Genomic DNA, 57,671 nt, shown 5'->3' with positions numbered 1-57,671 from the left:
TGGCTCAACGAATGTGTGGACGCCATGGGGCTGGCCAACGTGAAGGTCGTGCGTGGCCGCGCCGAAGAGGCGATCGCCTCGCTGCGCGTGCACAACGGCCAGGGCCGTGGAAAAGTGGCGGTGACCGATGGCATGTACCAGTCGGTCACGCACCCGTTCGCCGTAGTGACATGCCGCGCAGTGGCGCCGATGACGAAGCTCGCCGGATGGGCGTTGCCGCTCGTGGAGCCGAAGGGTGCGCTTGTGGCGCTCAAAGGCCGTTCCGCGCAGGCCGAGATCGACAAGGCGAAGCCGATGATCAAGCGTTTCGGCGGCATCAAGCCGCGCGTGGTGACCGCGCCGGTTGCCGATGGCTTCGAATCGACGCAAGTGGTGATCGTCGATAAGCGCTGAGTGGAGCGCGAGTGGTGTGCATGGTGTGGATTCACATGAGTTATCCACAGGTTTTGTGTGGCTGAAAAAGTTATCCACAATCGGTGGAAGATGAAATCGAAATACCCGCAACCTATTGGAATCATTGCGGTTTCACTCACCGTGCAATATGCTGGCCACGCAGTATATCCACACATCATCCACAGTTATCCACATCCAATCCACAAGGGTGTGAAACCGTGAAACACCCCGTGAATCTGTCCATACGAGTGAAGAGACTGTAACGTATTGCGACTTAGAGGAGGTCCGTCTTCGTGACTCAGCAAGGGAACACCCCCGGCATGGAAAGCGCAACCGAAACCATCGCACGCATCTTCTCCGACGACCAGTCCGGCGTCGGCTCGGAGATCGCCGGGCTTTCGGCGCGCTACGAGCGCATCAACGAAGCCGTGTTCGACCCGCCGGCCCAGACGCGCCGCATCGCGGTGGCGAACCAGAAGGGCGGCGTGGGCAAGACGAGCACCGCGGTGAACGTGGCGGCGGCGCTGGCCCTCGCCGGCATGCGCGTACTCGTGGTGGACATGGATCCGCAAGGCAACGCCTCCACCGCGCTCGGCGCCAAGCACAACTCGGGCGACCCGTCCGTCTACGACGTGATCGAAGGTCGCGCCACGATCGCCGACGTGATGCAGACGTGCCCCGAATTCGAGACGTTGCAGGTGGTGCCGGCCTCGATCGACCTTTCCGGCGCCGACCTTGAGCTCGCCGACATGCCCGACCGCAACAACCTGATGCGCAACGCGCTCAACGCGTTCCTGGAGCAGACGCCCGTGCATTACGACTATGTGTTCGTCGACTGCCCGCCGAGCCTCGGCCTGCTCGTGATCAACGCGATGTGCGCGGTCAACGAGATGCTCATCCCTATCCAGGCGGAATACTACGCGCTCGAAGGCCTGGGCCAGCTCATCAACACGATCGGCCTCGTGCAGTCGAACTTCAACCCCGAACTGCTCGTCTCCACGATGCTCGTGACGATGTTCGACCGCCGTACGCTGCTCAGCCGCGAAGTGTACGAGGAAGTCAAAACGCACTACCCGAGCATCGTGCTCGACACGACGATCCCGCGCACGGTCAAGATCTCGGAGGCGCCGAGCTTCGGCCAGAGTGTGATCTCGTACGATCCGCGCGGCAAAGGCGCGGTCTCGTACCGCGAAGCCGCGTACGAACTCAACAGCCGGTCCACGGTGGTCCTGGAAACCCTTGCATCGAGGAGAAACGAGAACTGATTATGGCATCGAAATCACGTTTGGGCCGAGGGCTCGGTGCGCTGTTTCCGTCACTGCCGGGCGAAGAGCCGGCCAAGCCGGCCGCCGAAGCTGAGCCGGCGGTGCCCGCGCCACAGCCGGCGCGCAAGCGTGCGGCCGCCGCGCAGCCCACGCGCGCACGCAAGGCGCAGCCCGACGAAGCGGACAAGCCGGCAGGCCCGATCTCGCCCCTCGAATCGACGATTCCGTCGATGGGCGAGATGACGCGCCATGCGGAGACCGTCTCGAAGCTCGCGGCGCCGATGACGCTGCAGCCGGAAGCCGCCGAGCACAAGCCGGTGGCGCAGGCACCCGCCAAGCCGCAGGCCAAGGCACCGGCAGCCAAGTCCGCGAAGCGCGCCGCGATGCCGGCGATCGGCGACATGGCCCACCCAAGCGACATGTTCTTCGACGGCACGCCGATCGTGACGAAGGCCGACGCCAACGCGAAGCAGGCGGACGAGCCGCGGCTCAAGCCGGTCGAAGGCGGCTATCTTGTGGAACTCGAGACCGCGCAGATCGGGCCGAACCTGCACCAGCCGCGCACCGTGTTCAACGACGACGAGCTGCAGGAGCTCGCGGAGTCGATCAAGGAAGTCGGCGTGCTGCAGCCGATTGTGGTGCGCAAACGCCCGGTGGAGCAGATCCGCGCGGTGCACGCGCAGCCGCGGCAGGAGGGCGGCGACCGCTTCGCCGACCGCATGGACAGCGAATACGAGCTCATCATGGGCGAGCGCCGCTGGCGCGCATCGCAGCTCGCCGGCATGGAGACGATCCCAGCGATCGTCAAGACGACCGCGGACGATTACATGCTGCGCGACGCCCTGCTCGAGAACCTGCACCGCGTGGCGCTCAATCCGCTCGAAGAGGCGGCCGCATACCAGCAGATGATCGACGAGTTCGGCCTCACACAGATGCAGCTTGCGAAGTCGGTGTCGAAGTCACGCCCGCAGATCGCGAACACGCTGCGCCTGATGAACCTGCCGGCGAGCGTGCAGAAGCGCGTGGTGGCGGGGCAGATCTCCGCGGGTCATGCGCGCGCGCTGCTCGGCCTGCCCGATGACGCGGCCATGGAGAAGCTCGCCCAGCGCATTGTGGACGAGGGTCTCTCCGTGCGCAGCGTCGAGGAGATCGTCTCCATGCAGACGGCCGACCAGCCGAAGAAACCGAAGGCGAACAAGCACAATCCATGGGCGGGGTCGCCGATCCAGCTCAATCTGGAGAAGCGCTTCGACACCAAGGTCTCCATCAAGGGCTCCGAACAGCATGGGCGCATCGAGATCGTGTTCTCGTCGCCGGAGGAGATGGAACGCATCATCACACTCCTCGACCCGCAGTAAGCGGCGGCTGGAGGCATGCCTTGATGCATTCCGCGTGGTTGGCGCCGCCATACGTGTTCCTTTGGGCCCCACAGCTGTGCGCGCTTGCGTTCCTCGCGCTCATCGTGCGGTTCGACCGCCGCTCGCTGTGGTCAGGGTTCGCGCTGTTCGTGCTCATCATGACGGTCGGCGTGACCGCGGCGTGCCTCTTCGTCGACACGATGGACCTTGTGCCAAGCCAGTGGATCCGCACGGTGATGCTGTGGATTGGGCTGCTCGCGGCCGCCGTCATCGTCGCCTTCCCCGTGCTCTTGGGTGCGTTCCTGACCGCGGAGGGCTGCCGCCTGCTGCGCAGGGAGGGTGTGTCGCCCGCCAATTGCCTTTCGCTTGCGGCCGGCCTCTTTGTGCTGTTGGACCTGACGCTCATCCCGTATCTTGCGTCGCTCGTGCACAATGCGGCGGCCACGTGGCTGTTCGCGCTCGCGTCCGCGTGTGTGCTGTTCTTCTCCGCGCAGCTCGCGATTTATTGCCTGTCGGCGTTCGTCAATCTGGCGCATGTGGGCAAGCCGAGGGACTCAGACAGATCGTGGTGCTGGGCTCGGGCATCTTCGGGACGGCTGTGCCGCCGCTGCTGGGCAACCGCATCCGAAAAGGCATCCAGCTGCAGCATGACGCCCCGCACGCCGTGCTCATCCTTTCCGGCGGCCAAGGGCCCGGCGAAGACATCCCCGAAGGACGCGCGATGATGGCGTGGGCGCTGGAGCACGGGGCGGACCCGTCGCGGACGATCGCGGAAGAACGCTCGCGCAACACCGAGGAGAATCTCGCATACTCGGCACGGCTGTTCCCCGACCCCACCGGGAAGACGGCAATCGTCTCGACACGGTACCACGTGCTGCGCGCGCTGCTCATCTCCAAGCGGCTGCATATGGACGCCGTCGGCTACGGCTCGGCGGCCACATGGTATTTCTCACTCAACGCGATGCTGCGCGAGTTCATCGCGTTCGTCGTCATGACGCGCAAGCGGCAGGTGGTCGTGCTGTGTGTGCTGCTCACGCCGCTCTGGCTCACAGCGCTCGCCGGCATGGCCCAGTGGATCATGCCGGCGAGCTGAGCCACGGCGGTGGGTGTCCTACGCCTCCGCGGCCTCGACCACAAGCGACTCGAGGTACGCCTGCACGTCGAGCGCGGCTCGGCAGCCGGTGCCCGCGGCGCTGATCGCCTGCTGGTAGACCGGGTCGGCGCAGTCGCCGGCCGCGAACACGCCCGGTACATTGGTGTGCGTGGAGGCGCCTTCGACGACGACGTACCCGTGGTCGTCGAGTTCGACCGCGCCGCCAAGGAAGCCGGTCTGCGGCACCTGGCCGGCGGCGATGAACACGCCGTTCGCGGGCAGTTCGCCCGTCTCCCCGCTGACGACGTTGCGGATGCTCACCGAGGTGACGCCCTTGCCGTCGCCGTTGATGCGCTCCACCATGGTGTTCATCATCACGTCGATCGCCGGGTTCTCGAGCGTGCGGTCGACCATGATCCGCGAGGCGCGGAACTGGTCGCGCCGGTGCAGCAGCGTGACCGACGACCCGAAGCGGCTGAGGAATCCGGCCTCCTCCATCGCGGAGTCGCCGCCGCCGACCACGACGATCGGCTTGCCGCGGAAGAAGAAGCCGTCGCATGTGGCGCAGAACGAGACGCCCTTGCCGGAGTATTCCTCTTCGCCGGGCACATCGAGGTGCCGGTAGTACGAGCCGGTGGCGATGATCACGGCGCGCGCCTGGTAGACGTCGCCGCCCGAACAGGTGACCGTCTTGATCGTCTCGTCGAGCCGCGTGGATTCAACGTCGTCGAACACGATCTCGGCATTGAAGCGTTCGGCCTGGCGCTGCATGTTCTCCATGAGGTCGGGGCCCATGATGCCGTCGGGGAAGCCGGGGAAGTTCTCCACTTCGGTGGTGTTGACGAGCTGGCCGCCCGGGGTGAGCGCGCCCGCCACGACGAGCGGCTTGAGTCCTGCACGGCCCAGGTAGATGGCTGCGGTGTATCCGGCGGGGCCGGATCCGATGATGATGACGTCACGAATTTCACTCATGCTCCCAACAATAGGCCCGCCGGCCCGCTTGTTCCGCGGTTCCACTCACAGCTCATGCGCCGGGCCCCATGCCGCTCCCTATAATGTGGGTACGCCTGCACATACCGCGCGGCGGGAGGAGGAGCCATGGCGCATCGCACGACCCTGCGCGACATCGCGCACGAAGTGGGCGTTTCGGTCACCACCGTCTCGCTTGTGCTCAACAACCGGCTGGCGCGCGTCTCCGACGATACACGCGCGCAGATCATCGAAACCGCCAAACGGCTGCGGTATGTGCCCAACCAGAACGCGCGCAGCCTGCTCACCAAGCGCACGATGCTCATCGCGCTCATCGTGCCCGACATCGAGAACCTGTTCTTCGCCGCGCTCGCGCGCTGCCTCGAGGAATCGTGCCAGGCGGCCGGCTACGAGCTCGTCATCGCGAATTCGAACGACCGGCGCGCGGTGGAGCGCGACCTGCTGCAGCATGTGGTGGCGCGCGGCGTGGACGGCCTGTTCCTGATCCCCGCGCGCGAATCATACGCCGACGAGGTGGGCCTGCGCGAGGATGTGCGCCGTGTGCCGTGCCCGGTGACGCTGATTGACCGTCTGGTGTCCGCACAGTGGTGCGACGGCGCGGGGTTCGACAATGTGCTCGGCGGCGCCCTGGCCGCGCGCCGGCTGCTCGAGGCGGGGCATACGCGCATCGGGTGCATTTCGGGCGACGGGCGCGAAGGCAGCGCCAACCGCCGCCGGCGCGGGTTCGCCGACGTGCTCGAGCAGGCCGGCGTGCCGCTCGACCCCGAGCTCGACGTGGCCGGCGACTACCGTTTCGACGGCGGGTACGCCGCCACGGCCGCCATGGTGGGCAACGGCGCCACGGCGGTGTTCTGCTGCAACGACCTGATGGCGATGGGCCTGCTGCGCGGTCTGCGCGAACGCGGGCTCTCCGTGCCCGCGGACATGTCGGTGATTGGCTACGACAACATCATGGAACGCTTCGGCATGCAGATCGAGGTGACGACGGTCGAGCAGGATGTGGCGCAGCTTGCACGCGCCGCATGGGAGCTGCTCTCGGCGCGCATCGGGGCGCCCGGCGAAGGCCACCCGTGGCTCGGCGAGCCGCGCACGCGGGTGCTTGCGCCGCACCTTGTGGACAAAGGCAGCGTGCGCGACCTGCGCTGACCCTTGCAAGGCGTGTAGCGCATGGCTGTGCCGCCTGCGCGCGCAACACGCTGACAGCTGACGGATTTGACGGGCCCCGTGAAAGGGATATGATGAAGTTAATGCAGTGATAAAACGTTTTATCACTCCGACCGGCTCAGCCGGATCCACTTCAATGAGGAAGGGACGGACCCATGAAGAAGATGATTCTTGATCTGGACACTGGCGTCGATGATGCGCTTGCCATTTCGTACGCGCTTGGCAGTCCGGAAGTGGAACTCATTGGCATCACCGGCACCTACGGCAATGTGCTGATGGAGCAGGGCGTGCGCAACGCGCTCGCGATCACCGAACTGCTCGGCCACCCCGAAGTCAAGGTCTACCGCGGCCTTGACCACTCCAGCACCACGGATTCGTTCCAGGTGCTCGAGATCTCGAGCTTCATCCACGGCCAGAACGGCATCGGGGAGGCCATCATCGCCGACTCGACGCGCGAGGCGGAGAGCACCCCGGGCGTCGACTTCATCATCGACGCCGTGAAGACCTACGGCAAGGACCTCGTGTATGTGCCGACCGGCCCGCTGACGAACCTCGACGCTGCGATCGCCCGCGCCCCAGAAATCGTCGATGAGATCGGCCGCGTGGTACTGATGGGCGGCGCGCTCACCGTGCCCGGCAATGTGAACGCCTGGACCGAGGCGAACATCTCGCAGGACCCGGACGCCGCGAACCGCGTGTTCCGCTCGGGCATCCCGGCCACGATGGTCGGCCTCGACGTGACGCTGCAGACGCTGCTCACCTACAAGGAGACGCAGCGTTGGCGTGACCTGGGCACCCCGGCGGGCGCATTCCTGGCCGACATGACCGATTTCTACATCAAGGCCTACGAGACGACCGCCCCGCACTTGGGCGGCTGCGGCCTGCACGACCCGCTCGCCGTGGGCGTGGCCGTCGACCCGACGCTTGTGACCACGCTGCCGATCAACATGAAGGTGGACGTGGAAGGCCCCACCCGCGGCCGCACAATCGGTGACGAGACCCGCCTCAACGACCCCGTCAAGACGATGGACGCCGCCGTCGGCGTCGACGTGCCGCGCTTCCTCGACGAATTCATGACCCGCATCTCCACGTTGGCCGCCAACGCCGCCTGAAAGGACAGTACGATGACCACCGCAACCACCAAGGGTGCCATCGACCCGTATGCCGATCCGGGCACCGCGAGCCGCACCGCCGTCAAGGCGCTCATCATGCTGCTCATCACGTTCATCATGGGCACGTTGTGCCTGCAGGGGTTCAACCTCGTCTTCGTGCAGATCGGCGCCGACGTGGGCGCCGCCGACCAGGCGTCGTTGATCACCGCCATCCCGAGCATCGTGCTCGGCATCGTCTCGTTCATCTACGGGTCGCTCAGCGATTTCGTCTCACTGCGCCGCATGGTCGTGTTCGGGGTGCTCACGCTGTTCGTGGGTTCCGTCTTCGGCTTCGTGGCCTCGTACTTCATCGACGGCGGTCTGTGGGTCGTCATCATCGCCCGCATGCTGCAGACGATCGGCGGCCAGGTGGCCGGCTCGGTGTACCTCGTCATGGCCACCAAGTACCTCGCCACACACCTCAAGGTGATCTTCTTCGGCCTGTTCACCGCCGGATACCAGCTCTCCGCAGCCATCGGCGTGTTCGCCGCCGGCCTGCTCAGCTCGGTGGCGTGGCAGTACCTGTTCCTGATTCCCGCCGTATCGATCGTGTTCCTGCCGTTCCTGATGAAGTGGCTGCCCGGCCATGGCACGAGCGGCGACCGCATCGACTGGGTCGGTTTCACCGTCTTCGGCGTGGCCGTGGCGTTCCTGACGCTCTTCTTCTCGTACATGAGCTGGTGGATGCTCATCGTGGCCGCGGTGCTGTTCATCGCGTTCGGTGTCTACATCGCCAAGGCCCGCAACCCGTTCATCACCCCCGCGTTCTTCAAGAACGTGCGCTGGCTCCTCGCGATCAGCCTGATCCTGCTGTTCTACTTCACGAACTACTGCATCTCGCCGATCTTCAACGCGATCGGTGCTGACGTGTACGGCATGAGCACCGGCCAGGTCTCCGCGTACATCGTGTGGGCCTTCGTCGTGGCCACCGTCATGGGCACGAGCTCGGGCGCCATCGTCGGCCGCATCGGCCAGACCGCCTCGATCGTGGTCGCCGCGTGCCTCATGATCGCCGGGTTCGTCGGCTCCGCGTTCGCCGTCAACGCCGGATTCTGGGTGCTCACGCTGTGCGCATGCGTCTACTACGCCGGCTGCGGCCTCATGTATTCGCCGCTCGTGGCCACCGTGCTCGACACCCTGCCGGTCGACCAGTCCGGCCGTGGTGTGGGCATGAACGACCTCGTGATGAACGTGACCGCCTCGATCGGCATCGCCATCTTCGGTGGCCTCATGACCACGCAGGCGCTCGCCGGCTCGTCGTTCACCGGCGCCTCCGGCTCGTCCGCCGGCTACGCCAACCTGCTGCTCATCGGCGGCCTTGTGCTCGCCGCCGGCCTCGTGGTCTTCCTGCTGATCCGCCGCAAGGTCTACGCAGGCGAGACGAAGGCCGAAGAACACGAGCCAGGCCCGGTCGAAGCCTGACCCCATGGGCCCGCGCGGCACCCGTTGCCGGCGCGGGCCCACTCGTCTTCCGTACCATTGCACCTGTTCACCCGCCCACCGGAAAGGACGCGCACCACCATGGACACCACATCATTCCCCCTGCAACTACTGGAACACATGCACGGCACCGTTGCCGTGGTCGGCTCCATGAACGTGGATTACACGATCACCACCACGCGCCTGCCCGAACCCGGCGAGACGGTCGCCGGCGGCCCGCTCGAGCTGCTGCCCGGCGGCAAATCCGGCAACCAGGCCTCGGCCGCTGCGCTGCTCGGCGCCGACGTGCGCATGTTCGGCGCTGTCGGCTCGGACAGCAACGCCGACTTCCTGCTCGACCATCTGGCCGCAGCCGGCGTCGACACGTCGCATGTGCGGCACGTGGACGGCCCGAGCGGCCTGACCGTGATCACCGTCGACGCCTCCGCCGAAAACACAATCGTCTATTCCGCCGGCTCGAACGCGCAGGTGAGCGTGGACTACGTGGAATCGAAGATCGGCGAACTGACCGGCTCCGACGTGCTGGGCCTGTGCCTGGAAAGCCCGATCGAGACCGTGACGGCGTGCGCGCGCATGTGCCATGAGGCCGGCGTGCGCGTGCTGCTCAACGATTCGCCATTCACCGCCGACCTGCCCGCGGAGTTGATCGGGCACACCGATATTCTGCTCGTCAACGAGATCGAGATGGCGCAGCTGCTCGACCTGCAGGCGCCCGTGGACGACGACTGGTCCACGTTCGACTGGCCGCTCGCGCTCGAACGCCTTGAGGCGATCGGGATCCGGCAGGCCGTCGTGACGCTCGGCGCCGACGGTTCGGTCGTGCTCGACGCCACCGCCGACGAACATGTGACGCGTATCGCGCCGGTGCGCGTGGACGCCGTCGACACGACCGGCTGCGGCGACTCGTTCATGGGCACCGTGCTCGCCGGGCTCGCGTCCGGATGGTCGCTCGCGGCTTCGGCGCGCGCCGCCGCCTACGTCTCCGCCTATGCGGCCACCGGTCGCGGCGCGCAGGCCTCGTACGGCACGCCGGCGCAGATCCGTGCCAGGTTCGGGGCCTAGAAGGCCTGCACCGAATCGATGAACAGCTGGTTGCCGGGCAGGCTGTCCATCGGCACCCACATCACGATGTCCTGCGTGTCGACCGGCTTGGTGAACTTCACCTCGGTCGTGCCGCCGTCGGCGAACGTGAACTCGGCCACCTGTTCGCCGGCGGTCGGGTCGCCGGCCGTGTTGACACGCACATACCCCTTGCCCCCGGAGGAGCGGATCTTCACGACGATGCGCGAGACGTCCTCTTTCTTCTCGAGGTGCAGGTAGTAGCCGTAGCCCTGCTGGCCGTTGGGGCGGTCCAGGAAGGTCTGGCTCGCCACCGGGTAGGCCGTGGTGTTCTGCGGCTTTGGCGTCTGTGTCTTCGTCTCGGTGGGTTCGGGGGTCGTGTTGTTCTGCGGCGACTGGACGTCGTCGCCCTTGCGCTGGCCGAACGGCACGTCGTCGAGGTCCATGTTGGGCCAGTAGTTCTGTTGCTGGCGGTTGATGCCGAACAGCGAGCCGGTCGTGGCGATGCTGTGCACGGCGAAGCCGAGTGCCACGGCCACTGCCACAATGGCCACGATGATGGCCGCCTTCTTCGTCTTCGACGACTTGCGCTCCTCGAACGCCGCCTTGTCGGCGCTCGAAGGCTCATGGTTGTCCTGCGGGGCGAAGCTCGGCGGCAGCGCCGGCGCGCCCATCACATACGTGGCGTCGATGTCGGCGCGCTCCTGTTCGAGCGCGCGCTGCGAGGCCGACCCGTCGGGCACTTCGTTGCCCTGGTCGTCGATGATCGGGATGCGTCCGGTCGCGCCCACGCCGTCGGTCGGGTCCGCCGACCCGTCGCGCAGCTTCGACACATCGATCGGCACGGTCATGCGCTGCGGCTGCAGCGGCGGCTCCAGCGGGTTGTTCGGGTCGAACGCCGAGAACATCTCGGTGGCGTCTTCGGGCTGCAGTTCCGGGATCTGGCTCGAGGCGCCCGTGTAGTCCTCGCCTTCCATGAGCGCCTTGCTGTGGCTCCACAGCGCCTTGAGCGAGCCGGCGTTGAGCGCCTGCGTCTGCGCGCCGAGCTCCTCGTCCTCGATGTCCTCCTCGTCGTCCACATCCATATGCGCGAACGGGATCGTGGGCAGCGTCTGCGACGAAGCGAGCGATTCGGGGATCGGCAGGATGTCGGCGGGCAGCGCGGGGCTGATCATCGCGCGCACGATCGAGCACGCGCCCTCCACACCGGTCAGGCGCAGGTCGTGGCGCGTCAGCACCGGGAACTGCTTGACCGGCCCGAGCAGCATCTCGAGTTCGGCGAGTGTGACGAGCGGCACCGCGGGCGCGCCGTCTTCGGGCAGTTCGAGTCCGCGCTTGACGATGACGCGCAGTTCGGTCGGTGTGTCCGCAGGCAGCGCGTCGAGCGAGAACTGCGGGTTCATTGTGGACGGCGTGCGTGTGAGCATGCCGTACAGCACGCCCGCGAGCTGGCGGATCGCGCGGCGTGCGGGATTGTCGCCCGGCTGCGCGTTCGATGTGTCGGCGAGCGCCTCGCTCACCGGCGTATCGGCGAGCTGCACGCCGCTGCGCGTGAGGCGCACGGTGTCGGTCGACAGGGCGTGGTGCGTGAGGCTGTCCGCCTGCAGCGCCTTGATGGCGGCCGTGGCCTCGGCGATGATCGTGCGCATCGCCTCGTAGCTCAGCGGGCCGTGGCCGTGCATGTATTCGGTCAGGGAGACGCCAGCGTCGAGTTGCGTCAGCACCACGGCGATCTGGCCGTCGTGCTGCAGCTGGATGACGGGGGTGAACCGCGCGTCCTTCGACGAGGCGAGCGTGCCGGCGAGCGCGTTCGTGCTGTCGAGCACGGCCTTGTTGCTGACGATGAAGAGCTGGCAGTCGCGCGAGAGCACGCGGTCGTTGGCTTTCCATGCCTGCAGACCCGCCTCCTCACGCAACGGCGACACCAACGTGTACCTGTTGAGAACGGTATCTCCTAAGTGCGGCCTCATAGTTTCCCCTGATATGTATGGCATGGACGATGCTCCCGTCATTCTACCGGCCGCACTGGTCGTGCGCGGCGCTTCGCCGGCGCCGTTGCCGGTGAGCGCAATCGGTGCTTCGGCGAGTTCGCTCGGCACTGGCGGGTCGAGCTGTTCGAGTTCGTTGATCGGCTGGGGCAGCGGGATCACACGCGTCTCGTCGGGGTCGTCCACGCCGGCCGCGGCGGCGATCGGCGCGATGACGCGCGTGTCGTCCGGCTCCTCGGCCTGCGCGGGGCCGCCGGCAGGTGCGCGGTGCAGGCGGCGCCCCAGGGCGTCGACGATCTGCAGCAGTTCCTGCGAGCGCACGATCCACAGTGTGGCGATGTACGCGATGAGGATCAGCACGCCCAGCACCACGGCGGCGAGCACGTTGAACAGCCATGCGGCGATGCCCGATTGGCCGGGGTCGGTCACGTGCAGCCACGCGTAGATGGGGATGCGCGCGCCGAGGCCGACGACGACCGCCACCACGGTGGCGGCGATCGCCTTCACGTAGGTGGAGGCGATGCGTTTGCCGTCGAGCGATCCGCCGAAACGCCGGCGCAGCATGCGCACGAGCGGGATGAACGAGATCAGGTAGGCGGCGGACACGCACACGGCGATCATGCCGGCCCATTGCGTGGGCGGCAGCAGGCGTGTGCCGGTGAGGATCAGCCCGAGCTGCAGCATGTACATGATGAGCATGAACGTGAACGGCGAGCGGCCGTCTTCGAACGCGTAGAACGTGCGCTGGATGATCAGGTACGCGCTCGCGAGCGGCAGGCAGACGCTCAGGCCCATGAGCGGCCCGCACATGAGGATCGCTTGCGGCACGGCCACGGTCGGCAGCAGCGAGCGCGTGATCGCGAGCGGCATGACGATGAACGCGGCGGTGAAGAAGCACATGATTGTGCCCACGGTGCGCAGCGCGCGACTCAGGTCGTCGCGCGCGCCGGCCATGTCGCGGTTCGCGAGCGCCTGCGAGATCTGCGGGAAGATCGCCGTGGCCACCGAGACGGCGATCAGCGAATACGGCAGCATGTAGATCGTGTACGCGTTTTGGTAGGTGGCGTTGCCGGCCACGTCGAACTGGTTGAGGTGCATCGTGCGTTCGGCGAGCGAGGGCGCGCCCGTCAGCACGCGCGTCGTGATGATGTTGGCGATCTGGTCGATGACCACGATGCCGAGGCTCCATGCGGCGATCGGGCCCATCGTGCGCAGGCCGATGCCGCGCACGCCGAACTTCCAGTGGAAGCGGAACCCGAGTCTGAACAGCGGGATGAACAGGATGATCGCCTGGAACGCCACGCCAAGCGTCCATGCGCCCGCGGTCAGCGCGATCTTCGGCGTGGTCCACTGGCCCGCCGACGACTGCGCGTGGTTGCCGAAGATCACGATGAACGCGGTGAAGCCGATGCAGCTGATCACATTGGCGCCCACCGAGCTCCACGCGTAGGCGCCGAAGCGGTTCTTGACGGCCAGGATCTGCCCGAGCACGGTGTAGAGCCCGTAGAAGAAGATCTGCGGCGTGCACCACAGCGTGAACGCGCATGTGAGCGAGATCAGCTCGGGGCTGCCGTTCACGTACAGCCGTGTGATCCACGGGGTCAGCACGCCCATCAGCACGGTCACGGCGGCCAGCAGCGTCACGGCGAACGTGACGATCTTGTTGAGCTGCTCTTCGGCGTTGTCGGCCTTGAGCGTGCGCACGATGTGCGGCACGAGCACCGCGTTGAAGATGCCGCCCGACACAAGCGTGTAGATGACCTGTGGGATCATCGAGCCCGCCTGGTAGGCGTTGGCGGCCAGGCCGGTCGTGCCGATCGCCGCCGCGAGCAGGATCGTGCGGATCTGCCCGGTGATGCGCGACGCGGCGGTGCCCGACGCCATGATGAGCGAATTGCGGCCTACGGAAGAACTCATTCGTCAGGATCCTTCTTGCGGTGGAACTGGCGCCACAGGCCCAGCAACCCAAGCACGATCGCGAACGCGATGATCGCGATGCCGCTTTTGTCGCTCAGCTGCAGCGAACTGGTGATGGTGGTCTGCTGTACCGCGCCGAACGGCTGGTCGTGCCGGTCGAGCAGTTGTTCGCGCGCCACCGTGGTGCCGGACGTGGAGACACGCACGACGAACGACGTCTGGGCCTCGCTGTTGGGGGCCACTTCCACATCGCTCAACCGCGATGTGACGATCTCCATCGAATCGGTGAGTGACGAGACGCGCACACTGATCGGGTAGGGCAGTTTGTTGCTCACCGTGACGGGCATCGACGCCGTTTCGGAGACGACGTTGAGGCTGCCCGAAGGCACGAGCGTGATGCGGCTCAGCAGCGCGTCGGCGAAGCGTTGCGCGCCGTCCACCATCGCCGTGCGCGCTGAGGCATGCGGCGAGAGCGCGGGCAGTGCGAACGCGTCATGCGCCTGCAGCAGGTACTGCGCCCACGCGTCCGCGCTGAGTCGGGCACTGGCCTGAGCGGACGCGGATGGGGAAGCGGATGGCGGCGCCTGCGGGCTCGCCGTGCCGGACTCCTGCGCAGCAGCGGACGGGCTCGACCCATCGGCCGCCTGCGCGGACTGCCCGGCGACGAGGATCGACGTGTTGAACCGCTCGATGTCGTCGCGGCTGCGGGCCAGCGCGTTGAGCGCCTCAAGCGCGGTTGAGACGGCCGGCATCTGCTGGCCGACGTATTGGTTGATCAGGCCGGGCATCTGGCTGGGCTCGATTGCGGATTCGGCGGTCGCGAGCTCGTCGATCGAGGCGAGATGGACCCAGCTCGCGCTGTTGAGCGCGGTCATGAGCGAGGTGACGAACGTGCTGTTCGTGGATTCGTCAAGGCAGACCAGCAGTGACCGCGACTCGTACGGCTGTTCCATCTGGTAGAACGCGGACTGCGCGATCAGCCGCTGCAGACGCCCCGCATCGGTCTGCTCGGCGCTCGCCTGCGCGCTTGTGGGCTGTTGTTGCGCGAGCGCGGACAGCGTGGATTGCGCGGTCAGCACCGTCACCTCGCCGTGGTCGGTCGGTACGCGGTAGGTCTCCGTCGTGGCCGTCGCGTCGTCTTGCAGCGCGAAGTCACGCGTGGCCACAACGGTCTCGTAGCCTTGCGCACGCGCGGTGTTCAGCGCCTGCATCGTCCAGCTGCCCTCGCCCTGCCATGCGATCGCGCGCGTTTGGGCGCCTTCGTCGCCGAGGGCCGAGCGCAGCAGGTTGACGCCGGTCCCGGCGCGCCAACTCTGGTCGCTGATGCCGGCGCGCGTGTAGGCGCCCGCCTCCCCGACGCGCGCATACGTCGTCACGTCGAACATGCCCGGCTGGCTGATCGCCTGCACATGCGGCGTGCCGACCGCGCGCAACACGAGCGGGTCGCCCACAATCTGCAGGTGTTCGAAGCGCGCGGCCAGCTCGTCTTTCGCCTTCAGCGCGCGCACATCGTCGGCGCCGAGCGTCACCGCGTCGCTTGGGCGCACGCTGCCCGAGCCAGAGGAGAGCAGCCCGTCCGTCACGGCGGTGTTCGTCTTCCAGTCGTGCGACGTCAGCGGCATCGCCACGGTCAGGTTGATCGCGGGCGTGCGCTCGCCGTGCAGGCCCGTCTGGCTGCGCGTCAGGAACGTCTGCAGAGGGGTGGTGCCGGGCAGCGCGCCGCCGTCCTCGCCGATGAGCTCAAGCGTGAGCGGGCGTGGGCCCCATGCGGTCAGCGCCCGCAACTGCCCGGCGTCTGCGTGCAGTTCGCCGTGCACGGTGCGCTCGCCATCCGCCTCGACCGTGCCCACGTCGAGCGTGAGCAGTTCGTCCGGGGTGGGGATCATCGCGGTGCCTTCGGCCCACGCCTGCACGTCGGAGCGCGAGACGAAATTGTATTGGGCGTTCGTGCGCACGGCGAGACGCGCGTGCTCGATGGCGGCCGTACCGTGGTTCTCTATGGTGACGCGCACGGCGAATCCCGAAGAATCGGTGACGACGGGCGTGATTTCCTCGATCTGCAGCGCCACAGGGGAGGCGCTTGGCTGCGTGACGCCGTCGGTGGGCTCCTGCGCCCACGCGGGCGCGGCGCCGAGCGGCGCGAACAGCGTGAGCAGCACCGCGAGCAGCACCGCAATGGTGCACCCGACACCGCCGTAGATGCGTCCAGTGGTGTGCGGATGGTTCACGGTCAGCCCTGCCTGTTCAGTTTCCTTGCGTACAGCCATGCAATCTTACGCTCATTGGGGTAACTGAGCACGTCGTCGAGGTCGGCGAAGTCCACCCAGATGGCGTCTTCGGCCTCATGGTCGGGGTCGCCTTCCACCGTGAGCTCGCCGCCGATCTGCCGCAGAGCGAAGTGGTGCACGAGTTTGTGCACGCGCTGGCTGGTTCCAGTGAACCAATAGTCTATCGTGGCGATTGAATCGACCACCTCGCCCAGGATGCCCGTCTCCTCGTGCACTTCGCGTACGGCGGTCTGTTGCGGCGTCTCGCCCTTTTCGATGTGCCCCTTCGGCAGGCACCATTCCAAGTGGCCGCTGCGCGAATGGCGCGCGATGATCGCCACACGGCCGTGGTCGTCGAACACGAGGCCGCCAGCCGAGTATTCGCGCACCACGGGCAGTTCCTGCGCGTCGAGCGAGGCGAATGTGGTGGGGCGGTCGCTTGTGCGTCTGCGCGGCATCATCGCCGGCGTCGGCGTGGCGCTCGCGGCATCGGCCTGGGCGTGCGGGCCCGGCACGGCCGGCTTCGCGTGCGCGGCCGCCGCGGCCAGGCGCTCGCGCAACTGTGCGGGTGTGGGGATCGAATTGCCCAGGGATTCACCCTGAGGCAACCCTGCCGACTGCGAGGTGTACAGCAGTTCGTCCGGTTCGAGCGGATCGGCCTCGTTCGGGGTATGGTGAACCGCAGCGTTGGCATGCATGCGTGCAACGTCTGCGGGTGTAATCATGTACTCCACCTTACTCATGTTTTTATGCAGATGGGGTAACGGTATGCTTGAAGGGCAGAAAAGCAGCGCGGCACGCGTGTGTGATGCGAGAGCACGAAAGGGAAACCGTGGATTTCGAAGTGTGGCCAGAAGCCATTGAGCTGGGAGAGATGTTCGCCGAGGAAGGCTACGAACTGGCGCTCGTGGGCGGGCCGGTGCGCGACCTGCTGCTGCACCGCCGTTCGCACGACCTCGATTTCTGCACTTCGGCGCGCCCCGAGCAGTTCGAACCGATCCTGCGGCGTTGGGGGCACGACGGCTTCTGGGACATGGGGCGCAAATTCGGCACGCTGGGCGCCATGCGCCGCCGCCCCGACGGCACCGAGGTGCAGGTGGAGATTACCACATACCGTTCCGACGAATACGATCCGGACTCACGCAAGCCCGAAGTGAGCTACGGCGATTCGCTCGAAGGCGACCTGTCGCGCCGCGACTTCACCGTGAACGCGATGGCGTTGCGCGTGCCCGACCTCGAGTTCGTCGACCCCTTCGGCGGCGCGAACGACCTGTCGAAGCGCGTGCTGCGCACACCGGTCGACCCGCGCCAGTCGTTCGACGACGACCCGCTGCGCATGATGCGCGCCGTGCGCTTCGTGGCGCAGCTCGGCTTCGGCATCGAACCCGAGACGGCCGAGGCGATCTGCACGATGGCCGACCGCCTCGGCATCGTCTCCGCCGAACGCGTGCGTGACGAGCTCGTGAAGCTGCTGTTGAGCGACCGCCCGCGCGCGGGCATCGAGGCGTTCGTCGACTCGGGCCTCGCCGACGTGGTGTTCCCCGAGATCCCCGCGCTGCAGCTCGAGATCGACGAACATCACCGCCACAAAGACGTGTTCGAGCACACGATGATCGTGATCGACCGCGTGGTGGCGCTCGAAACCGGCCCCGACGGACCCGTGCCGGCGCCGGACCTGACGTTGCGCCTCGCCGCGCTGATGCATGACATCGGCAAGCCGAAGACGCGCCGTTTCGAAGCGGGCGGCAAGGTCAGCTTCCACCACCACGACGCCGTGGGCGCCAAGATGACGCGCAAGCGCCTCAAGGCGCTGCGCTTCGACCACCATGTGGTCGACGACGTGAGCGAACTGGTGAACCTCCACCTGCGCTTCCACGGCTATGTGGACGAACCGTGGACCGACGCCGCCGTGCGCCGCTATGTCAAGGATGCGGGCCCGCTGTATGAGCGGCTCAACCGCCTGACACGCGCCGACGCCACCACGCAGAACCGCCGCAAGGCGCTTGTGTTCAAAACCGCGATGGACGAGATGGAAGAGCGCGTGCGCGCGCTCAAGGAGCAAGAGGACTTCAACGCGATCCGCCCCGACCTCAACGGCAACGAGATCATGCAGGAACTCGGGCTCGAACCCGGCCCGCAGGTGGGCGCCGCGTACCGCCACATGCTCGATTACCGGCTCGACAACGGGCCGGTGGGGCGTGAGGAGGCGCTCGCCGAGCTGCGCCGCTGGTACGACGCCCAGCAGCAGTAGAAGATGAGCCTACAGGTCAGCCGACCGGCGTGTGCTCTGGTGCCTTCGGTACGTTGGTGAGCTGGTCGGCCGGCTTGCAGCCTTCCACGTTCGGGATCTCCGAGCCGGTCTTCGGCAGCTGGTCGGTCTCTTCGAGGTCCTTGAACGTGGCGCCGAGGATGATGTCGACGAGCTTGTCCTCACGGTCGTCCATCACCAGCTGCGCGTCGGGGAAATTGCTTGCGATCGTGTATGCCTGCACGATTGCGTTCTTGCCGAACACGATCTGCGTGCGCTCCACCTTCGCGCTGTCGTAGTTGTCGACGCCCTGCACCACGAACTCGCGATTCTCAAGCGCCTGGCCCACGGCATTCGCGAACCCCGTGAACTTCGTGCCGTTGAGCACGCGCACCGTGACCGCGCGGTTCTCCGGGTACTTCGGCTTCGAACCGTCCGCCGCCGGCGAGACGCACGGCGCCGTGCGCCCGTAGTTCGCCTCCACGGCCGCCGATTTGACCTCGCCGAGGCCGCCCACATGGAAGAACACGAGCAGCGACGCCACAAGCGCCGCCACCAGGACGACGCCGCAGATACCAAAAACGACTGTCTGACGTTTGCGCACATAGCGTTTGCGTGCTTCACGCACCTCGTTGTTCTGGGCCATACCTGTTCCTTGTTCGCGAGCTGACTAGAGACGAGCATAACCCATATGGCTGACGCTCCGCCCCCTATTTTCCACCGTTGACGCGCCCCGTGCGAGACGGCGTATCAGGCCGCCTGCACGCGCACAATCGGCTGCGCCGGGGCGTCGGCGAGGGTGAGGCGGTCCACCGCGTCCGCCTGTAGCCATGCGCGCTGCACCGCCTGCGCAGCTTGCTCATCCGGCACGAACGCCACGACCGAGGGGCCGGAGCCCGAGACGAACGCCGCGCTCGCGCCGGCGCCGAGCGCCGCATCGACCGCCACACCGCTGCGCGGGTGCAGTGAGATGGCCGCCTGCTGCAGGTCGTTCGGGCCGCCGCCGGGGCCAAGCACGTCGAACGCCGCATAGACCTCGGGCGTGCTCAGCTGGGCGCGGTAGGCGCCCACGAGCACGCTGCCCGTGCAGCCACCGGCGCGCAGGGAGAGCACGCGTGTGTCGTCTTCGGCGAGCGGCTCGACGCGCTCGCCGAAGCCCGTGCCGAGCGCGTAGCCGCCGCACAGGCAGAACGGCATGTCGGCGCCGAGCGTCGCGGCGATCGGGCTCAGCCGTTCCACTGGCCAATGCAGGCCCCACAGTTCGTTGAGCGCAAGCAGTGTGCCGGCGGCGTCGGCCGACCCACCGCCGAGCCCTGCGCCCACAGGGATGTTCTTTTCGATGCGGATGCCGGCGTCCGGCTCCACACCCGCCGCCTGCGCGAGCGCGAACAGCGCGCGCACGGCGTGGTTGCGGCGCATGTCGCTCGCCGACGACGCGAGGTCGCCCAGGTGCTGCCCGGCGAGTTCGAGCGAAAAGCCGGCGCCGGGGCGCTTGCCGGTCACGATGACCGTGTCGTAGAGTCCGATCGCGCAATACACCGTTTCGAGCGCATGCCGGCCGCCCCATTCCTCGTGGCGCGCGCCCACATGCAGCGTCAGGTTCGTTTTGGCAGGGCACTGCACCTGCACCGTGGTCATGCCCGTGCCCCCTCAAGCGCGGCGGCGAGCTGCACGAACTCGTTGATCGACAGTGTCTCGCCGCGGCGCGTGGCGTCGATGCCGGCGCGATCGTACGCTTCGGGCGGCACAATCTTCTTGAGCGCCGCGTGCAGCGTCTTGCGGCGCTGGCCGAACGCGGCGTCGACCAGGCGGAACACCGTCTCGCGGCTCACACCAGCACGATCGGCCGGCGCGGCGCCCGCCGGGTGGCGGCGGAACAGCACAAGCGCGGAGTCTACGTTCGGCGCGGGCCAGAACACGTTGCGGCCGATTGCGCCCACGGCCTGCGCGGTGCCGTACCATGCCAGTTTGACGCTTGGGGTGCCGTAGATCTTAGTGCCGGGCTGGGCGGCCAGGCGGTCCGCCACCTCTTTCTGCACCATCACCAGGAACGTATCGAGGTTCGCAAAGCGTTCGAGCAGCGTCAGCACAATCGGCGTGGCCACGTTGTACGGCAGGTTGGCCACGAGCACAAAGCGGTCGTCATCGTTGAAATCGGGCAGCGACTGCGGCGTGAGCGTCAACGCGTCCGCGTTGACGACACGCAGGCGGCCCGCGGCGTCGGGCATGAATTCGGCGACCGTGCGCGGCAGGCGTTCGGCCACCGGCGGGTCGATCTCGACGGCCGTCATGCGCGCGCCGGTCTCCAGGATCGCCAGCGTGAGCGAGCCGAGGCCCGGGCCCACTTCGAGCACATGGTCGGTGGGCTGCACACCGGCCTCGCGCACGATGCGCCGCACGGTGCCCGGGTCGATCACGAAGTTCTGGCCGAACTTCTTCGTGGGGCTGATGCCGGCGTCTGCGGCGATGCGGCGGATGTCAGCCGCGCCAAGCAGCCTGCCGGCGGCTTGGGCAGGTGTTGGCGATGCGGATGCGGGTTCGGTCATGGTCGGTCCTTGTGGTGGGTCTGTGGGTGTGCAGGGCGGGCGGCGGTTCTAGTACCAGCCGTAGTTTTCCGAGTGTTCCCAAGCCTTGTTGGGCGAGCCGTAGTGGCCGGCGATGTAGCTCAGGCCCCAATCGATCTGCGCGGCGGCGTCATCGCGGTAATTGGCGCCGAACGCGGCCATTTTGCTCGGCGGCAGCGACTGCGGAATGCCGTACGCGCCCGACCACGGGTTCTCCGCGTTCCAACGCCAGCCTGATTCGCGGTTCCACAGGTTCACCAGATTCTGCCAATTCTTGCCGGTCCAGCCGTATTGCGCGGCGGCGCCGGCGGCGTATGCCTGCGCGGCGGCGGCCGTCGGCCGGTACAAGCGGCTGCCTGCGGCCGGATTCGACGGCTGTTGGGTCGGTTGCTGTGTCGGCTGTTGGGTCGGCGTCGGTTTCTGCGTCGGTTGTTGGGTGGGGGTCTGTGTCGGCTTCGGCTGCTGTGTCGGGGTCTGGGTCGGGGCCTGCGTTGGCTGCTGCGTTGGCTCGCTTGTGCTCGGTTCCGGATCCGGTTCGGGTGTCTGCGTCTCGCTCGGCTCGGGACTGCTTGTGTCCGCCGTGGGGTCGCCTGTGCTGTCGTCCGTGGCGTTGCCATCGTCACCGCTGTTGTCATCCACGGCGCCGTCATCGGCGTCATCGCCGGCGTTGGCGCCGGTGTCCGCGTCGTCGTCGGTCTTTGCGGGGGCCTCAGGGCCGACCGCGATCACCTTGTCGAGCGCGACCTTCGTCACCGTCTCGTCGGTCTGTTCGCGCGTCTGCGCCTTGCCGTCCACATACGTCACACGGTAGGTGATTCTCTTCTCGCCGTTCACGCCCGCCTGCTCCACGCGCGTCTCGCCCGGCGCGAGCGAGGCGTCGGTCACGAGGCGCGTGACGTACGGGATCGATTCGGTCGCGGTCTCGTCGCCGTAGGTCACGCGTTCTACGCGCAGGACCGTCTTGCCGCCGTCTTTTTCGACGCTCACGCGGTCGTCCTTGCCTAGCACGATGCTCTTGGAATCCAGGATCGACGCGGCGGGCAGTTTGCCGTTCGGAGCCACCGAGGTCTTGCCGTCGGCCACCACGGTCACCGGGCCGTCCGCGTTGACCACGAACCCGCCGGTGAGTTGGTTGTAGACGTTCCTGATGTCCACGCGCACGCGTGAGGCGGCCACCTCGTTCTGTTCGAAGAAGCTCAGCAGTTGTTCGGCGCTGTCGGCCACGGTCCAGAAGGGCACTTCCTGGCCATCGATGCTGATGGTGGTCTGGTAGGCGCTTTTCACCGTGACCACATCATGGTTGGTCAACGCGCCGGCGGATGTGGATTGCACCAAGTCGTGCGTCTTGACGTCCACGCCCTGCTCGCGCAGCAGGCCGGTCACTGTGGTGGCGTAGGTCGTCACATGCCGTGTCTCGCCGTTCACGCTCAGGGCCACGGCCTTGCGTGTGGTGCACAGGAAGAACGTGGCGCACAACGCGAACGTGGCAAGCGCGCAGATCACCACGCGGAGCCGCCGCAGGGCAGTGAATCGTTGCGGAGTCCATCGTCTGGCCATGGTTCCCCTTTGGGTTGTGTGAACAAAACAGCTGTCCTTAGATTGTACGCAGGCGCTGCGCCAACCCACCGCCCGTCTCATCGGCCTGTCCACGCCCGGTCAGCGGCTCGTCTGCAATCACCCGGCGGGGCAAGAAAAAGAAGGGGGGTGGGGGCGAGAGAGAAGGGGATGTTCTCGCCCCCGGCGGGAGGAAGCTGGTTGGGGGGATGCTTCTCCCGCACCAGAAGGCTTAAGTTGGGGGAGCCCTCTGGATTTACTTACTCAGAGGTAAGAATTATATTGCTGTTGAATTATCAACCATGCACGGCAAATAGTGTACACGGAGAATCGAGTCAACGCAAATCGAGCCTCCTGTCGGGATCGAACCGACGACCTGCCGCTTACAAGGCGGCCGCTCTGGCCATCTGAGCTAAGGAGGCGTTGGTCTTCGCTGCTCATGCCTGTTATGCACAGACGAAAGAACAGCATAGCAGCAAATGTGGAATGGTCAAGGCGAATCGCGGAAAAACCCGCGCGTTCCTCCGCGATTCGCCTGTCCACGGCCACGCTATTCGGTGATCGGCTTGCCTTCGGCGCCGATGGACGGCAGGTCGCCCTCCACACCTACCTGGTCGGGCTTGAGGCCGATCGCATTGAGCAGCGCGTCGAACATTGTGGCGCTGCCGCCCGCCGAGTTCATGTCCCAACGGTGGCCGTTGATCGTCACGGTCGGCGTGGACATCTGCCCCTCGGAGTTCTGCAGGTTCTCCTGGTGCGGCGTGTAGCCGAACACCGCGTTGAGCCAATCGTCATAGCTGCGTGTGGCGGCCTTGCCGGCCACTTCCTCGGGCACGCCGGCGTTGGTGAGCTGTTCCTTGATCTGCTCGTCGCTCACCGGCACATACGCGCTGCCCTCCTGCGGCTGGAAGCCTTCGGCGTACAGGTTCTGCACGGCGTGCAGCAGGTGGTCCGGGTTGCTGTCGTGGTCGCTCACGTACAGGATCGCGTTCGCCGCACGCGACGAGTAGTCGTCGGTCGAGAAGCGGTCCATGAACGCCATGAAGTGCAGGTCGAGGTTGATCTGCCCGGCGTCCACGAGTTTCGTCAGGTTGGCGTCGAGCTGGCGGTTCACGCTGCCGCAGCCCGGGCAGATGAAGTCCATGTAGATGCCGATCGTCGGCACGTTCTCCACGGCCTTGCCGTAGCCGTCCTTCGAGATGAGGATGCCGCCTTCGTCGTCGGCGTTGGTGGGGCGTGAATCGAGCGTCTTGAGCTGCTCGTGCGCCTGCTCGACCGTCAGGTCGGTGCCTGACGATTCGCCGCCCGACGCCTGTGGGTGCAGGCTGCGGTAGACCGCCACGCCCGCCACTGCAAGCAGGGCGACCACGACGGCGATCACAATGACGCCGATGATCGTCTGCTGTTTGCGTTCCTTTGCCTGCTGTTCGGCGCGCGCCTGCGCCTTCGCCCGCTGTTCGGCGCGGCGCTCGGCGTGCGTCTGCCTGTGCGGCTCCTGCGATTTCTGTGCCATCGGGTTCCTTTCCTAAATCCTGTTAGGCAGTGTATGCGCCCGCCGGGTCATTGGCACCCGCATGGGCGAACATTCACGCAATGCTCACCATGTGGGCAAGGGGAACCAGTCCATCACCGGCGCCACCTCGAGATTGACGGCCGCGGCGAGCACGCACGCCACCGTCACGGCGAGCCAGACGAACTGGCGGTGATTTGCGCACGCGGACCCCGTCAATGTGCTGTTCTGGCGCCGCGTCAGGCCGATCGCCCAGCCGGCTCCCAGCCGCAGCTGCTGCGACTTCGGGCCGAGCGCACACGCGAGCCACGACACCGCCATCACCGCCGCTGCCGCCGCGCCCGCCGCCGACTGCGGCACGTCGTAGGGCACTGGCACCTGCACGGTCCAATCCCACAGCGCCACCGCGATGTCGGTGGTCGGCAGACCGGCGCCGACTGTGGCGAGGGCGAGCATGAGCGCATAGACGAGCCACATCGCCAGCATGCGCGGCAGGGCGACCGCGGCCGCTTTGAGCGCGTGCCACGGCAAGGTCAGGACGCGCAACGCGCCGTCCGATGTGCGCGTCTGGCCCGCGCGGCGCAGCACGCGCATGGTCTGGGCGCTCGCGTCGAGGCCGAAGGCGATGAGCAGCCACATGAGCATCGACGCGGCGATCAATGCGATGAGCGGCATCGACGCCGCGCACAGCGCGAGTGGCACCGCGAGCGCCGCGCATGCGAGCCTCCCGCGCGCGGTGAGACGCGGGCGCGGGTCGATGAACGCGGCGGCCAGTGGGTCGGGCTGCGCGGCCGGAAGCGGTTGCGCGGGGGCCGCCGTCGCGGGCGCAACCGCCGCGTTCGCCGCATCATATTGTGGCTGTAACCGCTGCAACGGCTGCGCGGGTGGCAGTGGTGGCGCGAAGACCTGGGTGCGCTCCTCGGGCTGCTCCTGCGGCAGGGCCGTGGTGTGCGCGGCGGCCGGCACGGTGCGCGCACCCTGCGGCAGGGCCTGCGTGGCCGCTTCGGCCGGTTGTGCAGATGGTGCGGGTGGTGCAGGCACCGCGACCGTCGGCACAGGATCCTCGATTTCGCCTTGCGCCGGCGCGGATGCGTGCAGCTCGGCCGGATCGTAGCTGATCATCGTCGTCGGCATCGATTGCGCGCGCCACAGGCGGCGCGGATTGTCTACATACTGGTTTTTCCTCAGCGCCGCTCCGCTCATGGGAGCGGGGGAATCAAAAGGGGGCATCGGCTCCGGTGTCTGCCATGCGTCCGCTTGGATGGCCTCGAGCAGTTGCGCCGGCGTGCACCGCTGGCGCGGATTCGGGTCGAGCGCCGCGCGGAACGCCTGCAATGTGCGCGGGGGCAGCCCCTGCAGGTTCGCGTTGCCGGCGGCCTCGCGCTGCAGCACCGCCATCATCGGCTGCGTGCCGAACACCGGCGCGCCCGTTGCGGCGAATGCGAGCACGGACGCCGTGGACCACCAGTCGGTCGCGTCGTTCGCCTCGGTGCCTTCGATGATCTCCGGGGCGATGAACCCCGGCGTGCCCATCACGAGGCCTGTGCTCGTCACGTGGCTTTCGCCTTCGCCCATCGCGATGCCGAAGTCGACGAGCACCGGCCCCGTCACCGAGATCATCACATTGGTCGGTTTGATGTCGCGGTGCACAATGCCCGCCGCATGCACCGCGCGCACGGCGTCGATCAGTTTCGAGGCGAGCCGCTCGAGGTCCTCGCCCACATACCGGCCATTCTGCATCACGTCTTCGCGCAGGTTCTTGCCTTCGATCAGTTCGGTCACGATGAACGCGAGCGCGTCGTCGATCTCCATGTCGACGATGCTGCACACCCCCGGGTCCTTGATGCGTTTGAGCGCCATCGCCTCGCGGCGCAGGCGCTCGCGGGCGGTGGCCTGCGCGCGTTGCGAGGCGGTGTCTTCGTCGTCGAGCGAGTCGCGCAGGATCTTCATCGCGTAGTTCGTGCCGCCGCCGTCCACAACGCGCCACACCGATCCCATCGCGCCCCTGCCGAGGCGTGAGACGAGCGTGTATCCACCGACGATGTCGCCGGGCTCCAGATTCAACGCGTGCAAATCACTCATAATGTTCTATCGTACGGTTTGCGCGCACAATTGCGCGGATTGTTCACGGTATGTTCACTGATCCTGGCCCGTGGGGGTGTGCGCGGCGGCGCCGGTGGCCGGTGGCGCGGGGCTGCCCTGCGGTGGCGTTGGCGCGTCGAGCGAGGGGTCGAGTTCGTCGACCAGTGCGGAGCGCACGGGCGAAAGGCCGTCGTGGTGCGTCGTCCCGTGGAAGTGGTGTTTCTTCGTGGTGATGCGGTGTGTGCGCTTGAGCTCGGCGTTCAGCTGGCTCACCGAGTCCGCCAGGCGCAGCATCTCCGCGCGCATGAGGCGCATCTCCGCGCCGTTGTATGCAGCGGCAGACGAGTCGTCGTCGCCGTCCGGTTTCTTTGTCACATTGACCTGGTCGATGATCCACGACGAGATCATGGCGCTCACAATACCGATGAGGGCGATGCCAGTGAGCATGAGCCCCACGGCCACGATCTTGCCGGTGTCGGTCACGGGGTAGACGTCGCCGTAGCCCACGGTCGTCACCGTCACGAACGCCCACCACAGCGAAAGCGGGAACGTGGTGATCGTGGCGTTCGGCGCCAGATGCTCGGCGGAGTATTCGGCGAGCGCGCCCACGTAGATGAGCATGAGGATGGCGCTCGTGGCGTAGAGCGTGATGCGCCCGCGGGTCATGGCGCCGGCGCTGCGGTTGAAGATGTGCAGCATCGGGATCAGGCGCAGCATGCGCAGCGGGCGGAAAATCGGCAGTGCGAGCGTCAGCAGCAGCAGGATGTTCTTGCGGAACCACAGCCATTTGTTCGGCGCCAGGAACAGCTCCACCACGTAGTCGACGCCATACACGACCCACACCGCGTTGATCGCGATGAAACAGCCCTGCAGATGGGTCTGCGCGAGGATCTGCCATGAGTATGCGAACAGGAACACCGCCGACAGGATGAACAGCGGTATGTTCGTGATCCGTTCCCATTTCTCAAGAGTCATACTGTCGATTGTACGAGTGGATGCGCGGCTGTGGCGCGGGCTCAGGCACGGGTGAACAGGTCGGGCCGCGGGCGGGCGAAACTCCCGGACGATTGACAAGTTCGGCCCCTCGTGTAAACTGAACCAACAGTTCGTCGTGGTTATTCATGATGAACATGGAGAATCCATGATGGGCGAACGTAGAAGTTTGTTGCCGCGTCGATGTCGACGGCTGCAGATGGAAACACCACAATACAAGTAGTCCCCTCACAACGGATCGTTCGGCACGTACCTGCCGATGAAAGGATGAACAAAATGGCAGAAGTCATTTTCGACCACGTCACGCGTATCTACCCGGGCAACGACAAGCCGTCGGTGGATGACCTGAATCTCGATATCAAGGATGGCGAGTTCCTTGTGCTCGTCGGTCCTTCCGGCTGCGGCAAGTCGACCACCCTCCGTATGCTCGCGGGCCTCGAAGAGGTCAACAAGGGCCGCATCCTCATCGGTGGCAAGGACGTCACCACGATGCAGCCGAAGGATCGCGACATCGCCATGGTGTTCCAGAACTATGCTCTGTACCCGCACATGACCGTCGCCGACAACATGGGCTTCGCCCTGAAGATCGCCGGCACCCCGAAGGAGGAGATCCGCAAGCGCGTCGAGAAGGCCGCTGAGATCCTCGATCTGACTGAGTTCCTCGACCGCAAGCCGAAGGCACTGTCCGGTGGCCAGCGCCAGCGCGTGGCCATGGGCCGTGCAATCGTGCGTGAGCCGAAGGTCTTCCTCATGGATGAGCCGCTCTCGAACCTCGATGCGAAGCTCCGTGTGCAGACCCGTACCCAGATCGCCGCCCTGCAGCGCCAGCTGGGCGTCACCACCCTGTACGTGACCCACGACCAGACCGAGGCCCTGACGATGGGCGACCGCATCGCCGTCATTAAGCTCGGCATCCTGCAGCAGGTCGGCGCGCCGACCGAGCTGTACGACCGCCCGGCGAACGTCTTCGTCGCGGGCTTCATCGGCTCGCCGTCCATGAACCTCAACACCCACCCGGTGGTGAACGGCAAGGCCCAGATCGGCGCCGACACCATGGAGCTGCCGAAGGAAGCCCTCGACAAGCTGACTCCGGAAGACAACAACGAGATCGTCGTCGGCTTCCGTCCGGAAGACGCCACGCTCGCCGCTCCGGATGAGGACAATGCGTTCTCCCTCAAGGTCGTGAACGTCGAAGACCTCGGCTCCGACGGCTACATCTACGGCAACATCATCACCGATGACTCCGTGGCCGCCGAGCAGACCTCCATGATGTCCGACCAGAACAAGCTGACCACGATCCGCGTGAACCCGCGCGTGCTGCCGAAAGTCGGCGACACCGTCAAGATCAAGGTCAACCCGGCCAAGATGCACCTGTTCGCTCCTTCTACAGAGCTGCGTCTAAACTGATGCTTGGCGGGGATTGCTGTGCCCCGCCAATGAACAACACAAGGTCCTTTCTCTCTCTCTTGTCACCTTGTGACCGAAGCCCCGCGTTGCAGCGGGGTTTCGGCGTTTATGGGCCAAAGTTTCGAGTGATGCGCGGTGCATGCGCGCCGCACGCATAGTGAGGTAGAGTAGCGACTATGAGTTTGAGCGACAACAACGGCCAGCTGGATCCCCGTGCGCTGAAAGCCACGTCAGTCAAGGCCACCGACTCCACGTCGGACGCGGATGAACCGTCCTCGCTGAAGATCACTTCCGCCAGCGCGGACCCCAAGATGTTCATGCTGCCTTGGGAAAAGCCGTTGTCCACGTGGCCGACCGATCTGCTCGTCAATCTGCCCCGCGGCATCTCCCGCCACATTGTGCGCTTTGTGCGCGTGGGCGACCAGGTGTACGCGATGAAGGAGATCACGCGCAGCGTCGCCGAACGCGAATACGAGCTGTTGCGTCAGCTGCAGAAGCTCAATCTGCCCACCGTGCAGCCGATCGCCGTGGTCACCGGCCGGCACGACGACCAGGGCGAGCCGCTCGAAGCCATTCTGGTGACGAATCATCTGCGCTTCTCCATGCCGTACCGCGCGCTCTTCGCCCGTACGCTGCGCCCAGACACCGCCGAAAAGCTCATCGACGCCCTGGCCGTGCTCATGGTGCGCCTGCATCTCGCCGGCTTCTACTGGGGCGACGTCTCCCTGTCGAACGTGCTGTTCCTCAAAGACGCCGACGCGTTCTCCGCGTTCCTTGTGGACGCCGAGACCGGCGAATTGCAGATCAACCTGACCGAAGGCCAGCGCGAATACGACATCGATCTGGCGCGCACCAACATCATCGGCGAACTCATGGATCTGAGCTCGGGCCAGCTGCTGCCGCCCGACGTGGACGAGATCGAGGTGGGCAACCGGCTCGTGGACCGCTACCATTCGCTGTGGAGCGCGCTCACCGACACCGACAACCTGAACCCGAACGAGATGTGGAAGATCGAGAAGCGCGTCAACCGCCTCAACGAACTCGGCTTTGACGTCGACGAGCTCGAGATGAACACGACCGACGACGGCAAGCGCGTGCTCGTGCGCCCGCGCGTGGTGGACGCCGGCTATGCGAACCGCAAACTGCTGCGCCTGACCGGCCTCGACGTGCAGGAGAACCAGGCGCGCCGCCTGCTCAACGACCTGGACGCCTACCGTGCCTCCACATGGCGCGACGGCGAGGATCTGGAGATTGTGGCGACCGACTGGATGCGCGAGGTGTTCGAACCGACCGTGCGCATGATTCCGCAGGAATACCGCGCGCAGATCGACCCCGCCCAGTTCTTCCATGAGGTCCTCGACCACCGCTGGTACATGGCCGAAAAGGCCGGCCACGATGTGCCGATGCCGGTCGCGGTGGAAAGCTATGTGCGCGACATCCTGCCCACGCAGAAGCTCGATTCCAAAGAGCTCGACGAGCTCAACGCCGAAGCCGACTCCGGTGTGATCGACGAGCAGTCCACCTACGGTGACGACACCGCGCATGACGACGATTACAATCCCGAATACGATCAGGACGCCGCCGTCTGGGCGCAGTGACGCCGTAGACGCAGGGCGGGGCGTGGTTCACATCGAACCACGCCCCGCCTTTGCCTATGATCCCGGGCGCCGCCGCCTACTTGGACGCCGCTGCGGCCTCGCGGCGCGCGCGATCCGCCGCGTACATCGCGATACCGGCCGCGACCGACGCGTTGAGCGATTCCACCGCATTGGTCATTGGGATGCCCGCGATGCAATCGCACGCCTCGCGCGTGAGGCGGCTCAGACCCTTGCCTTCCGAACCGAGCACAATGACGAGCGGGTCGGTCTCGAAACCGGTCTCGCCGACGAGCGCGCTGCCGCCGCCGTCGAGCCCGACGCTGTAGTAGCCGCGCTCCTTGAGCGCCTCGATCGCCTTCGTCAGATTGACGACGCGCGCCACCGGCATGTGTGCGGCGGCGCCCGCGGACACCTTCCACGCGGTCGCGTTGACCGAGGCGGAACGGCGTTCGGGCAGGATCACGCCGTTCGCGCCGAACGCGGCGGCCGAACGGATGACCGCACCGAGGTTCTGCGGGTCGGTGATGCCGTCGAGCGCGATGAACAGCGGGCGTGCGGCGATGCGCGCGGCCGCCGAGTTCGCCGCCTCCATCGCCTTCGCCTTTCGCTCGGCGCGCTCGGCGAGTTCGATGAGCGACGAATACTGGAACGGCTGTGCCTTCATGATGACACCCTGATGGTTTGTGGAGCGCGCGATGCGGTCCATCTCCAAGCGGTCCGCCTCGAGCAGGTTCAGGCCGTTCGTGCCGGCCAAGCGCACGATTTCGCGCGTGCGGTCGTCATGCTCGAGCCGCGATGCCACATACAGCGTGCTCGCCGGCACGCCGACGCGCAACGCCTCGAGCACCGCGTTGCGGCCGATGACCAGATCGTCGGAATCCGAAGTGAACTTCGCCACGCGGCGGCGGGCCGCCAGACGCGGGTCGGAACGCTGGCGCTTCTCCGCCTGCTTCTTGGCCTTGAACGCCTTGTGGTACACACGGTCCTCGGCTTTGGGAGTGGGGCCCTTACCCTTGAGTTTGTTGCGATGCTTGCCGCCCGACCCCTTGGTCGGTCCTTTCTTGCTAACCATGCGTCCAATTCTTTCAGCACCCCGCGCCAAAAACGCCGGTCTCCCCGCATGCAATGGCGCGGATTGCGCATATAGGGTACACGACGCAGCCGTGTCCGCTGGTAGACAAACGGCTATGGAATAATGGCAACCGAATGCGGCGCCGCGCTTGCGGGGCCGTGCCAATAACCGCGCAGTCCTGTAGCGGCCACCGGCTTGTGTTGCGCCGACGACTCGACTGACTACTCCGCGGCTGACCGAGGAGAACAATAATTATGGATGATCGCATCATAGATCCATCCGCTCTTTCGCGCGAACCCCACGTGGAACCAGAGGATGCCAAGGAAACCCAGGAGGTGAAGGCGCAGCAAGCCCTGCTGAACGACGTTGACCCGTCGCTCACCGATGCCGACCAGGTGGCGCAGGCGCTCAATGTAGACCCGCGCACCGGCCTGAGTTCCGACGAAGCCAAGCGCCGACTCGACAAGTTCGGCCCCAATGAGCTGGCCAGCGCACCGCCGGTCCCCAAGTGGAAGAAGTTCCTGCAGCAGTTCCAGGACCCGCTCGTCTACCTGCTGCTGGCCGCCACCGCCATCTCGCTTGTGGCGTGGATCATCGAGAAAGCCAACGCGGCCCCCGGCGCCGAAGGCGGCGAGGCGCTGCCGTTCGACTCCATCGTGATCGTGCTGATCCTGATCGTCAACGCCGTGCTGGGCTACATGCAGGAAGCGAAGGCGGAAGAGGCCGTCAACGCGCTGTCTGAGATGACGGCGCCGACGTCCAATGTGCTGCGCAACGGCCGTGTGGAACGCATCAACACGACCGACATCGTGCCCGGTGACATCCTGGTGCTCGGCGAAGGCGACACCGTGCCGGCCGACGGCCGACTGCTCGCCGCCGCGAGCCTGCGCATCGCCGAGGCGTCGCTCACCGGCGAATCGGTGCCGGTGGGCAAGAAGCCCGCTACGCTCGATAGCGCGAAGGCGCTCGGCGACCGCGCGAACATGGTGTTCAACGGCACGTCCGTGACGCAGGGCACCGGCCGCGCCATTGTGACCGGCACCGGCATGAACACGCAGGTGGGCAAGATTGCCGACCTGCTCCAGTCCACCGAAGACGAGGCCACGCCGCTGCAGAAGGAGATGAACCACGTCTCCAAGATCCTCGGCATCGCCGTGTGCATCATCGCCGTGGTCGTGCTGCTCGCGCTCGCGGTCCTCGAAGGCTTCCACAGCGTGCACGACGTGATCGACTCGCTGCTGCTCGCCGTGTCGCTCGCTGTCGCGGCCGTGCCTGAAGGCCTCGCCGCCATCCTGACCGTGGTGCTCGCGCTCGGTGTGCAACGCATGGCCGCGCACCACGCGATCGTCAAGAAGCTGCACTCGGTGGAGACGCTGGGCTCCGCTTCGGTGATCTGCTCTGACAAGACCGGTACGCTCACGCGCAACGAGATGACCGTCGAGCGCGTGGTCGTGCCGTCGGGCGAAGTCGAACTGACCGGCACCGGCTATGCGCCGGAAGGCGACATGGTCTCCATCGATGGCTCCGCAGTCCCCGAGAACATCGCGAACGAAGTCCTCGCCACGCTCGGCGCGGGCACGCTCGCGAACGACGGCGAACTGCGCGCCGGCGAGAAGCCCGGCACATGGGAAATCGTGGGTGACCCGACCGAGGTCTCGCTCGTCGTGGCCGCGCGCAAGACGCATGCGGACAAGAAGTTCGCGCACTTCGACCGCGTGGCTGAAATCCCGTTCACGTCCGAGCGCAAGCGCATGTCCGTCATCGCGCGCAACGCGACCGACGCCGGCAAGCTCACCGTGTTCGCGAAGGGAGCGCCGGACGTGCTGCTGAGCTACTGCGACCGCATCTACGTGAACGGCGCGATCCGCAAGCTCACCGAAGGCGACCGCCAGGACATCCTCGACACCGTCGAGCGCCTGTCACGTGAGGCATACCGTACGCTCGGCGAGGCATTCCGCCCGCTCGAGACCGATTCACTCGCGCAGATCCCGGGCATCCGCACGAACTCCGCCGGTGAGATCTCCGACATCTCCGAGCAGGCCGAGGCGATCGAAGCCCATCTGGTCTGGTGCGGCATGGTCGGCATCATCGACCCGCCGCGCACCGAAGTGCGCGATGCGGTCGCCGAAGCGCACCGCGCGGGCATCCGCACGGTCATGATCACCGGCGACCACCCGCTCACCGCCGCCCGCATCGCCTCCGACCTCGGCATCATCGCCAAGGACGGCAAGGCGCTCACCGGTGACGAGCTCGACGCGATGGACGAGGCACAGCTCGACAAGGCGACCTCCGAAGTCTCCGTGTACGCGCGCGTGGCGCCCGAGCACAAGCTCAAGATCGTCGAATCGCTGCAACGCCAAGGCAACATCGCGGCCATGACCGGCGACGGCGTCAACGACGCCCCGGCCGTCAAGTCCGCGGACATCGGCGTGGCGATGGGCATCACCGGCACCGAGGTGACCAAGCAGTCGGCGAAGATGATCCTGGCCGACGACAACTTCTCCACCATCGTGGCCGCCGTGCGCGAAGGCCGCGGCATCTTCGACAACATCCGCAAGTTCCTGCGCTACCTGCTCAGCTCCAACGTGGGCGAGGTCTTCACCGTGTTCTTCGGCGTGGTGCTCGCCGGCTGGCTCGGCATCAAGAACCCGGAGTCCGTGGGCGTGACCGTGCCGCTGCTCGCCACGCAGCTGCTGTGGATCAACCTGCTCACCGACGCCGCACCGGCGCTCGCGATGGGCGTCGACCCGATGACCGAAGACGTGATGAACCGCAAGCCGCGCAAGCTCACCGACCGCGTGATCGACGGCGCGATGTGGGGTGACATCATCTACATCGGCATCATCATGGCGGCCGTGACGCTGATCGGCATGGATATGCACCTGACCGGCGGCCTGTTCACCGACCGCTCCGTGGACGCGATGGGCCATGACGCACAGATGGTGGAGGCCCGCACAATGGGCTTCACGATCCTCGTGTTCGCCCAGCTGTTCAATGCGCTTGCCTCGCGCAGCCACCTGCAGAGCGCCTTCGTGGGCCTGTTCTCGAACAAGTGGCTGTGGGGCGCGATCGGCCTGTCGATCGTGCTGCAGCTGCTCGTGATCTACGTGCCGTTCCTCAACACCGCGTTCGGCACCACGCCGCTGCCGCCGATGGCATGGCTCGAGTGCATCGGCCTGGCGTTCTTCGTGCTTGTCGCCTCGGAGATCCGCAAGGTCTTCCTGCGCATGCGCGCAAAGAAGTGATGCAGCCATACTGAATGACAATGGGGGTCCGGTTCCATGTGAACCGGACCCCCATTGTGCTGTGCCGGTGAGTGTGTCACCGCTATCTTTGCGAAGATTCGCCGTTTCCGTCGCTGTTTTCGCTGTTATCGTCACTTTTTGGTCTGATTTATGACGAAAACAGCGAAAACAGCGACGGAAACGGCGAACCGGTGGCCTGCACCACTCGCGGCTGCGAGTAACGGAGTACGACAGCGGACCGTTGCCAAAGCATTATTCGGCCGGCTTGTAGGTTGCGGATACTTTATCCTCCATATGTGGCCCAAGAGAGTCAATCTCAATGGTCAGCGGCGAATTGTCGTTGATAGTCGCAGTATAGGTGACGGTGACGTGATGAGGGGAATCGATATGCGTTAGAGTTGTGCCGGCCGCGTCACATCATGCCGGAGGCGATGTTGTGGTCGAGGAGCCACTGCCGCAGGTCGGCGAACTCGTCGAGGCTCACTGAATGGTCGAGCCCACGGTATGCATGCGCGGTGAGCCATGTGTGCTCTTCGAGCCATGCCAGCGTCTCGTTCACCAGGAACTTCGGAATCACCGTGTCGTTCGTGCCATAGCCATAGAAGACGGGGATGTCGAGCGAGGCGAGGCGCTTGTCGGCCGGGTGCGTGCCCGGCACGACACCCGGCGCCACAAAACCGGAAAGGCAGATCGAGGCGCGGTACCGTTCCGGGTGCACGCGCAGCAGTTGGATGGCCAACAATCCGCCCTGAGAGAAGCCGATCGGCACCACGTCGCGCTCCGCCGGCACATTGCCGGCGACCCATGTGTCGATCGCCTGTGCCGCTGCATAGGCGTCGTAATCCAGGTCCTCGCCGCTCGGCACGGCGTCGTGCAGCCACGAATACGCGCCCGGCTGTGCGAAGAACCCGCCATTGGACGGCTCCTGCAGCGTGATCGGCGCGCGCAGCGACACGAAGTCGTTGTAGGGCGCCACGTATTGCATCATGCCGGCCAGGTCGTCTTCGTTCGACCCCCAGCCGTGCAGGCACACGAACAGCGGCCGGTTCGGCTGTGCCGCGCCGCCCCCGCGTGACACACGCGTCTGTGTGACTTCGAGCGGCTCCCCGAACCTGCCCGGCACCACGGGCGAGGGGCGGCCGACGAGCGGCTCCGGTTGCATTGCCTGCGCATCAGTAGTCATGCCTCCACCATACACGCGCGCGGGGCTCATGCATGCGTGTGCCGCCCTGTGGCTACACTGGAACCGAACTGTTGTCGTTGCCGGGCCGATCGGGCGCCGGCGCTAGGAGATGCTTGCCGATGCTGCTGTCCGACCGCGATATTCTGGCCGCTCAGGCCGAAGGGCATATTTCGCTCGAACCGTGGACTCCCGAGATGGTCCAGCCGGCCTCCATCGACGTGCGCCTCGACCGCTTCTTCCGGCTCTTCAACAACCACGCATACACGTACGTCGATCCCGCGGAAAACCAAGGCGAGCTGACCGAGCAGTTCGAGGTGGCCCCTGATGAGCCGTGGATCCTGCACCCGGGCGAATTCGCGCTCGGCTCCACGTGGGAGTACGTCAAGCTCGACGCGACGCTCGCCGCCCGCTTGGAGGGCAAAAGCTCGCTCGGGCGACTCGGCATCCTCACGCATTCGACCGCCGGGTTCATCGACCCGGGCTTCGAAGGGCACATCACGCTCGAGCTGTCGAATGTCTCCACGCTGCCGGTCAAACTGTGGCCGGGCATGAAGATCGGGCAGATGTGCTTCTTCCAGCTGAGCTCGCCGGCTGAGCACCCGTATGGGTCCGCCGGCACAGGATCGCATTACCAGGGCCAGCGCGGACCGACGCCGTCGCGCTCGTACGAGCGTTTCTACCGCGCGCACATCGACGACTGACTCACCAACGACCATTGACGAAGGGGAGGGGAATGATGGGAAACATAGACCAATCAGACCTGCAGTTTCCGGACGCAGGGAACGACGGCAACCATGACGCACAGCAGGACGAGCTGACGTCGTTCGACAGCTCGACGTTGCTGTTCCCGGCGGTGGGCGACGCGGACGAGCCGCAGCACACCGCGCCAGCGCAGCCGCCGCAGCCGCCGGCGAAGGCACGCCGGTCAGCGAAGGCCGCGAAGCCCACGGCGAAGTCGGCACAGTCCGAGCGCACCACGGACGGAGACGGATTCGATCTGCCGGTGTGGGGCGCGGGCGACGCCACTTCCAACGCCGACGAGCCGACGCAATTGTTCACTCCGGCCGAGGCCGCACAGCGCGCGACGACCGCCATGCCCGCGATTGACAGCACGACCGTGGAACGCACACAGCTCATCGCGCAGGATGGGCCTGCGCGCACGGTGGTCAACGACGTCAATGAAACACATACTGCCCTCCCCGAGCCCAAGGGACCTGCTTCGTTTGCCCCGATGGGCGGCGACGGCGATGGTGGGTCCCCCGACCATGAGGCTCCGGACAACGGGGGCAACGGCAAGCGCAAGAAGATCATCATCGGCGTGGTCTCGGCCGTCGTCGTGGTCGCGTTGGCCGCCGGTGGCGTCGTGCTGTGGCAGCGCAACCGTTCGGCGCAGGAGAATCGTTCGCACGATGCGGCGGTGGAAAGCTGTGAGCGCGCGCACACCGCACTGCAGACCGCGTACACGGAGCTCGACAAGCAGATATCGAAGACGAAGCCATTGGCACAGACCAAGGACTCCGCGGTGGCCGACGCAGCCACGTTGCAGGCGTTCCAGAAGTCGAGCAAGGCGGCTGATGAGCTGCAGCAGAAGAAGGACGAGGCCGTTGTGGCGTGCAACATGGCGGATTCGCGCGAGAAGCTCGAGCAGAACGCGCAGCGCATGGACGAGCAGATCGACGGTGTGGAGAGCGCCACGAAGCAGCTCAAGTCTGACGCCGATGCGCTGACCGCGTCGCGTGACGCAAAGAGCACGAAGAGCCTCAAGGACGACCTCACCAAGGCGATCGCCGACGCGCAGACCACGTACGACGAATCCGCGAACGCGGTTGCCGACGAGCAGACGCGCACGGCCCTGCAGCAGGCAATCGGCGAGGCCCAGACAATCGCAGACAAGCCATCGCTCGACAAGGCTGCGGTGGATACCGCAAAGGAGAAGCTGACCAACGCGGTGAACGCGGTGGTCGAATCCGAAAACGCGCTGGCCGAAGCGAACGCCGCCGCCGCGCAGGAGGCCCTGCGCCAACAGCAGCTGCAGCAGGAGCAGGCCCAGCAGCAGGCGCTTCAGGAGCAACAGGCCCTCCAGCAGCAACAGCAGGCATTGCAGCAGCAACAGCAGGCCCAACAGCAACAGCCGGTTCAGCAACAGCCGCAGCCGCAGCAACCAGAGGGCAATGACGCCAATGCCAATGCCGGCAATACCGGTGCCGGTGCAACCCCTGACACAACCACTGGCACTGGCACTGGCACCGACACAGGCGCTGGCACGCAGTGAAGCAGTGAATGAAAAAACATGTGGGGTGCGGCTTCTTCCAGACCGCACCCCGCGCGCATAGTCAGATGCTGGAATCGGCGGCCACGTTCATCACATACACGTTCTTGCGTAGCTGGCGCGCCTGCGCGCGCGTGATCTCGTCCGCCTCGAACATGTCTTGGATCACGCTGAGCTCGATGCCGTAGCTTTCGCGCTTGATCTCCTCGATCTGCGTGATCATCTCGGTGGTGGCGCCCATGTTCGGGCGCGCTTTGAGCGTCGCCTCCGCGCGGCGGTAGTCGAGCAGCAGCGCCGAGCAATACTCGGTGTTGTACGTCGATTTGCCCATCTCGTCGTACAGGTGGTCGATCACATTGTCGATCGCCGCCGTCTGCACGGTGCGCATGTGCGCGTAGATCTGGTGTTCGCTCAGCATCGGCGTGTTCTTGCGGATCAGGTTGTTCACACGGCTCGACAGGATTTTGATGCGCCGCTGCAGCGACCGCATGCGACCCTTGATCTGCCAGATCGCGTGCGCGGAATCGTGGTCGGTGACCGCGTGGCGCAGTGACGTCATGATCTGGTCGAGCAGGCGCTCGCACGCCTCGATTTCGAGGTCACGGTCCACGGACTGTTCGCCGGTCTGCGCTTTCGTGGCCGCGAGCCGGCCCTTCACATAGTCCTTCTCCCACTCGAGCGCGGCAATCTGCAGTTCCGAGAACCCGATCGGGTCGATCGCGCCCAGCCGGTGCTTGAGGCGCGTGATGCGCTTCGTGTACGAGTCGATGACGGCCATGACGGCGCGGCGGTTGTCGGGCGTCACGCGCTCGGCGAGCTCCTCGACGGTGCGGCGCAGCACCTCGATCGAGGCTTCGGTGATCGCGCGCGAATCGTCGGTGCTCTTCTTCGGCGCCACCACGGGCAGCAGGAAGTTCGCGAGCAGCAACGTGACCACAATGACGCCGCCGGCGATGAAGATCAGTTCGTCGCGCATCGGGAACCATTCGCCGTTCGCGAGCGTATAGGGGATCGTGAACATCAGCGAAAGCGTGATGGTGCCCTTCGGCCCGCCGAAGGTCATGACGGCGGCCGAGCGCCAGCGTTCCTTCGTCATGCGCCGGCGTTCGCGCGTCACTTCGTGGCGCGTGATGCGCAGCATGGCGGCCACCCACGCGAACCGCATGCCCACCACCACGGCGGCTACGATGAGGATTGTGGCGAGCAGGGTGAGATTGCTGATCTGCTGGTCGTTCCAGCTCGCCTCCATCGCGTCGGGCAGCAGCATGCCGAGCAAGATGAACACCGCGCCGTTCAACGCGAACGACAGCACCGACCACACGCTGGACGCGACGATGTTCGTGCGCGCCACATTCGGCCCCACGCCGGAGCGGTCGAAGCGGATGATCAGGCCGGCCGCCACAACCGAAAGGATGCCCGAGACGTGGATCGCCTCGGCGCCCAGGTACAGCAGGAACGGCAGGAACAGCTCCATCAACACGCGCGTGGTCGTCGTCTCCCAGCCGAGCGAGCGCACCGTCTCGAACAGCCAGTTGATGGCCAGGCCGAGCACAACGCCCACGATCGCGCCGCCGAAGAACGAGATGAAGAACTCGCCGATCGCCTCGCCCACCTCGAACGTGCCGGTGACGGCGGCGGCGATGGCGAACTGGAATCCGACGATGCCCGACGCGTCGTTGAACAACGATTCGCCTTTGAGCACCCCCACCTGGCGTTGCGAAAGCGACGCCTCGTGACTCAGCGAGCTCACCGCCACGGCGTCGGTCGGGCCAAGCGCCGCGCCGAGCGCAAGCGCGGCGGCGAGCGGCACGACCGGCCATGCCGCGTGCAGCGTGAAGCCCACGCCCACCATCGTCGCGATGGCCAGCCCCACGGCAAGCGAAAGCGAGAGCTTCAACGATTTGAGCAACGAGCCTTTGTCGATCTCATGCGCCTCCAGATACAGCAGTGGTGCGATGAACAGCACCATGAACAATTCCGGGTCGAGTTCGGTGTCCGGAAAGAACGGCAGTTGCGAGGCGAGCACACCGAGCGCGATCTGCACGAGCGGCGTGGAGACCTTGGGGATGAACCGGCTGAGGAACGAGGAGAGCACGACCGCCGCGATGATGCACAGAATCAACTCGAATGTGGGCACAACCATCCTCCTCGCTCGCCGACCACTGAGAAATCCAGAATACCAAGCAGAGTGCCGCGCGCCACGGGTGGTGCCACAATGAACCCATGACCGATTCCGTGAATCCCGCACAGCCCACACCGCCGCCGCTCGCCCCGCTGACACTCGACGAGGCGATGGAGGCGGCGCTCGACCAAGGAGCGTTGGCGGCGCTCGCCGGCGATGTGCCGGTCGGCGCCGTCGTGATCGACGAGCAGGGCCGGCTCATCGGCGCGGGCCGCAATCTGCGCGAACGCGACGGCGACCCGCTCGCGCACGCCGAAGTGGAGGCGATGCGCGCGGCCGCACGCATGCGCGGCGACTGGAATCTGGAGGGCTGCACACTCGTCGTCACGTTGGAACCGTGCCCGATGTGCGCGGGGGCGTGCCTGCAGACGCGCATCGGGCGCATCGTGTTCGGCGCGTGGGACGCGAAGCTTGGCGCGTGCGGCTCGGTGTGGGACCTGCCGCGCGACCCGCATGTGGGCCATGAGCCTCAAGTCATCGGCGGCGTGCGCGAAGAGGAGTGCGCGCGTGTGCTCACCGACTTCTTCCGCGAGCGCCGCACGTGATTTTCTTGCGTGGTGCAGGGAACACTCCGAACCGTGGCAAGGAATCCGGGAATCCCTAGGATGGTCGCAAGATCGCATCAACTGGTGCAATGACGCATCCACACAGAGAGGGACGGAATATGGCAAACATGGATTTCCACGGGACTTCGGGCCGCGGCGAAGAGGTCCGCGTCGTGTATTGCGAGCAGCGCGCCGCACGGTCCGCGTTCGCGTTCGCGATCGTGGCGGGCGAACTGCCGCGCATCGTGCACTGGGGGCGTCCGCTCGCCGACCCGCGCACACTCGTCGCGGCGGTCGACGCGCTGCGCCCGCAGCGTGTCTCCGGCGCGCTCGACGAGACGGCCTGGCCGAGCATCCTGCCCACGCAGGCCGAGGCATGGACCGGCTCGCCGCGCTTCGTTGTGCGCGCCGGCGGCGTGGAGCTGTTCTGCCGTTTCGCTGTGACCGACGTGCGCATCGACGATGACGGCGTGACGGTCGACGCGCACGACGCCGAGCAGGGCGTGCGCATCCTGTGGCGGTGCGAACTGCGCGAAAGCGGCCTCGTGCGCCAGCGCATGACGGTCGTCAACATGCGCTCCGACGAGCTGGAAATCGGCACGGTGGAGCTCGCGTTCCCCGTGCCCGCGGACATGACCGAGATCCTCACGACGACCGGCCACCACCTGCGCGAACGCTCGCCGCAGCGCCAGCCCTTCACCATCGGTCGGTTCCAGAAGGCGAGCCTCGTCGGGCGCCCCGATTTCGATTCCACGCTCCTGCTGAACGTGGGGCGTCCCGGTTTCGGTTTCACCCATGGCGACGTCTATTCCGTGCACGTGGCCTGGAGCGGCAACTCACTGATGGCCGCGGAACGCCTGCCGTACCCATCCGGACTGATCGGCGGCGCGGAGGCGCTCGCCGGCGGCGAAGTGACATTGCGCGCGCAGGATGGCGCCGGCGACGATGGTGAGCGCTACACCACGCCGTGGTTGTACGGAGCGTACGGCGAAGGGCTCAACGAGGTCGCCGCGCGCTTCCACACCGAACTGCGCACAACGCACGCGCAGTGGCGCGCCGAACTCGGCGTGCCCGAAAAACCGCGCCCCGTGATCCTCAACACGTGGGAGGCCGTGTATTTCCAGCATGATTTCGGCACGTTGCAGGCGCTCGCCGACAAGGCCGCCGCAAGCGGCGTGGAGCGCTTCGTCGTGGACGATGGCTGGTTCGGCGGCCGGCGTGACGACACCGCGGGCCTGGGTGACTGGTGGGTCTCGCAGGATGTGTGGCCCGACGGCGCCCACTCGCTCAAGGCGCTCGCCGACTACGTGCACGCCAAAGGCATGGAATTCGGCCTGTGGTTCGAGCCCGAGATGGTGAACCCCGACTCGGCCATGTACCGCGAGCACCCCGACTGGGTACTGCGCCCCACGGCCAACCGCCTGCCGATGCAGGGGCGCAACCAGCAGGTCGTCGACCTGACGAACCCGCAGGCCTACGACTATGTGTACGGCTGCATGGACGCACTGGTCACCGAACTCGGCATCGACTACATCAAGTGGGACCACAACAAATACGTGACCGAGGCGGTGTCGCCACGCACCGGCCGCCCGGCCGTGCACGGGCAGACACTTGCCGTCTACCGCATCTTCCACGACCTCAAAACCGCGCATCCCGGTCTGGAGATCGAAAGCTGCTCGTCCGGCGGCGGCCGCGTCGACCTCGCGATCCTCTCGCTCGCCGACCGCATCTGGGCGTCGGACTGCGTAGATCCGGTCGAACGCGCGGACATCCAGCGCTACACGTCGCTGCTCGTGCCGCCCGAGATGATCGGCGAGCATGTGGGCGCAAGCCCCGCGCACTCCACCCATCGCGCGACGAGCCAGCAGATGCGCATGGCGATGGCGTTCTTCGGGCATCTGGGCATCGAATGGAACCTGCTCAAGGAACCGCAGTCGGCGCTCGACGAACTCGGCGTATGGGTCGACGCATACAAGCGGCACCGCGCGGACTTCGCGCACGGCACTGTGATCCACGGTGACGAGGCCGATCCCGCGGTGCGCGTCGACGGCGTGGTCAGCGCCGGCGGAGAGCGCGCCGTCTACCGCTTCACGCAATTGACGACATCGCAGACCTACCCGGCGGCGCCAGTGCGCCTGCTTGGACTCGACCCGGACGCCGACTACCTGATCCAACCGCTCGCATGCAATATCGGCAGCGGCGAGCCGTTCACGCAGATCGGCAGCGGGCAGAGCGAGCTCGGCTGGTGGAACAGCCAAGGCATCGTCATGAACGGCGGGGCGCTCGCCGCGTTCGGCCTGCGCCCGCCGTGCATCCACCCGGCAAACGCCGTGTTGTTCAGCGCCACGCGCGTGTAGCCGCGCCGGTCAGCTGATGAACGCGGCAATCGCGCGCGCGGCCGCGGAATCCGACCACAGGCGCCAGCTGAACTCGGGGATCGAGAACGAGACCGGCGCGGCCTGGCTGTGCCGGTAGGTGTCGATGCCTTTGCGGATGAACTCGCGGTTCTTCTTGGCGATGAACGAGCTTTCGCCACTGATGAGCACCGTCGTGGGCATGGCGAGGTTGGAGACGGTCGCGACGAGCACGCCCAGGCGGAAGCATGTGCGTTCGCCCAAGCGCCGTGCCTGTGGCGTGTTCGCGTGCAGGTCGCGTGCGAATTCCTCGAACGTGGTCACGCGGCCGACGATCGACGAGTACTCCTCGGCGATCGAATCCGACGTGAGGCACTGCGAGCAGCCCACGTGGCCGGACGAACAGCGCGGGCCCTCCGGGTCGATCAGTACATGGCCGGCCAGGCCATAGCTTTTGTCCGGATTGTCGATGGGATTGCCGCGGTCGGAGAGCGAATAGCCCACGCCCGCGCCCATCGTGATGACGGCGAACCGGGGGACGCCGATCGCGTCGCCGAACCAGCATTCGTACAGCAGGATCGAATCGAGGTCGTTGAACACGCGCGTGGGGATGCCGGTCGCCTGCTGCACGAGCGCGCCCAGGTCCACGACCGAATCCCAGTACAGGAACGGCGCGAATGTGACAAAACGGTCGTCGTCGATGTGGCCGCCGAGCGAAAGCCCGATCGCGGTCGGCGCCGGCGCATCGGGGGAGACCGCCGCGCGGACCATGCGCGCGATCTGCGCGGTGATCGCGCCGGGCGAACGGTCGGTGATGCTTTCGGTGATCTCGCCGCCGATCGGGCGGCACATCGCATTGACTTCGGAGACAGTGATCGCGCCGTCGTGGATATTGACGCCGATGAACGTGTGGGAGTCCTCGCGGATGCGCAGTGCCGTCTGCGGGCGTCCACGCCTGCCGCTCGCATCGTGGACGGCGAACCCTTCCGGCAGTGTGCCCGTCTGCGCGGAGCCTGCGGGCATCTCCTCGATGACGCCGTCGTAGATGAGGTCGCTCGTGATGCGCGAGAGCGCGCCCTGCGACAGATTGAAGATCTGCGCGAGCGGCGTGCGCGCGATCGGGCCGTATTGCATGATGCCGCGCGCAACGTCGTGCGTGGCATCCGACTTGCTGAACCAGTGCGGGAACTCGAGCGAATCCGAATTTGTTTCCATGGGTATATAAATATACGCCCATTTTCTTACTTCGTTTTTGGACGCGCGGGGCGGTGGGAATGAAAACCGCGGATTCCTACACTGACTGCGTACCGGCCGGCGTGAAGGAGCGCCGGGCGCACTGAGGAACAGGACAACGGACGAGGGAGTCACTATGAAGTACGCTACGAACGCCAGACGCACGGCGCTGCGGCGCGCATGGAAAGGAATCGGGGCCGCCATATGCGCGGTCGTGGTCGGCCTGGGATCGGCGGCTTGCGGCGCCGACAGCGGCACGGGGCAGGTCGCACTCGATTTCTTCCAGTTCAAGGCCGAGGCCGCGGACTGGTTCAAGCAGGCGGCCGAGGAATTCGAACGCCAGAATCCGGACATCACGATCAACATCAACAATTCCGCGAATGCGCAGACCGATCTGCGCACGCGCTTCGTCAAGGACCGCATCCCGGACGTCATCACGTTCAACGGCGACTACAGCTTCGGCATGTTCGCCGCGAGCGGTGTCTTCCACGATTTCACCGACGATCCGATTGTCGACGACCTGAACGAAGGCATGGTCGACATTGCGAAGAACCTTGTGCAGACCAACGACCCGGCGAAGAAGCGGCTGTATGGCTTGCCGTTCGCGGGCAACGCGTCCGGCTACATCTACAACAAGGACCTGTTCCGCAAGGTCGGCCTCGATCCGGAGAACCCGCCGCAGACGTGGGATGAGTTCACGGCGATGTTGCAGACCTTCCGCGACGCCGGCATCGACCCGGTGCAGGCGACGCTCGCCGACGCATGGACCACGCAGGCGCCGCTCGCCTCGCTTGCGGGCACGCTCGTGCCGGAAAGCGACTACGCGAAGCTCAAGGACGGCGCCACGACGTTCAAGCAGATCTGGACGGAACCGGTGACCAAGGAGATCGAACTGTTCACGTATGCGGACGGGGAGAAGGGCGTCACGTACCAGCAGGGCACGCAGAACTTCGCCAAGGGCGCCGCGGCGATCATCCCGCTCGGCACGTACGCGATCCCGCAGATCACGATGATCAACAAAGACATCGACCTCGGCTTCGCGCAGCTGCCGGCCACGAATGACGCCGAAGGGCAGATCCTCACCGCCGGCGACGACGTGATGCTCACGATGGGCGCCAACAGCAAGCACCCTCAGCAGGCCATGCGCTTCATCAAGTTCCTGATGGGCAAGCAACAGCTTGAGGACTACGCGCGTGCGCAGTCCGCGATCACACCGCTCAAAGACACCTACTTCGGCAATCCGGCGCTCGAAACGGTGCGGCCGTTCTTCGAAAGCAACCGCGTGGCCGATTTCTGCGACCACTACATCCCGTCATCCATCAACATCGGCGGCTACCTGCAGTCCGCGATCATGAGCGGGGACGTGAACCAGTTCGTCGATTCGATGCAGAACGAGTGGGACAAAGTGCAAGCCCGCGACTTCAGCGAATGAGATTGCAAGGAAAGGAAGGCCAGAAATGACTGCGTTGACCAATGCCGGTCAGCAGGCACGCGCAATGGAGGACGTGCTTGCCAACGACATCGACACCCACCACTCCCGCAGGCCCGCGAACAAACCGCCGCGCAGGAAGAAGACGTCTGCGTTCTCCAGCCGCAAGGTGGACCATGCCTACTACTGGATGGCCGTTCCGGCCGCGGTGATCTTCGCCGTGTTCCTGTACGTGCCGTTCATCCGGGGGATTATGTATTCGTTCACCAACTCGCAGGGCTACGGCAGCTACAAGTGGATCGGATTCAACAACTACCTCGCGCTGTTCCGCGATGAGCGTGTGGGGCACGCCTATCTGTTCACGTTCCTGATCGCCATCGCGATCACCGTGCTGATCAATGTGATCGCGTTGTTCCTTTCGGTCGCGCTCAACGGCAAGATCGCCTGCAAGAACGGATTCCGCGCGATCTACTTCATCCCGTACACGCTCGCCGTGCTCGTCATCGGCTATGTGTTCAAGTACATCTTCATGCAGCCGCTGCCCGCGCTGGGCAAGGCGCTCGGCATCGGCTGGCTGAGCGAGTCACTGTTGACGAGCGAACGCTACGCATGGATCCCGATCGTCTTCCTGGCCGTATGGCAGGGCGTCGCCTATTCGGTGCTGATCTACCTCGCGGGCCTGCAGACCGTGGACACGCAGGTCTATGAGGCCGCCGCAATCGACGGTGTCAACGCGTGGCAGAAATTCTGGAAGATCACATTCCCGCTCATCGGGCCCTTCTTCACCATCAACCTCGTGCTCACCATGAAGAACGCGCTCGGCACCTTCGACCAGGTCGTGGCGCTCACCGACGGTGGCCCGAACTCCAAGACGGAGACGGTCACCTACCTCATCTGGAAGGGCGGCCTGACCGGCGGCGAGTACGCGTACCAGACCGCGAACGCCGTGCTGTTCTTCATCATCCTCGCGATCATCGCGTTCATCCAGCTCAAGTTCTTCGGCAGCAAAGAGAAGGTGTGAGACCATGACCACCGCAACCACCACCATCCAACCAACAGCCAACCGTCCCGCCACCGCCGCGCCCACGAAGTTCCGCAAGGACAGGCGCATCAACTGGTGGCTCACCGCGGTCGTCGCCGTCTTCAGCCTGACGATCCTCGTGCCGTTGTATTTCACGGTCGTCACCGCCTTGAAGACGCCGGCCGAAGCGGGCTCCTTCAGCCTGCCCTCGAGCTGGCAGTGGGGGAACTTCGCCGCCGCGTCCGCGAAGGTCGACTACCCGCGCGCCGCGCTCAACTCGGCGATCATCACCGTGCTCGCCGTCTCGCTCACGCTTGTGACCAACACCTTCGTGGCGTACGCGATCGCGCGCAATATGGACAAGCGGTTCTTCCGCTTCCTCTATTACTTCTTCATCGCCGCGATGTTCGTGCCGTTCCCCGTTGTCATGCTGCCGCTCGCCAAGCAGATGGGCTCGTGGCATCTCGACAACCAGGCCGGCCTGATCGTCCTGTACGTGATCCTCGGCCTTGGCACGAACCTGTTCATCGCGACCGGCTTCATCCGCTCGATCCCGGTCTCGCTCGAGGAAGCCGCGCGCATCGACGGCGCGGGCACCTGGCGCATCTTCTGGAAGATCATCTTCCCGCTCATGGGGCCGATCAACGCGACGATCGCGATCATGACGGCGCTGTGGGCATGGAACGACTTCCTGCTGCCGCTCATCATCCTCACGAACCAACATGACCAGACGATCCCGCTCGCGCAGTATGTGTTCAGTTCGCAGTTCGCCACGAACTACCCGCAGGCCTTCGCGAGCTACCTCATGGCAATGGCGCCGGTGCTCGTCGTCTACATCTTCGCCCAGAAGTGGGTTGTAGGCGGTGTGATGCGCGGCGCCGTGAAGTAGGGCGGCGGCGATGGTGTCCTGATCACCCCCTATGTGGTTGGCCGCACTCGATCCCCGAGTGCGGCCAACCGTTGTACAGGGCATTATGCACCGAACATCTCCGTGTGTGTTCCTGTACGCAGGAAAACTGCCGTGCCATCTTCGGTCAGCCAAATGTAAGCCAATCTCCAGCATTGCCAACATGGCATTCCACTACGCCATCCCATTTCTTTCCCCGCAGTCTGTGTGCGCGATGCCTGCGGCGTAACGTTTCCTTGGACTCCGTTGTATCTTCAGCCGCTAATCGAGAATGACCTCGCGTAATCCGGCGAGGTCCGTATGCCTGCGTTTCAGGCGCTTGATGTCGCGTTCGAAAGCGGCGGCATAATCGATGGCCAACATCAGATATCCAGTGACTCGAACATCTCGTCGGCGTTGTCGAAACGCGCCGACTTCTTGCTGGCGATGGCGCGGGCCTCGTCGAGTGCCTCAACGGTCTCTTGGGGCACGTCGGGGTAGGAGAGATTCAGCGGGATCCTATGCTCGCGAACAATCTGCCGGTAGAACGCGCGGGTCACACTGGAGAGGTCAAGTCCGAAATCCTCTGCGATGTTGGCGGCCTGCTCTTTGGTGTGTGCGTCGACACGGACGGTCACAGATGCCATAGCCATAACGACTCCAATCTCTGTTGTAAGACAATAATATGTATATGTCTTACATTGGGGTCTGGCAATCGTGATTCATTCAGAAGATTTCTCGCCTGCATACCGTATGGATGGCGCCGTGGCGGGCGGCACGCAGGCGTGCTTGTAGTGCAGGGCAAGGTCGGCTACCATGTCGACAACCTTGGCAACGCCGGCACGCGAAGGAGGGCGCCCATGACGAGACGACTGTTGGAAATCACGTCGGTGACGGCCCACACGGAATGTGGGCCCACGGGCGAACGCAGTGACATGCCATTGCCGCTCGGCGCGGCCGAACTGCATAAGACCCGCAACCTCATCGAGATCTCCGTGCACGCGCAGCTGCCCGTTGAGAACCCCATCCTCGAGCACGCGACATTCCAGCCGGGATGCTCGCTCACGGTGTCATGCGCGCTGCCCAGGTACTCGCGGCCCGCGCAGGGAACGCCGATCCTGTGCCTGTACCAGCACAAGGAGTGGTGGATGCGGCCCACGTGGGTCAGCTGTTTTGCTGATGTGCCGGAGCGCACGCAGATGCTCGTGTGGAAGACGCGGAGGGCATACAGGGGCCAGATTCGCGAGCAATGGCATGTGCTGCTCGCGGTGAGCGACGGGGACTGCCGTGCCGATATCCGCGGTTGCGCGGCGGATGCGGCAGGCGGGACGCTGGCCGTCGATAGCTCGACGAATCGCGTCGGCCAGACGAACCTGGACGGCCTTGCGCTGCTGTATGCCCGCGGCAGCGACCCGTATGCGCTCATCGAACAATGCGTGACTGCAACGTGGTGGCGACTGCCGGTAGGGCCGAAGTCCTTGCGCCGGTTCCCGGAGGCGTTGCGCGGCTTCGGTTGGTGTACGTGGGACTCGTTGGGGCAGAACGTGAGCGAAAGCGGCATCCTTGCAAAAATGGATGAGTTCAAGGCGAAACAGGTGCCGGTCTCGTGGGTGCTGATCGATGATGGTTGGTCGCAGACACGCAACAACAAGCTGACCGGTTTCGGAACCGATCCCACACGCTTCCCCCAAGGCCTTGCGCACACCATCGACGTGCTCAAACAGGACTACGGCGTGCACTACGTGGGCGTATGGCAGGCGTTCCAAGGGTACTGGGGAGGCGTCGACCCCGATTCCGATGCGTTCAAAGAGCGCAGATACATGTTCGAGACATTGCCGGGTGGCATGACCGTGCCATCCGCCCAGCCGGCATGGGATGTGTTCGTGGACGGCGAATGCCTGGCCGAGTTCGGCTGCGAACGGTTCTGGTGGCGTTGGGGTGAAGAGCTCGCCAACGCTGGCGTCGACTTTGTGAAGGTGGATTCGCAGAGCACGATGTCGGTGCTCACGCGGGGTGCGCAATCGTACGGTACGCTGCTCATGCGGCACCGTGCGGTCGATCTTGCGGCGTCCGTATTCTTCCATAACGCGCTCATCAACTGCATGGGCATGGCGCCCGAAGACTATTGGCGGCGCCCGTATTCGCCGATCACGCGCACAAGCGACGACTTCTTCCCGCGCATCCCTGAATCGCTGCCCGAACACGCGATCGAGAACGCCTACTGCTCACTGCTCATGGGCTGCCTCTACCACTGCGACTGGGACATGTTCTGGACCCGGCACCCCGACGCGCGCGTGCACGCATGGCTGCGCTGGTTCAGCGGTGGTCCGATATACTGCTCCGACGCGCTCGGCGAAACCGATCCGGAGACGTTGAAGCCGTTCTTCGACGAAGACGGCGTGCTGACACATCCCGACGGCGTGGGTGTACCGGTCATAGATAGTCTGCTCGCCGATCCGGTGCATTCCACTGTGCCCCTTGGCGTCCGCAACACCTTCCGTGGCGAAGAGGTCGTGATGTTCATCGGGCTGAACGCAGATGCACGGCAGACCGCACACATCCACGCAGACGAGGCGGCATGCACGGTGCAAAACCTCGAAACCGGCGCATGCACGCAGATCGGCGCAGGGGAGTCCTTCGCCATCGAACTGCGGTACGGCGAATACGCCGTGCTCGCCTTGGCCCGCGCATAAATACTTTCCCACACGCCCACAGCGCACAGCGAATGGGAAACTAATTCACCGCCGACTAGTATGGGCACATCTCGAAACCGTTGAAATGCCAAGCAAAGGAGCCTTCAGTCATGACAACACTCAACCGGCCCGCCATCCCCGACGACGTGCGCACGAACGGCGCGACGCCGAACCCGTGGTGGGCGAACGCGGTCGTCTACCAGATCTACCCGCGCAGCTTCCAGGATTCCAATGGCGACGGCATCGGCGACCTCAAAGGCATCACGAGCCGCCTCGACTACATCGCCGACCTGGGTGTGGACGTGATTTGGTTGAGCCCCGTCTACCAGTCGCCGCAGGACGACAACGGCTATGACATCTCCGACTACCAGGCGATCGACCCGCTCTTCGGCACGATGGAAGACATGGACGAACTGCTCGAGCAGGCCCACGCCCGCGGCATCAAGGTGATCATGGACCTTGTTGTCAACCACACGTCCGACGAGCACGCATGGTTCCAGGAGTCGCGCGACCCGAACTCCGCCAAGGCCGACTGGTACTGGTGGCGCCCCGCGCGCGAAGGCAAGACGCCCGGCGAACCCGGCGCCGAACCGAACGAGTGGGGATCGTACTTCGGTGGCTCCGCGTGGCAATACGACGAGCAGCGCGGCGAATACTTCTTCCACCAATACTCCAAGAAGCAGCCCGACCTCAACTGGGAGAACCCCGAGGTGCGCAAAGCCGTCTACCAGATGATGAACTGGTGGATGGACCGCGGCATCGACGGCTTCCGCATGGACGTGATCACCCAGATCTCCAAGGTCGTCGACTCGCACGGACGCCTGCCCGGTGAGCCCGGTTCCGAAATCGAGGATTATCCGGCCGGTCCGGAAGGCTATTCCTCGCCATACCCGTTCTGCTCCGACGGCCCGCGCGTCGACGAGTTCCTCGCCGAAATGCGCCGTGAGGTCTTCGAACAGCGCGGCGGTTACATGAACGTGGGCGAGGCCCCCGGTGTGGACGCCTCGCGCAACGAATACATCACCGACCCCGCACACAAGGAACTCGACATGCTGTTCCTTTTCGACCACGTGGGCATCGACCAGGGAGACTCCAAGTGGGACGTCGTGCAGTTCGACGTGCGCCACCTGCGCGAGCGCCTCAAGGAACAGCAGGAAGCCGTGCACGAGCGCGGCTGGGCGAGCCTGTTCACCTGCAACCACGACCAGCCGCGCGTCGTGACGCGCTGGGGCGACGATTCGACCGAAGAGAACCGCGCGCACTCCGCGAAGGCCTTTGGCATGCTCGTGCACCTGCACCGCGGCACCCCCTACATCTACCAAGGCGAGGAACTCGGCATGACCGGCGCGCACTTCACCGAGCTCGGCCAGTACCGCGACCTCGAATCGATCAACGCCTACCGCCAGCGCGTCACCGAGGCGAAGGTGCAGTCGGGCGAGTCGATGATGGATGCGCTCGCGATGTTCGGCCGTGACAACGCCCGTACGCCAATGCAGTGGGACGGCTCGAAGTATGCCGGATTCACCGCAGCCGACGCACCGAAAGAGCCGTGGATCTCCGTCAACCCGAACCATGTGGAGATCAATGCCGCCGCGCAGTTCGACGACCCGGACTCCGTCTATGCGTTCTACAAGAAGCTCGTCAACCTGCGGCACAACAGCCCCGTCGTGGCGGCCGGTGAGTGGGAACTCGTCGACGACAACGATGAGGCCGTGTACGCGTTCACGCGCACGTTGGGGGAGGACCGCATGCTCGTCATGATCAACCTGAGCGGACGCCATGCCACGCTGCCTGCGCATGCGCAGGAACTGCTGCGCAATGGTGTGACGGAAGACCATGTGGTGCTGAGCACCTATGACGCGATCCACAGTGTCAAGTCCATCGCCAAGGGTGAGCTTTCCGAGTGGGAAGGCGTCGTTGTGCAGCTGTGACGTCGCTCAAGCACTACAAAACCGGCCCTTGGGGCCGGTTTTGTAGTATGTCCGCACCTATTTTGGCTGGGGAGGAGCATTTTCCGGGGCACCCTCGAGTATGAAGGCTGGAACACGGCCATTTGTAGTGGCTTCTACTGGCTCCACCCCAAGAAAATGCTCCTTCCCAGCCGAGATGGGTATGGCGCAGGCACCCAGCCACTACAATGTTGGGTAATCATAACGAGTGTGTCCAATACGAGGGGATTCACATATGGGCGACGCAGCTGTACTTGACCTGACCATCGGCAATGGTGACGACTATGCATTCGGCTCGTACATCGCCCAGGCTGCCGAGGTCGCGCAAGCGGAATTGAACCAGCTGAATGACATCATCGCTTTGGCCGAACGGCTGCAGCCGGAATGTGATCAACTCGACTATGCGTTGGCGGCCGGCTCGGGTGCACTCTGCGGCGTGATCGACATCTTCTGTGTAGGGGCGCCAGGGGATTCGAAACTGCAGGAGCCCGCGCTCCAGTGGATGCGCCGCACTACGGTGACGTTTGCGAAACTGTGTGGTTGGAACGGCGAACAATCCGGCATCCAGTCGGCCGTGGCATTCCTCGCAACCAAGTTCCTTGCCGATGCTGATTCCCCACATGCCCGGAAACTCGGCCTGCTGTTCGATGAAGACATCGATCCGGAAAGCCGGAGCAGGTCGTTCCGTGCATTCGGCCGCGAACCGTCGTTGTTCGGCGTCTTCTTCGCCATTCTCGGTGAATTCGCCAACACGGCCCCTGCCGGGGATGCGGGCAAACTCCACTTTGTGCATGACAAGGATGCAGGCGCCGGTTTGCACGGCAATACACCTGCAGAGAAGCTGTTCTGCGGCATCGTCAATTGGCTTGGCTACCAGTTGTTCGGCCGGGACGATGTCGTTGAGGCCATGCAGCAGACGCTGCCCGCGCTGGGCATCCCCACGCCGGTGTGGACCATGATCAACCAATACGCCATGCACGCCCGGGACGTCCCGCTGCCCGCACCCAAGTTCCTTGAGCGTTTCCAGCAGCTCGCCAATCAGATCTACGCACAGGGGTATGACGTTCGGTTCTTCGCCGCGCAATCCGTTCCGGTCTTGCTCAACGAGGCCCTCACCCGGCTGTTCTACGCCGTCCGGCGATTGTTTGCTTACGCCAGTTCCACCGATCCCGCTGAGTTTTCCATGCAAGCCATGTGGGAGGCGTGCGAGCCATTCTCCAATTCGACTGTGCAGCGCATGCTCACGGTGGCGCATGGCACGTTCTGCCTGCTGGACACCACGGATGCCGCAATCCGGGGCGCTGCTGCCGGCGTCGGCACATTCAACGTGCGGGAGTTCGTGATGCGGCTCAACCTGGTGGGGGCCGGCCGGTTCGCCATCAGCCTGTACGGCGAGGGCATGCGGGCGGTGGCATTGCAGACCGCCGGTCCAAACGCGGAATTCGCGAGGCGCGAGCGCACGATTGTTGAAGACTATCTTGATGGTCTGCGCGAACTTGGCAGGTTGTACGACGACCGCCACTTGGTTGATTTCACCGAAGACTTCAAACGCAGCGCGCCATATGAGCGCGCATTCGAAAAATCCGTGCAGTTGGCGCAACTGCGCAAGGTGCCGGAGGGCCGCATTCTGGCGTCCAAACCCGACATCGACGCATATTTCAACAACTAGGAGCGACCATGAGCAATTTCTTCGACAATATGGGCAATGCGTTCAACGAGATCGGCAAGAACGTAAGCAAAGCCACAGGGGACGTGGTGAACAATGTCGGCAAGGCCGCCGGCGATGTGGGTGGCAACATCTCCCGGGCCGCAGGCGAGGCGGGCCGCAACATCAACAATTTCGCGGGTGATGTGGGGCGCAACGTCTCGTCCGCCGCGGAAAACGTGTCGCACAACGTGGGCGCCTTTGCCTCACAAGTGGGGGAGAACGTCTCCAAAACCGCCGGGGACATCAACCGCAACATCCAAGGCGCCTTCGAGAAGAAACCCTCGAAGATGGAAGAGGCGCGCACTGAAGCGCAGCACGCGTTGGACAAGGTGAACAAGCAGATCGTCGAGCTGGGTGAACGTGACGCACGGCTCTTCGACAACCTCAACGAGATCCAAGCCTGCTTCGACGCCATCAGGAACATTCCCGCTGAGCAGCGTCTCCAGTACGAGGAGCTGAAGAAGATTCGCCTTGAATGGAAGCAGCGGGCGCAGAAGATCGAAGATGATTACAAGAAAGCAACGCTGAAGAACGCCGGTGCGGGTGCTGCCGGCGTAAGCGCCGGCGTGGCCTTTGCGGCGCTCGCTCCCACCGCCGCGATGGGCATCGCCACCACGTTCGGCGTGGCATCCACCGGCACCGCCATCTCCGCGTTGAGCGGCGCCGCGGCGACCAACGCGGCGCTCGCTTGGCTCGGTGGCGGTGCGTTGGCGGCTGGCGGCGGTGGTATGGCCGCCGGCAATGCGTTTCTGGCCATGTGCGGGCCGATCGGTTGGACAATCGCCGGCGTTGCGTTGCTGGGCAGCGGCTTCTTGCTGTACAAGGGCAACGAAGAGAAGAAGAAGCTCGAGAATGTGTTCACCTTGATCGGCAAACGCGACACCAAGTCGTACAAGCTGGCGGAAACGGAGCTCAAGGAACGCATTGTGCGCATAGACGACGAGAATCCCCGTCTCGAGGAAGCCATTGCGCGCGCCAAGTCGTTCGGGTTGGACTACAACCAGATGACCGAAGCCCAGCAGTACGAACTTGGTTCGTATGTGAATCTGATGAACGCCTCCACGCAATTGCTGGTGAATCCGATTCTGGGACTGCAGCCGAAGGTCACACCAGAAGACCTGACCGAGTTCGGGCTCTCCACAGGAAAGTACTTTGACAAGAAGCATAGCGAGGCCATTGTCTCGCTGGCCAATCTGCTGTACAAGATCGACATCGACGACACTGATCGCAGGCTGCTGGGCAACGCGTTCTCGAAGAACGAGGATTTCCTGGAGTCGGTGCATTTGGACAAGAAGGATTTCGGCCCGTCGGTGTTGACGACGGTGAATGAACTGCTCCTGTGGAAATACGGCAAGGACGCGGCGGACAAGCGGTAGAAGCGGGGTCCGTGCCGCGTGGCACACAAAAGGTTTCCCGTGAAACATGCTGCCGGCGAAAGGCGCGCTCCGGGCTGAGCCCCGCAGCTCCCATCGTTCACCCGCCCATCTCATGCGTGCGGCCACTAAGCGGACGCGGCGCTGGCAGTTGCCGTGCGGAACCCTACAATAGCGGCTTATGGAACAGAAAGATGTGTTGCAAGCAATGCGGCATGACCATGCCGCCGAATTGAAACTGGCCGCCAGCCGTCTGGACGGAACCGCGAAGCACACGCAGATCATCGCCTCGCCGGTGCTGTCCGAGATGACCGGCCACACTATCTTGCTCAAGCCGGAAAACCTGCAGGTGACCGGCTCGTTCAAGATCCGCGGCGCATACAACAAGATCGCCTCGCTCACCGAAGAGGAACTCGAGCGCGGCATCGTCACGGCCTCTGCTGGAAACCACGCGCAGGGCGTGGCGTATGCGGCGCGTGAGCGCGGCGCCAAGGCAACCATCCTCATGCCGGAAATCACCCCGCCGCTCAAGGTGGACGCCACCAAGGCGTATGGCGCGGAAGTCGTGCTGCACGGCGAGGTCTTCGACGAGGCCGCCGCGTACGCGATCGAGCTGAGCCAAAACGAGGGCATGACGTACGTGCCGCCGTTCGACGACTACGAGGTGTTGTGCGGACAGGGCACGATCGGCATGGAAATCCTCGAAGATGTGCCCAACGTCACCGACGTGGTGGTGCCGCTCGGCGGCGGCGGCCTCGGCGCGGGCGTGGCGCTCGCCATCAAGACCTTCCGCCCGGATGTGCGCGTCATCGGCGCGATCCCCGAAGGCTCGCCCGCCTGGCGTAAGTCGCTCGACACGGGCCGCGTGATGGCGGCCGACAAGGTCGTCACCTCGGCCGAAGGCGTGGCCGTGCGCCGCCCCGGTGACCTGACCTTCGCGCTGCTCAATGAGTTCCTCGACGACCTTGTCGAGGTATCCGAGCGCGACATCAACGAGATGATTCTGCTCATGCTCGAAAAACACAAGATGGTCGTCGAGGCGGCCGGCGCGGTGTCGCTTGCCGCGCTCGAGCACCTCAATCTGCGTTCGCGCAAGTTCGCGGAGGCGGAGGGCGACCACGTCGTCGTCCCGATCATGTCGGGCGGCAACATCGACACCGTCACCATCGGCGCCGTCATCCAGAAGGGCATGATCGCGCGCGGCCGCATCATGAATTTCGAAGTGGAACTGCCCGACACCCCCGGCCAGCTCGTCAAGGTCGCCACAATCCTGGCGAAGGCGCGTGCGAACGTCATCGCGCTCGACCACGACCAGTTCAAGGCGAACGGCCACTACACGAACTCCGTCGCGCTCGGCGTGACGGTCGAGACGAACGGCCCCGAGCACATCGAGCAGGTGCTGCAGATGATGCGCGAGGCGGGGTATACGCCGAAGCGCATCTACTGACGCGCGCATGACGCACGAGCGGCGGGATTCCGGTGAATCCCGCCGCTCTGGTATATGCGCGTCACTCCTGTGCGATCGTCTGCTCCACGAGCTCGGGGAGTGCCACGGCGATGTCGTCGTGGATCAGCCGGTCGGCGAGCGAATCGTACTGCGTGCGGCCCATGTTCATGATCGTGATCGGCACGCCGGCCTGTGCGGCGGCGGGCACAATCGACGCGGCGGGGAAGACTTCGAGTGTCGAGCCGATCACCCACAGCTCGTCCGCGCGTTGGGCGGCGCGGATCGAGCGTTCCATTGCGCCTTCGGGCAGCATTTCGCCGAAATACACGACGTCTGTCTTGAGCAGTCCGTTGCATGGCATGTTCCCCTTGTACGGCAGGCGGCGGTGGCAGTGCGGGTCGGGCTCTTCGTCGAGGCGCGCCATGATGTCCGCGGTGTCGTACTTCGCGTGGCACTTCATGCAGTGCGATGTACCGATGGTGCCGTGCAGATTGACGATCTTGTCCGGGCTGTTGCCGGCCTTTTCGTGCAGCGCGTCGAAGTTCTGCGTGGCGATGAGGCTCAGCATGCCGGCTTTCTCCAGGTCGACGAGCGCGTAATGCGCCTTGCCTGGTTTCGCGTTCCATACCGGGGACTCCTTCTGCCAGCGCCACGAGTATTCGCGTGCCGCTTTGTCGGTCAGGAAGGCGTCGATGTCGTACACCTGCATCTGGTCGGGGTGCTTGGTCCATACGCCGTCGGGCCCGCGGAAGTCCGGGATTCCAGCGGACGTGGAGATGCCGGCCCCCGTGAGGACCATGATTTGTTTCTGTGCCATCGGTTGCTCCTGTTCGATCTGTCTATGGTCTGCCTATGTACAGGCTTACCACGGATGACGCGGTGGTGGGGAAGAAGTGCGTAGGGCGTGATTGTGGGTTGTGGGTGTTTGCGACACGCCGGTGGATGTGTTGTGGTTGTTGGGTTGTGGGGGTTGCGACACGCCGGTGGGTTGTGTTGTGGTGGGGGTTGGTGTAGGTTTTTCTCTTGCTGCCGCTCATGGCT

General features: G+C 65.2%; 42 protein-coding genes and 1 tRNA gene (1 of these 43 running past the window's edge). 25 read left to right on the top strand and 18 right to left on the bottom strand.

All coding sequences use genetic code 11. The annotated features are described in order from the left end of the window. From rsmG to PG2093B_RS09080, 5 genes are all read left to right on the top strand, one after another. Positions 1-393 carry the 3' portion of a 16S rRNA (guanine(527)-N(7))-methyltransferase RsmG gene (gene rsmG, locus PG2093B_RS08710; RefSeq protein WP_129898160.1) on the top strand. Its footprint begins 342 nt before the window's first position, so only the last 393 of its 735 coding nucleotides appear in the window; the start codon falls outside the window, past its left edge; the stop codon is at positions 391-393. 320 nt (positions 394-713) lie between these two features. After that, on the top strand, positions 714-1,658 hold the full coding sequence (locus tag PG2093B_RS08705) for a ParA family protein (RefSeq protein ID WP_165369766.1): 945 nt from the start codon (positions 714-716) through the stop codon (positions 1,656-1,658). A 2-nt stretch (positions 1,659-1,660) separates the two neighbouring features. Beyond that, the gene (locus PG2093B_RS08700; protein WP_129898158.1) at positions 1,661-3,016 is read left to right on the top strand and encodes a ParB/RepB/Spo0J family partition protein; all 1,356 of its coding nucleotides are present in this window, start codon (positions 1,661-1,663) and stop codon (positions 3,014-3,016) included. 20 nt (positions 3,017-3,036) lie between these two features. Beyond that, complete coding sequence (locus PG2093B_RS08695; protein WP_242502899.1) at positions 3,037-3,741, top strand: hypothetical protein; 705 nt, start codon at positions 3,037-3,039, stop codon at positions 3,739-3,741. Then, positions 3,624-4,109 carry a YdcF family protein gene (locus PG2093B_RS09080; protein ID WP_242502902.1) on the top strand — a complete coding sequence of 162 codons (486 nt, stop codon included), beginning with the start codon at positions 3,624-3,626 and terminating at the stop codon, positions 4,107-4,109. Before PG2093B_RS08695 ends, PG2093B_RS09080 begins: the two co-directional genes overlap by 118 nt. An 18-nt stretch (positions 4,110-4,127) precedes the next feature. Here the strand turns inward: PG2093B_RS09080 and trxB are convergent, their stop codons facing one another. Further along, positions 4,128-5,081 carry a thioredoxin-disulfide reductase gene (gene trxB, locus PG2093B_RS08690; RefSeq protein WP_129898157.1) on the bottom strand — a complete coding sequence of 318 codons (954 nt, stop codon included), beginning with the start codon at positions 5,079-5,081 and terminating at the stop codon, positions 4,128-4,130. Positions 5,082-5,207: 126 nt separating this feature from the next. Between trxB and PG2093B_RS08685 the strand changes: the two genes are divergently transcribed. The 4 genes from PG2093B_RS08685 to PG2093B_RS08670 all read left to right on the top strand — a co-directional run bounded on the left by PG2093B_RS08685 (position 5,208) and on the right by PG2093B_RS08670 (position 9,916). Continuing rightward, on the top strand, positions 5,208-6,245 hold the full coding sequence (locus tag PG2093B_RS08685; protein ID WP_129898156.1) for a LacI family DNA-binding transcriptional regulator: 1,038 nt from the start codon (positions 5,208-5,210) through the stop codon (positions 6,243-6,245). A gap of 173 nt (positions 6,246-6,418) precedes the next feature. After that, positions 6,419-7,375, top strand: coding sequence for a nucleoside hydrolase (locus tag PG2093B_RS08680; RefSeq protein WP_129898155.1), 957 nt, complete (start codon positions 6,419-6,421; stop codon positions 7,373-7,375). Between the two features lie 12 nt (positions 7,376-7,387). After that, positions 7,388-8,836: an MFS transporter gene (locus tag PG2093B_RS08675; protein WP_129898154.1), complete on the top strand. Its 1,449-nt coding sequence runs from the start codon at positions 7,388-7,390 to the stop codon at positions 8,834-8,836. A gap of 99 nt (positions 8,837-8,935) precedes the next feature. Beyond that, positions 8,936-9,916 (top strand): ribokinase, encoded by a 981-nt coding sequence (locus tag PG2093B_RS08670; protein ID WP_129898153.1) that lies wholly within the window; start codon positions 8,936-8,938, stop codon positions 9,914-9,916. Here the strand turns inward: PG2093B_RS08670 and PG2093B_RS08665 are convergent. From PG2093B_RS08665 to PG2093B_RS08655, 3 genes are read right to left on the bottom strand one after another with little or no spacing between them, the layout of a single operon-like run. Then, entirely contained in the window at positions 9,913-13,818 is a 3,906-nt protein-coding gene (locus PG2093B_RS08665) for a murein biosynthesis integral membrane protein MurJ (protein WP_129898152.1), read from the bottom strand. The genes PG2093B_RS08670 and PG2093B_RS08665 overlap by 4 nt on opposite strands. After that, a complete protein-coding gene (locus PG2093B_RS08660; protein WP_129898151.1) occupies positions 13,815-16,085 on the bottom strand; it encodes a DUF6049 family protein in 2,271 nt (756 codons plus the stop codon). The genes PG2093B_RS08665 and PG2093B_RS08660 overlap by 4 nt, the downstream gene beginning before the upstream one ends. Beyond that, positions 16,049-16,810 (bottom strand): NUDIX hydrolase, encoded by a 762-nt coding sequence (locus tag PG2093B_RS08655; protein ID WP_026647870.1) that lies wholly within the window; start codon positions 16,808-16,810, stop codon positions 16,049-16,051. The genes PG2093B_RS08660 and PG2093B_RS08655 overlap by 37 nt, the downstream gene beginning before the upstream one ends. A gap of 107 nt (positions 16,811-16,917) precedes the next feature. On the opposite strand from PG2093B_RS08655, the gene PG2093B_RS08650 reads away from it, so the two are divergent. Beyond that, on the top strand, positions 16,918-18,336 hold the full coding sequence (locus PG2093B_RS08650) for a CCA tRNA nucleotidyltransferase (protein ID WP_129898150.1): 1,419 nt from the start codon (positions 16,918-16,920) through the stop codon (positions 18,334-18,336). 16 nt (positions 18,337-18,352) lie between these two features. On the opposite strand, the gene PG2093B_RS08645 is transcribed toward PG2093B_RS08650, so the two are convergent. From PG2093B_RS08645 to PG2093B_RS08610, 8 genes are all read right to left on the bottom strand, one after another. Continuing rightward, positions 18,353-18,979, bottom strand: coding sequence for a LytR C-terminal domain-containing protein (locus PG2093B_RS08645; protein ID WP_022857839.1), 627 nt, complete (start codon positions 18,977-18,979; stop codon positions 18,353-18,355). A 104-nt stretch (positions 18,980-19,083) separates the two neighbouring features. After that, positions 19,084-19,971, bottom strand: a complete 888-nt coding sequence (locus PG2093B_RS08640; protein WP_129898149.1) for a 4-(cytidine 5'-diphospho)-2-C-methyl-D-erythritol kinase — start codon at positions 19,969-19,971, stop codon at positions 19,084-19,086. Next, the gene (gene rsmA / locus PG2093B_RS08635; RefSeq protein WP_129898148.1) at positions 19,968-20,879 is read right to left on the bottom strand and encodes a 16S rRNA (adenine(1518)-N(6)/adenine(1519)-N(6))-dimethyltransferase RsmA; all 912 of its coding nucleotides are present in this window, start codon (positions 20,877-20,879) and stop codon (positions 19,968-19,970) included. Before rsmA ends, PG2093B_RS08640 begins: the two co-directional genes overlap by 4 nt. 48 nt (positions 20,880-20,927) lie before the next feature. After that, positions 20,928-22,454: a G5 domain-containing protein gene (locus tag PG2093B_RS08630; protein WP_129898147.1), complete on the bottom strand. Its 1,527-nt coding sequence runs from the start codon at positions 22,452-22,454 to the stop codon at positions 20,928-20,930. A gap of 345 nt (positions 22,455-22,799) precedes the next feature. After that, a tRNA-Thr gene (locus tag PG2093B_RS08625) sits at positions 22,800-22,873 on the bottom strand. A gap of 128 nt (positions 22,874-23,001) precedes the next feature. Next, the gene (locus PG2093B_RS08620; RefSeq protein ID WP_101429204.1) at positions 23,002-23,964 is read right to left on the bottom strand and encodes a DsbA family protein; all 963 of its coding nucleotides are present in this window, start codon (positions 23,962-23,964) and stop codon (positions 23,002-23,004) included. Between the two features lie 84 nt (positions 23,965-24,048). Next, positions 24,049-26,043 (bottom strand): serine/threonine-protein kinase, encoded by a 1,995-nt coding sequence (locus PG2093B_RS08615; protein ID WP_129898146.1) that lies wholly within the window; start codon positions 26,041-26,043, stop codon positions 24,049-24,051. A gap of 54 nt (positions 26,044-26,097) precedes the next feature. Further along, on the bottom strand, positions 26,098-27,018 hold the full coding sequence (locus PG2093B_RS08610; protein ID WP_129898145.1) for a potassium channel family protein: 921 nt from the start codon (positions 27,016-27,018) through the stop codon (positions 26,098-26,100). Positions 27,019-27,312: 294 nt separating this feature from the next. Here PG2093B_RS08610 and PG2093B_RS08605 point away from each other — a divergent pair, with 294 nt between their 5' ends. Continuing rightward, positions 27,313-28,443, top strand: a complete 1,131-nt coding sequence (locus PG2093B_RS08605; RefSeq protein WP_129898144.1) for an ABC transporter ATP-binding protein — start codon at positions 27,313-27,315, stop codon at positions 28,441-28,443. A 176-nt stretch (positions 28,444-28,619) separates the two neighbouring features. Further along, positions 28,620-30,041, top strand: coding sequence for a DUF4032 domain-containing protein (locus PG2093B_RS08600; RefSeq protein ID WP_129898143.1), 1,422 nt, complete (start codon positions 28,620-28,622; stop codon positions 30,039-30,041). Positions 30,042-30,117: 76 nt separating this feature from the next. Here PG2093B_RS08600 and rlmB read toward each other — a convergent pair whose 3' ends face one another. Further along, positions 30,118-31,113: a 23S rRNA (guanosine(2251)-2'-O)-methyltransferase RlmB gene (gene rlmB / locus PG2093B_RS08595; protein WP_129898142.1), complete on the bottom strand. Its 996-nt coding sequence runs from the start codon at positions 31,111-31,113 to the stop codon at positions 30,118-30,120. 254 nt (positions 31,114-31,367) lie between these two features. On the opposite strand from rlmB, the gene PG2093B_RS08590 reads away from it, so the two are divergent. After that, the gene (locus PG2093B_RS08590; RefSeq protein WP_129898141.1) at positions 31,368-34,358 is read left to right on the top strand and encodes a cation-translocating P-type ATPase; all 2,991 of its coding nucleotides are present in this window, start codon (positions 31,368-31,370) and stop codon (positions 34,356-34,358) included. Positions 34,359-34,770: 412 nt separating this feature from the next. Here the strand turns inward: PG2093B_RS08590 and PG2093B_RS08585 are convergent, their stop codons facing one another. Beyond that, positions 34,771-35,541, bottom strand: a complete 771-nt coding sequence (locus PG2093B_RS08585; protein WP_129898140.1) for an alpha/beta hydrolase — start codon at positions 35,539-35,541, stop codon at positions 34,771-34,773. 119 nt (positions 35,542-35,660) lie between these two features. Here PG2093B_RS08585 and dcd point away from each other — a divergent pair, with 119 nt between their 5' ends. Both dcd and PG2093B_RS08575 read left to right on the top strand, forming a co-directional pair. Further along, entirely contained in the window at positions 35,661-36,242 is a 582-nt protein-coding gene (gene dcd, locus PG2093B_RS08580; RefSeq protein ID WP_022857827.1) for a dCTP deaminase, read from the top strand. A 32-nt stretch (positions 36,243-36,274) separates the two neighbouring features. Further along, the gene (locus PG2093B_RS08575) at positions 36,275-37,813 is read left to right on the top strand and encodes a hypothetical protein (protein WP_129898139.1); all 1,539 of its coding nucleotides are present in this window, start codon (positions 36,275-36,277) and stop codon (positions 37,811-37,813) included. A gap of 61 nt (positions 37,814-37,874) precedes the next feature. Here the strand turns inward: PG2093B_RS08575 and PG2093B_RS08570 are convergent, their stop codons facing one another. Further along, on the bottom strand, positions 37,875-39,947 hold the full coding sequence (locus PG2093B_RS08570) for a Na+/H+ antiporter (protein ID WP_207215014.1): 2,073 nt from the start codon (positions 39,945-39,947) through the stop codon (positions 37,875-37,877). A gap of 155 nt (positions 39,948-40,102) precedes the next feature. Between PG2093B_RS08570 and PG2093B_RS08565 the strand changes: the two genes are divergently transcribed. Both PG2093B_RS08565 and PG2093B_RS08560 read left to right on the top strand, forming a co-directional pair. Further along, on the top strand, positions 40,103-40,537 hold the full coding sequence (locus PG2093B_RS08565) for a nucleoside deaminase (protein ID WP_129898179.1): 435 nt from the start codon (positions 40,103-40,105) through the stop codon (positions 40,535-40,537). Between the two features lie 119 nt (positions 40,538-40,656). Then, a complete protein-coding gene (locus PG2093B_RS08560) occupies positions 40,657-42,894 on the top strand; it encodes an alpha-galactosidase (RefSeq protein ID WP_129898137.1) in 2,238 nt (745 codons plus the stop codon). A 9-nt stretch (positions 42,895-42,903) separates the two neighbouring features. On the opposite strand, the gene PG2093B_RS08555 is transcribed toward PG2093B_RS08560, so the two are convergent. After that, the gene (locus PG2093B_RS08555; RefSeq protein WP_129898136.1) at positions 42,904-44,106 is read right to left on the bottom strand and encodes an ROK family protein; all 1,203 of its coding nucleotides are present in this window, start codon (positions 44,104-44,106) and stop codon (positions 42,904-42,906) included. A gap of 154 nt (positions 44,107-44,260) precedes the next feature. On the opposite strand from PG2093B_RS08555, the gene PG2093B_RS08550 reads away from it, so the two are divergent. From PG2093B_RS08550 to PG2093B_RS08540, 3 genes are all read left to right on the top strand, one after another. Next, positions 44,261-45,556, top strand: a complete 1,296-nt coding sequence (locus PG2093B_RS08550; RefSeq protein WP_129898135.1) for an ABC transporter substrate-binding protein — start codon at positions 44,261-44,263, stop codon at positions 45,554-45,556. A gap of 64 nt (positions 45,557-45,620) precedes the next feature. Continuing rightward, positions 45,621-46,574 (top strand): carbohydrate ABC transporter permease, encoded by a 954-nt coding sequence (locus tag PG2093B_RS08545; protein ID WP_129898178.1) that lies wholly within the window; start codon positions 45,621-45,623, stop codon positions 46,572-46,574. 4 nt (positions 46,575-46,578) lie between these two features. Further along, the gene (locus PG2093B_RS08540) at positions 46,579-47,463 is read left to right on the top strand and encodes a carbohydrate ABC transporter permease (RefSeq protein ID WP_129898134.1); all 885 of its coding nucleotides are present in this window, start codon (positions 46,579-46,581) and stop codon (positions 47,461-47,463) included. Positions 47,464-47,843: 380 nt separating this feature from the next. Here the strand turns inward: PG2093B_RS08540 and PG2093B_RS08530 are convergent, their stop codons facing one another. Continuing rightward, positions 47,844-48,113, bottom strand: a complete 270-nt coding sequence (locus PG2093B_RS08530; RefSeq protein WP_129898133.1) for a type II toxin-antitoxin system RelB/DinJ family antitoxin — start codon at positions 48,111-48,113, stop codon at positions 47,844-47,846. Between the two features lie 207 nt (positions 48,114-48,320). On the opposite strand from PG2093B_RS08530, the gene PG2093B_RS08525 reads away from it, so the two are divergent. The 5 genes from PG2093B_RS08525 (at position 48,321) to ilvA (ending at position 56,630) form a co-directional block, all read left to right on the top strand. Beyond that, entirely contained in the window at positions 48,321-50,153 is a 1,833-nt protein-coding gene (locus PG2093B_RS08525; protein WP_242502898.1) for a Sip1-related alpha-galactosidase, read from the top strand. Positions 50,154-50,263: 110 nt separating this feature from the next. Beyond that, positions 50,264-52,084, top strand: a complete 1,821-nt coding sequence (locus PG2093B_RS08520; protein WP_129898132.1) for a glycoside hydrolase family 13 protein — start codon at positions 50,264-50,266, stop codon at positions 52,082-52,084. Positions 52,085-52,337: 253 nt separating this feature from the next. After that, the gene (locus PG2093B_RS08515; protein WP_129898131.1) at positions 52,338-53,771 is read left to right on the top strand and encodes a hypothetical protein; all 1,434 of its coding nucleotides are present in this window, start codon (positions 52,338-52,340) and stop codon (positions 53,769-53,771) included. Positions 53,772-53,779: 8 nt separating this feature from the next. Then, positions 53,780-55,186, top strand: a complete 1,407-nt coding sequence (locus PG2093B_RS08510; RefSeq protein WP_207215013.1) for a hypothetical protein — start codon at positions 53,780-53,782, stop codon at positions 55,184-55,186. Positions 55,187-55,364: 178 nt separating this feature from the next. Beyond that, positions 55,365-56,630: a threonine ammonia-lyase gene (gene ilvA / locus PG2093B_RS08505; protein ID WP_129898130.1), complete on the top strand. Its 1,266-nt coding sequence runs from the start codon at positions 55,365-55,367 to the stop codon at positions 56,628-56,630. 61 nt (positions 56,631-56,691) lie between these two features. Here the strand turns inward: ilvA and PG2093B_RS08500 are convergent, their stop codons facing one another. Further along, complete coding sequence (locus tag PG2093B_RS08500; protein ID WP_022857813.1) at positions 56,692-57,447, bottom strand: SIR2 family NAD-dependent protein deacylase; 756 nt, start codon at positions 57,445-57,447, stop codon at positions 56,692-56,694. Positions 57,448-57,671: the final 224 nt, after the last annotated feature.

This window comes from Bifidobacterium pseudolongum subsp. globosum, assembly GCF_004155535.1.
Lineage (GTDB): Bacteria > Actinomycetota > Actinomycetes > Actinomycetales > Bifidobacteriaceae > Bifidobacterium > Bifidobacterium pseudolongum_C.
The sequence above is the reverse complement of the archived record's forward strand: the minus strand, read 5'-3'. Positions and strand labels throughout refer to the sequence as shown.

Excerpts from the sequence above, each read along its gene's own strand:
- PG2093B_RS08705 (WP_165369766.1), top strand. The coding sequence starts at position 714 with ATGGAAAGCGCAACCGAAACCATCGCACGCATCTTCTCCGACGACCAG.
- PG2093B_RS08700 (WP_129898158.1), top strand. The coding sequence starts at position 1,661 with ATGGCATCGAAATCACGTTTGGGCCGAGGGCTCGGTGCGCTGTTTCCG.
- trxB (WP_129898157.1), bottom strand. The coding sequence starts at position 5,081 with ATGAGTGAAATTCGTGACGTCATCATCATCGGATCCGGCCCCGCCGGA.
- PG2093B_RS08685 (WP_129898156.1), top strand. The coding sequence starts at position 5,208 with ATGGCGCATCGCACGACCCTGCGCGACATCGCGCACGAAGTGGGCGTT.
- PG2093B_RS08680 (WP_129898155.1), top strand. The coding sequence starts at position 6,419 with ATGAAGAAGATGATTCTTGATCTGGACACTGGCGTCGATGATGCGCTT.
- PG2093B_RS08675 (WP_129898154.1), top strand. The coding sequence starts at position 7,388 with ATGACCACCGCAACCACCAAGGGTGCCATCGACCCGTATGCCGATCCG.
- PG2093B_RS08670 (WP_129898153.1), top strand. The coding sequence starts at position 8,936 with ATGGACACCACATCATTCCCCCTGCAACTACTGGAACACATGCACGGC.
- PG2093B_RS08665 (WP_129898152.1), bottom strand. The coding sequence starts at position 13,818 with ATGAGTTCTTCCGTAGGCCGCAATTCGCTCATCATGGCGTCGGGCACC.
- PG2093B_RS08660 (WP_129898151.1), bottom strand. The coding sequence starts at position 16,085 with ATGGCTGTACGCAAGGAAACTGAACAGGCAGGGCTGACCGTGAACCAT.
- PG2093B_RS08655 (WP_026647870.1), bottom strand. The coding sequence starts at position 16,810 with ATGATTACACCCGCAGACGTTGCACGCATGCATGCCAACGCTGCGGTT.
- PG2093B_RS08645 (WP_022857839.1), bottom strand. The coding sequence starts at position 18,979 with ATGGCCCAGAACAACGAGGTGCGTGAAGCACGCAAACGCTATGTGCGC.
- PG2093B_RS08640 (WP_129898149.1), bottom strand. The coding sequence starts at position 19,971 with ATGACCACGGTGCAGGTGCAGTGCCCTGCCAAAACGAACCTGACGCTG.
- rsmA (WP_129898148.1), bottom strand. The coding sequence starts at position 20,879 with ATGACCGAACCCGCATCCGCATCGCCAACACCTGCCCAAGCCGCCGGC.
- PG2093B_RS08630 (WP_129898147.1), bottom strand. The coding sequence starts at position 22,454 with ATGGCCAGACGATGGACTCCGCAACGATTCACTGCCCTGCGGCGGCTC.
- PG2093B_RS08620 (WP_101429204.1), bottom strand. The coding sequence starts at position 23,964 with ATGGCACAGAAATCGCAGGAGCCGCACAGGCAGACGCACGCCGAGCGC.
- PG2093B_RS08615 (WP_129898146.1), bottom strand. The coding sequence starts at position 26,043 with ATGAGTGATTTGCACGCGTTGAATCTGGAGCCCGGCGACATCGTCGGT.
- PG2093B_RS08610 (WP_129898145.1), bottom strand. The coding sequence starts at position 27,018 with ATGACTCTTGAGAAATGGGAACGGATCACGAACATACCGCTGTTCATC.
- PG2093B_RS08605 (WP_129898144.1), top strand. The coding sequence starts at position 27,313 with ATGGCAGAAGTCATTTTCGACCACGTCACGCGTATCTACCCGGGCAAC.
- PG2093B_RS08600 (WP_129898143.1), top strand. The coding sequence starts at position 28,620 with ATGAGTTTGAGCGACAACAACGGCCAGCTGGATCCCCGTGCGCTGAAA.
- rlmB (WP_129898142.1), bottom strand. The coding sequence starts at position 31,113 with ATGGTTAGCAAGAAAGGACCGACCAAGGGGTCGGGCGGCAAGCATCGC.
- PG2093B_RS08590 (WP_129898141.1), top strand. The coding sequence starts at position 31,368 with ATGGATGATCGCATCATAGATCCATCCGCTCTTTCGCGCGAACCCCAC.
- PG2093B_RS08585 (WP_129898140.1), bottom strand. The coding sequence starts at position 35,541 with ATGACTACTGATGCGCAGGCAATGCAACCGGAGCCGCTCGTCGGCCGC.
- dcd (WP_022857827.1), top strand. The coding sequence starts at position 35,661 with ATGCTGCTGTCCGACCGCGATATTCTGGCCGCTCAGGCCGAAGGGCAT.
- PG2093B_RS08575 (WP_129898139.1), top strand. The coding sequence starts at position 36,275 with ATGATGGGAAACATAGACCAATCAGACCTGCAGTTTCCGGACGCAGGG.
- PG2093B_RS08565 (WP_129898179.1), top strand. The coding sequence starts at position 40,103 with ATGGAGGCGGCGCTCGACCAAGGAGCGTTGGCGGCGCTCGCCGGCGAT.
- PG2093B_RS08560 (WP_129898137.1), top strand. The coding sequence starts at position 40,657 with ATGGCAAACATGGATTTCCACGGGACTTCGGGCCGCGGCGAAGAGGTC.
- PG2093B_RS08555 (WP_129898136.1), bottom strand. The coding sequence starts at position 44,106 with ATGGAAACAAATTCGGATTCGCTCGAGTTCCCGCACTGGTTCAGCAAG.
- PG2093B_RS08550 (WP_129898135.1), top strand. The coding sequence starts at position 44,261 with ATGAAGTACGCTACGAACGCCAGACGCACGGCGCTGCGGCGCGCATGG.
- PG2093B_RS08545 (WP_129898178.1), top strand. The coding sequence starts at position 45,621 with ATGGAGGACGTGCTTGCCAACGACATCGACACCCACCACTCCCGCAGG.
- PG2093B_RS08540 (WP_129898134.1), top strand. The coding sequence starts at position 46,579 with ATGACCACCGCAACCACCACCATCCAACCAACAGCCAACCGTCCCGCC.
- PG2093B_RS08530 (WP_129898133.1), bottom strand. The coding sequence starts at position 48,113 with ATGGCTATGGCATCTGTGACCGTCCGTGTCGACGCACACACCAAAGAG.
- PG2093B_RS08525 (WP_242502898.1), top strand. The coding sequence starts at position 48,321 with ATGACGAGACGACTGTTGGAAATCACGTCGGTGACGGCCCACACGGAA.
- PG2093B_RS08520 (WP_129898132.1), top strand. The coding sequence starts at position 50,264 with ATGACAACACTCAACCGGCCCGCCATCCCCGACGACGTGCGCACGAAC.
- PG2093B_RS08515 (WP_129898131.1), top strand. The coding sequence starts at position 52,338 with ATGGGCGACGCAGCTGTACTTGACCTGACCATCGGCAATGGTGACGAC.
- PG2093B_RS08510 (WP_207215013.1), top strand. The coding sequence starts at position 53,780 with ATGAGCAATTTCTTCGACAATATGGGCAATGCGTTCAACGAGATCGGC.
- ilvA (WP_129898130.1), top strand. The coding sequence starts at position 55,365 with ATGGAACAGAAAGATGTGTTGCAAGCAATGCGGCATGACCATGCCGCC.
- PG2093B_RS08500 (WP_022857813.1), bottom strand. The coding sequence starts at position 57,447 with ATGGCACAGAAACAAATCATGGTCCTCACGGGGGCCGGCATCTCCACG.